40 protein-coding genes and 3 pseudogenes (2 of these 43 cut by a window edge) are annotated in these 57,671 nt (G+C 41.0%); 24 read left to right on the top strand and 19 right to left on the bottom strand.

Translation table 11 applies throughout. The features are described from left to right. From NBH01_RS05950 to NBH01_RS06015, 14 genes are all read left to right on the top strand, one after another. Positions 1 to 129, top strand: the end of a protein-coding gene (locus tag NBH01_RS05950) for a PIG-L deacetylase family protein (RefSeq protein WP_055229394.1). Its footprint begins 549 nt before the window's first position; only the last 129 of its 678 coding nucleotides appear in the window; its start codon lies beyond the left edge, outside the window; it ends in the stop codon at positions 127 to 129. A 103-nt stretch (positions 130 to 232) separates the two neighbouring features. After that, positions 233 to 820, top strand: coding sequence for a WbuC family cupin fold metalloprotein (locus NBH01_RS05955; protein WP_117977926.1), 588 nt, complete (start codon positions 233 to 235; stop codon positions 818 to 820). A gap of 34 nt (positions 821 to 854) precedes the next feature. Beyond that, positions 855 to 1,010: a hypothetical protein gene (locus tag NBH01_RS05960; protein ID WP_153882652.1), complete on the top strand. Its 156-nt coding sequence runs from the start codon at positions 855 to 857 to the stop codon at positions 1,008 to 1,010. 102 nt (positions 1,011 to 1,112) lie between these two features. Further along, positions 1,113 to 1,484, top strand: coding sequence for a hypothetical protein (locus tag NBH01_RS05965; protein ID WP_055229393.1), 372 nt, complete (start codon positions 1,113 to 1,115; stop codon positions 1,482 to 1,484). A 27-nt stretch (positions 1,485 to 1,511) separates the two neighbouring features. Beyond that, the gene (locus NBH01_RS05970) at positions 1,512 to 1,967 is read left to right on the top strand and encodes a hypothetical protein (protein WP_187325305.1); all 456 of its coding nucleotides are present in this window, start codon (positions 1,512 to 1,514) and stop codon (positions 1,965 to 1,967) included. Between the two features lie 486 nt (positions 1,968 to 2,453). After that, positions 2,454 to 3,248, top strand: a complete 795-nt coding sequence (locus tag NBH01_RS05975) for a polysaccharide biosynthesis/export family protein (protein WP_055229391.1) — start codon at positions 2,454 to 2,456, stop codon at positions 3,246 to 3,248. 12 nt (positions 3,249 to 3,260) lie between these two features. Continuing rightward, a complete protein-coding gene (locus tag NBH01_RS05980) occupies positions 3,261 to 5,690 on the top strand; it encodes a GumC family protein (protein ID WP_055229390.1) in 2,430 nt (809 codons plus the stop codon). A gap of 18 nt (positions 5,691 to 5,708) precedes the next feature. Beyond that, complete coding sequence (locus NBH01_RS05985) at positions 5,709 to 6,821, top strand: radical SAM protein (RefSeq protein ID WP_055229389.1); 1,113 nt, start codon at positions 5,709 to 5,711, stop codon at positions 6,819 to 6,821. Then, the gene (locus tag NBH01_RS05990; protein WP_081030127.1) at positions 6,821 to 8,005 is read left to right on the top strand and encodes a glycosyltransferase; all 1,185 of its coding nucleotides are present in this window, start codon (positions 6,821 to 6,823) and stop codon (positions 8,003 to 8,005) included. The genes NBH01_RS05985 and NBH01_RS05990 overlap by 1 nt, the downstream gene beginning before the upstream one ends. A gap of 35 nt (positions 8,006 to 8,040) precedes the next feature. Continuing rightward, positions 8,041 to 8,796, top strand: a complete 756-nt coding sequence (locus tag NBH01_RS05995) for an SDR family NAD(P)-dependent oxidoreductase (protein ID WP_250700045.1) — start codon at positions 8,041 to 8,043, stop codon at positions 8,794 to 8,796. Positions 8,797 to 8,808: 12 nt separating this feature from the next. Beyond that, positions 8,809 to 9,816, top strand: a complete 1,008-nt coding sequence (locus NBH01_RS06000; RefSeq protein ID WP_055229385.1) for a hypothetical protein — start codon at positions 8,809 to 8,811, stop codon at positions 9,814 to 9,816. A 24-nt stretch (positions 9,817 to 9,840) separates the two neighbouring features. Continuing rightward, positions 9,841 to 10,632: a tetratricopeptide repeat protein gene (locus NBH01_RS06005; RefSeq protein WP_151923091.1), complete on the top strand. Its 792-nt coding sequence runs from the start codon at positions 9,841 to 9,843 to the stop codon at positions 10,630 to 10,632. A gap of 144 nt (positions 10,633 to 10,776) precedes the next feature. Beyond that, positions 10,777 to 11,712 carry a DUF6734 family protein gene (locus NBH01_RS06010; protein ID WP_055229382.1) on the top strand — a complete coding sequence of 312 codons (936 nt, stop codon included), beginning with the start codon at positions 10,777 to 10,779 and terminating at the stop codon, positions 11,710 to 11,712. Positions 11,713 to 11,803: 91 nt separating this feature from the next. Next, the gene (locus NBH01_RS06015; protein WP_055229381.1) at positions 11,804 to 12,430 is read left to right on the top strand and encodes a hypothetical protein; all 627 of its coding nucleotides are present in this window, start codon (positions 11,804 to 11,806) and stop codon (positions 12,428 to 12,430) included. Positions 12,431 to 12,817: 387 nt separating this feature from the next. On the opposite strand, the gene NBH01_RS06020 is transcribed toward NBH01_RS06015, so the two are convergent. From NBH01_RS06020 to NBH01_RS06045, 6 genes are all read right to left on the bottom strand, one after another. Then, positions 12,818 to 13,258, bottom strand: coding sequence for a hypothetical protein (locus NBH01_RS06020; protein WP_048696643.1), 441 nt, complete (start codon positions 13,256 to 13,258; stop codon positions 12,818 to 12,820). Position 13,259: 1 nt separating this feature from the next. Next, the gene (locus NBH01_RS06025) at positions 13,260 to 13,844 is read right to left on the bottom strand and encodes a hypothetical protein (protein ID WP_048696646.1); all 585 of its coding nucleotides are present in this window, start codon (positions 13,842 to 13,844) and stop codon (positions 13,260 to 13,262) included. Further along, complete coding sequence (locus tag NBH01_RS06030) at positions 13,825 to 14,163, bottom strand: hypothetical protein (protein WP_048696669.1); 339 nt, start codon at positions 14,161 to 14,163, stop codon at positions 13,825 to 13,827. The genes NBH01_RS06025 and NBH01_RS06030 overlap by 20 nt, the downstream gene beginning before the upstream one ends. Before the next feature lie 164 nt (positions 14,164 to 14,327). Further along, positions 14,328 to 14,990, bottom strand: a complete 663-nt coding sequence (locus NBH01_RS06035; RefSeq protein WP_048696648.1) for a hypothetical protein — start codon at positions 14,988 to 14,990, stop codon at positions 14,328 to 14,330. Between the two features lie 769 nt (positions 14,991 to 15,759). Then, positions 15,760 to 16,497 (bottom strand): DUF3944 domain-containing protein, encoded by a 738-nt coding sequence (locus tag NBH01_RS06040; RefSeq protein WP_048696657.1) that lies wholly within the window; start codon positions 16,495 to 16,497, stop codon positions 15,760 to 15,762. A gap of 7 nt (positions 16,498 to 16,504) precedes the next feature. Beyond that, positions 16,505 to 17,998: a YeeR family protein gene (locus tag NBH01_RS06045; RefSeq protein WP_055229380.1), complete on the bottom strand. Its 1,494-nt coding sequence runs from the start codon at positions 17,996 to 17,998 to the stop codon at positions 16,505 to 16,507. Positions 17,999 to 19,213: 1,215 nt separating this feature from the next. On the opposite strand from NBH01_RS06045, the gene NBH01_RS06050 reads away from it, so the two are divergent. From NBH01_RS06050 to NBH01_RS06085, 8 genes and pseudogenes are all read left to right on the top strand, one after another. Then, entirely contained in the window at positions 19,214 to 19,783 is a 570-nt protein-coding gene (locus tag NBH01_RS06050; RefSeq protein ID WP_048697640.1) for an RNA polymerase sigma-70 factor, read from the top strand. Between the two features lie 69 nt (positions 19,784 to 19,852). Continuing rightward, on the top strand, positions 19,853 to 20,821 hold the full coding sequence (locus NBH01_RS06055) for a FecR family protein (RefSeq protein ID WP_161800196.1): 969 nt from the start codon (positions 19,853 to 19,855) through the stop codon (positions 20,819 to 20,821). A 160-nt stretch (positions 20,822 to 20,981) separates the two neighbouring features. Further along, positions 20,982 to 24,386, top strand: a complete 3,405-nt coding sequence (locus tag NBH01_RS06060; RefSeq protein ID WP_048697582.1) for a TonB-dependent receptor — start codon at positions 20,982 to 20,984, stop codon at positions 24,384 to 24,386. Between the two features lie 11 nt (positions 24,387 to 24,397). Continuing rightward, a complete protein-coding gene (locus NBH01_RS06065) occupies positions 24,398 to 26,116 on the top strand; it encodes a RagB/SusD family nutrient uptake outer membrane protein (protein WP_048697585.1) in 1,719 nt (572 codons plus the stop codon). A 72-nt stretch (positions 26,117 to 26,188) separates the two neighbouring features. Beyond that, positions 26,189 to 28,156, top strand: coding sequence for a beta-N-acetylhexosaminidase (locus tag NBH01_RS06070; RefSeq protein WP_055229379.1), 1,968 nt, complete (start codon positions 26,189 to 26,191; stop codon positions 28,154 to 28,156). Between the two features lie 27 nt (positions 28,157 to 28,183). Then, positions 28,184 to 30,052, top strand: a complete 1,869-nt coding sequence (locus NBH01_RS06075) for an FAD-dependent oxidoreductase (RefSeq protein ID WP_048697643.1) — start codon at positions 28,184 to 28,186, stop codon at positions 30,050 to 30,052. 64 nt (positions 30,053 to 30,116) lie between these two features. Continuing rightward, entirely contained in the window at positions 30,117 to 31,313 is a 1,197-nt protein-coding gene (locus tag NBH01_RS06080; protein WP_370867670.1) for a purple acid phosphatase family protein, read from the top strand. 702 nt (positions 31,314 to 32,015) lie between these two features. Then, positions 32,016 to 32,750, top strand: a pseudogene (locus NBH01_RS06085) (DNA adenine methylase). Between the two features lie 353 nt (positions 32,751 to 33,103). Here the strand turns inward: NBH01_RS06085 and NBH01_RS06090 are convergent. The 5 genes and pseudogenes from NBH01_RS06090 to NBH01_RS06115 all read right to left on the bottom strand — a co-directional run. After that, positions 33,104 to 34,957: pseudogene (locus NBH01_RS06090) on the bottom strand (fimbrial protein); the annotation flags it as partial. Positions 34,958 to 35,585: 628 nt separating this feature from the next. Further along, complete coding sequence (locus tag NBH01_RS06100; RefSeq protein ID WP_048697650.1) at positions 35,586 to 38,438, bottom strand: BT4734/BF3469 family protein; 2,853 nt, start codon at positions 38,436 to 38,438, stop codon at positions 35,586 to 35,588. Between the two features lie 240 nt (positions 38,439 to 38,678). After that, complete coding sequence (locus NBH01_RS06105) at positions 38,679 to 39,017, bottom strand: hypothetical protein (protein ID WP_048697591.1); 339 nt, start codon at positions 39,015 to 39,017, stop codon at positions 38,679 to 38,681. A gap of 482 nt (positions 39,018 to 39,499) precedes the next feature. Beyond that, positions 39,500 to 40,075, bottom strand: a complete 576-nt coding sequence (locus NBH01_RS06110) for a hypothetical protein (protein ID WP_048697594.1) — start codon at positions 40,073 to 40,075, stop codon at positions 39,500 to 39,502. Between the two features lie 215 nt (positions 40,076 to 40,290). Continuing rightward, positions 40,291 to 41,154, bottom strand: a complete 864-nt coding sequence (locus NBH01_RS06115; RefSeq protein ID WP_048697596.1) for a TIR domain-containing protein — start codon at positions 41,152 to 41,154, stop codon at positions 40,291 to 40,293. Between the two features lie 484 nt (positions 41,155 to 41,638). Between NBH01_RS06115 and NBH01_RS06120 the strand changes: the two genes are divergently transcribed. Then, positions 41,639 to 42,352 carry a hypothetical protein gene (locus NBH01_RS06120; protein ID WP_048697599.1) on the top strand — a complete coding sequence of 238 codons (714 nt, stop codon included), beginning with the start codon at positions 41,639 to 41,641 and terminating at the stop codon, positions 42,350 to 42,352. A gap of 399 nt (positions 42,353 to 42,751) precedes the next feature. Then, a pseudogene (locus NBH01_RS06125) lies at positions 42,752 to 43,973 on the top strand (IS256 family transposase). 55 nt (positions 43,974 to 44,028) lie between these two features. Here NBH01_RS06125 and NBH01_RS06130 read toward each other — a convergent pair. The 8 genes from NBH01_RS06130 to NBH01_RS06165 form a co-directional block, all read right to left on the bottom strand. Beyond that, positions 44,029 to 45,279 carry a Gfo/Idh/MocA family protein gene (locus NBH01_RS06130; protein ID WP_062694410.1) on the bottom strand — a complete coding sequence of 417 codons (1,251 nt, stop codon included), beginning with the start codon at positions 45,277 to 45,279 and terminating at the stop codon, positions 44,029 to 44,031. Positions 45,280 to 45,310: 31 nt separating this feature from the next. Then, the gene (locus NBH01_RS06135; protein ID WP_048697606.1) at positions 45,311 to 48,655 is read right to left on the bottom strand and encodes a DUF1080 domain-containing protein; all 3,345 of its coding nucleotides are present in this window, start codon (positions 48,653 to 48,655) and stop codon (positions 45,311 to 45,313) included. A gap of 26 nt (positions 48,656 to 48,681) precedes the next feature. Next, positions 48,682 to 49,980: a Gfo/Idh/MocA family oxidoreductase gene (locus NBH01_RS06140; RefSeq protein WP_048697610.1), complete on the bottom strand. Its 1,299-nt coding sequence runs from the start codon at positions 49,978 to 49,980 to the stop codon at positions 48,682 to 48,684. A 42-nt stretch (positions 49,981 to 50,022) separates the two neighbouring features. Then, positions 50,023 to 51,282, bottom strand: coding sequence for a 3-keto-disaccharide hydrolase (locus tag NBH01_RS06145; protein ID WP_048697613.1), 1,260 nt, complete (start codon positions 51,280 to 51,282; stop codon positions 50,023 to 50,025). Between the two features lie 170 nt (positions 51,283 to 51,452). Continuing rightward, on the bottom strand, positions 51,453 to 52,901 hold the full coding sequence (locus tag NBH01_RS06150) for an FISUMP domain-containing protein (RefSeq protein WP_074705997.1): 1,449 nt from the start codon (positions 52,899 to 52,901) through the stop codon (positions 51,453 to 51,455). Between the two features lie 13 nt (positions 52,902 to 52,914). Beyond that, the gene (locus NBH01_RS06155) at positions 52,915 to 54,480 is read right to left on the bottom strand and encodes a DUF3472 domain-containing protein (protein WP_161800197.1); all 1,566 of its coding nucleotides are present in this window, start codon (positions 54,478 to 54,480) and stop codon (positions 52,915 to 52,917) included. A 109-nt stretch (positions 54,481 to 54,589) separates the two neighbouring features. Beyond that, positions 54,590 to 56,434, bottom strand: a complete 1,845-nt coding sequence (locus tag NBH01_RS06160; RefSeq protein ID WP_055229376.1) for a RagB/SusD family nutrient uptake outer membrane protein — start codon at positions 56,432 to 56,434, stop codon at positions 54,590 to 54,592. 11 nt (positions 56,435 to 56,445) lie between these two features. Beyond that, on the bottom strand, positions 56,446 to 57,671 hold the 3' end of the coding sequence (locus NBH01_RS06165; protein WP_225629800.1) for a TonB-dependent receptor. It continues 2,179 nt past the right edge of the window; 1,226 of the gene's 3,405 nt are visible here — the last part of the coding sequence; the start codon falls outside the window, past its right edge; the stop codon is at positions 56,446 to 56,448.

The raw sequence follows: 57,671 nt of genomic DNA on the forward strand, positions 1-57,671 counted from the left end.
CGTGGCGTGATGCGTCCATATCCGCACCCTCGTTCTGCTGACTATATTACCGGTCTTGCTGCTATGCGAGGAGGCCAATGGAGGCAAATGTACTCAGAGGCATTTGAAGTGGTGCTTCGAGCATATTGATTTATAATAAATTACAGGTATTTGATCATGAAGATTTTTTTTGGCCAGTTTGGAAATTTGTAAGTTACTTGTTTTTGGCCACAAAAGACAGACAAGATACGATATGATAGAAATCAACAAAGAACTGCTTGATTCTCTCTTCGTACAGGCAGAGTCAAGCGACCGCAAGCGCATAAACCACGACTTGCGTACAAGTCTAAATGATGGAGGACAACGTATGCTTAATGCTATGTTGCGCAGTACTATAGTGCCTATTCATCGCCATCCAATGAGTAATGAGAATGTGATATTGCTCGTTGGAAAGATGGATGAAGTGTTCTATGACGACAATGGTATCGAAACAGAGCGAATCCATCTCGATCCATCAAAGGGGAACTACGGTTGTGTTGTTCCGCAATGTGCTTGGCATACCGTAGAAGTTTTGGAGCCTTGTGTTATTTATGAGGCAAAGGATGGCAAGTATGGTGAGGATGAAAGCGAAACACTTGATGAATATAAGTCAAAAAGGGATTTTGAATCATTTGAACATACTGGGTTCTCAAACTCTCTTGGTGACCTTAAAAAGAACATCGAATACCTTATAGGTATGGAACGACAGTCTGGTTCGATGGATGTAATCTCCCCTTTGTATGTCTCTCGTATGCTCAATGTCCCATTGGAAGATGTTGAGCAAGTTATGAAGGAACTATGATGAAGATATATAACCCTTTAATCAATAATTGAGTATGATTACAGAAGAATTGAAAAAGCATGTAGTAGAATTTGTAGAAATGGAGCAGCATAGTTACTCAATGGATCTCATGATTCTTGAGTATGTAGCTCGCAGCCTCCAGATAACAAAGAAAGATGCTGCCGAAGCTCTCGAAACATTGAAGAAATAATAATGTTTATCTGTCAACAAAGTACTGCTAATGCCTGCGGTTCGACATAAGTCTACTGATAGCAACCACAATGAATTTTTCCTACATTTCCTATAAAAAACGATGAGCATAATCTCGTTTACGTACCATAGTAATTTGGGTATTGTCCATAAGGAGTCATTTTTTCGGATTGCCACTATCCTTGGTGTGTCTGTCAGTAAATCATCAGATAAGCCTTATATGATTGAGAAGATCGACTCTTACGTCAAGTCAAATCCGATAGAGGTATTGGAAAAGCTTTGCGTGAAGGAACTGGCCCAGGAGTTTGTCAAGGCGTGTCCTAATACCTCTGTGGTAAAAGCTCCCTGCCGGATCGATACCCTAAAGATGTTTCTCTTGGTCTCTGTGTGTTATGACAAGAAGACGCGGAAGGAGAGTCTGCTGATGGTCGATGAACTACGGGAATTGTTTGCTCCCACCTTGATTCCGTCCTGAAAAAAAGTTCGGAAGAAGTCGAAGGAATTGGCGGTAGAACCGGATATGCCGATCATCCACCCTTTCAAAACAGAGATCTATGACTTTGACGGAATGTCCCTTGAGGAGATGCTCCAACGCTTTTTCGAGCATATTCTGGATGATGACCAGCTGACTGACGGTTACTTTGATGATGTTGATCCGAGGAGACCGGATGACAACCTTGAACTTTCCCAGAAGACTAAATATTCAATGGCATTGGATTTGGTGACGGTTGTCCGTAGCCTTTACTACAATTCCCAGGTTAAAGTGTTTAGGGCGTTCCATAAATTCATCATAAAGGGTAATATATGGGTGACATGTTTCTGGAGCGTTTCGAGGAGAGTTATGGCAACATCTGTTTCGATGGTGGGGAGGTTGATTCTGACACCTTTGAATGGGGCTATTATACCCTCAATGGCTTTGACAATGCTGGACTATAACGATCTCCATGTTTTTCTTTGATATCGCACGGAGGCTGGAGGTAGTTATAGGCCGTGAGGAGGGAGCGGAAACAAACCACCGGGCAAGCGGATACGAATTCTATAAATAGCAAATGAATGTCCAGAAAGAACGATCAGAATTTTATCGCCTTCTGTGATGAGTTAAAGGCGTATGTCCTGGAAAACCGTTATTTTCCGAATAGGCATACTCGTCTTTTGAACAAGATAAAATTTGTCTGTCGTAAGATCAATCAAGGCATACTAGAGAAGTGGAAACTGAAGATGTTCCTCGGCATAGCGGGATGCGGGATATGGACGGTCATATCGGAGGGCGAAAAAAGAAGGAACAGGAGGACCAGTAAGTAAGATACCTTGTCCTGCTTATCCGATTGAGCTGTAAAAGAAAAAGACCTTACCTAAGAATTCCAATAATATACCGTACTGGCCGGATGAAATGGGGATACCCGGTCTTGCGAAAAATTGTATAACCCCAGCAAGAAAGAAATATATGAAAAGATTGAAAGAATTATTCTATTGCGCATTGGCGACATTAATGTTTACAGGCTGCCAGTCCTACAAAAAAGTACCTTACCTGCAGGATGCTGAGGTCGTTTTGTACAGTACCCAGAACGAACAGCTTTATGATGCTAAGATCATGCCCAAGGACCTGCTGACGATAGTGGTGTCATGTACTAGTCCTGAATTGGCAGCACCTTTCAACTTGACAGTGGCTACGCAGAATAATGCTGCTTTGAGTTATACAACTACTCAGCCAGTCCTACAACAATATTTAGTTGATAACGATGGTAATATCAACTTTCCGGTATTGGGTGAACTTCATGTTGGTGGCCTAACCAAGAAGGCAACCGAACAAATGATCGTTGAAAAGTTGAAACCTTATATTACTGAAACTCCTATTGTAACAGTACGTATGGTAAATTATAAGATTTCTGTGATCGGAGAAGTTGCCCGTCCCGGTACATTCACGATTTCCAATGAAAAAGTGAATATCCTGGAAGCTTTGGCTATGGCAGGTGATATGACCGTATATGGTTTGCGTGATGATGTAAAACTAATACGGGAGAATGCTAATGGCAAGCAGGAAATAATTCCATTGGATCTGAATAAGGCTGAGACAATCCTTTCCCCTTATTACTATCTGCAGCAGAATGATATCATATACGTTACTCCGAATAAGGCGAAAGCACGAAACTCAGATATCGGAACTAGTACAAGCTTATGGTTCTCTGCTACTTCTATCCTTGTTTCTATTGCCAGCTTGTTGTTTAACATCTTGAAATAAAAAGAAAGAGTCATGAAAGAAGAAAATCAAAACGGGAAGGAACGCCAAATGGCTGAAGAACAAATAGATTTCCGGACATTGCTTTTTAAATATATTATTCATTGGCCTTGGTTTGTAGGGGCAGTGTTGCTCTGCTTTGTTGGTGCATGGTTTTATCTGCATTGGGCTACCCCCATTTATAATATTTCAGCCACCGTTCTAATAAAAGATGAGAAGAAGGGCGGAGGTTCGGGAGTTTCTTCGGAATTGGAGGATATGGGATTAAGTGGTCTGATGACTTCTTCTAAGAATATTGATAACGAGTTGGAAGTCCTACGCTCAAAAACGCTTGTAAAAGAAGTTGTTAATCAATTAAATCTGTATATAACTTATAAAGACGAGGATGAGTTTCCTGCTAAAGGTTTATATAAGACATCTCCTGTCCAAGTAAGCTTGACACCTCAGGAAGCTGAAAAATTAAAAACTTCGATGGTAGTCGAGATGACCTTACAGCCTGAAGGTAATATGGATGTGAATGTGACTATAGGTGAGAAAGGGTATCAGAAACATTTTGAGAAGCTGCCTGCTATTTTTCCGACTGATGAAGGTACATTGGCTTTCTTTCAAGATGTTGATTCGGTAACTTTGCAAGATGGAACGAAAGTGCCTCGGATGGAGAAGAACGTACGTCATATAACTGCGACTATCAACAAACCGATGAGAGTGGCAAAGGGGTATTGTAACAGCCTGTCTATTGCGCCAACCTCCAAGACTACTTCTGTGGCTGTGATTTCATTAAAAAATTCCAGTTTGCAACGTGGGCAGGATTTTATCAACCAGTTGCTTGAAATGTATAATCGCAATACGAATAATGATAAGAACGAAATTGCTCAGAAAACAGCTGAGTTTATTGATGAACGTATTAGTATTATTTCAAAAGAACTGGGAAGTACAGAAGCGGATTTGGAAACCTTTAAGCGTGACGCGGGTATCACGGACTTGACGAGTGAAGCTCAGATAGCCTTAGCCGGTAATGCTGAATATGAAAAGAAGAGTGTGGAGAACCGTACTCAAATCAGTCTGGTGAATGACTTGCGTAAATACTTGAAAGGTAATGAATATGAAGTATTACCAAGTAATGTTGGTTTACAAGATGCTGCCTTGATTGGTGCGATTGAACGTTATAATGAAATGCTGGTGGAACGTAAACGTCTGTTACGTACATCAACTGAGAATAATCCTGCTATTGTGAATCTGGATACGAGTATACGTGCTATGAAAGCCAATGTACAAGCTACTCTTGAAGGAACTTTGCAGGGGTTGATGATCACTAAATCAAACCTTGACCGTGAGGCGAGTCGCTATTCCCGTCGTATCAGCAACGCTCCGGGGCAAGAACGTGCTTATGTAAGCATTGCCCGTCAGCAAGAAATCAAAGCTGGCTTGTATCTGATGCTGTTACAGAAACGTGAAGAGAATGCAATTGCGCTTGCCGCTACTGCCAATAATGCAAAAATTATTGATGAAGCAATAGCTGACGATACTCCGGTATCTCCTAAAGGCAAAATGATTTATCTGATTGCATTGGTGTTGGGTATTGGAATTCCTGTTGGCATCATCTACCTGATTGAACTGACGAAATTCAAGATAGAAGGTCGTGCCGATGTAGAGAAACTGACAAGTGTGCCTGTTGTCGGTGATATTCCATTAACTGATGAGAAGAATGATAAGAATGGTTCTATCGCTGTCTTCGAGAACAAGAATAATCTGATGAGTGAAACCTTCCGTAATATTCGGACCAATCTTCAGTTTATGCTCAATAATGATCAGAAGGTGATCCTTGTGACCTCGACTGTCAGTGGCGAAGGAAAATCATTCGTCTCGTCGAATTTGGCAATCAGTCTTTCTCTTTTGGGAAAGAAAGTGGTGATTGTCGGGCTCGATATTCGTAAGCCAGGACTGAATAAAGTATTCCAGCTCTCTAATAAGGAGAGAGGTATTACTCAGTATCTTTCCAATCCTGAAACGGATTTGATGGAACTTGTTCAGCCTTCTGATGTAAATAAGAATCTGTTTATTCTTCCGGGTGGTACTGTTCCTCCTAATCCGACAGAACTGTTAGCCCGTAACGGTCTGGACAGAGCGATAGAAACCTTGAAGAAGAACTTCGATTATGTCATTCTTGATACTGCTCCTATTGGTATGGTAACCGATACCTTATTAATAGGTCGTGTAGCAGACTTGTCAGTTTACGTGTGTCGTGCTGACTACACTCATAAGGCGGAATATACATTGATCAATGAACTGTCTTTTGAGAAGAAACTGCCTAATCTTTGTACCGTCATTAACGGTGTAGACCTGAAGAAGCGAAAATACGGTTATTATTACGGCTACGGTAAGTATGGCAAGCATTACGGCTATGGCAAACGTTATGGCTACGGCTATGGATATGGAGAAAAGTGATGAATAAATGTATTTTTGATGGCTATTCCGATTAACCCTCTGTCCGATAAGTCTGTGGCGTACAGAAGCGTTGTGGACTTTTATTCAGCACGGTCTTCTTTTGCCATTCCCCGAAAAGTAATTCTGTGTCTGACCGACCGTTGTAACATGCGTTGTAATATGTGCACATTACAGCATACTACCGTGGAGAAGAAGGAACTGGAAGTGTCGGATTGGGTAGAGGCCATCGAAGAACTGTCATGGGCAAAGCCCACGTTTCTCTTGTTCGGTGGTGAGCCTTTGTTGTATGAGAATGTTGGTTCTCTTTTGGATTTTCTTTGTCAACGGGATTGTCCGGTGGAGGTCGTAACCAATGGTTTTTTCTTGGAGAAGTATGTTGATAAACTGATTGCAGTGGATGCTAGAGTGACAGTGAGTATGAGTGGTGTTGATAAGGTGCATGACAATATCAAGAATTGTCCGAATAGCTTTCAAAGAATAGCAGGCTTCTTTGATTTTCTTTCCCGGCATGCCCCGGCATATTTCAGTAATGTAGGGGTTAATTGTGTGATGACTCCCGATAATATTGACGGAATAGAGGAACTGATCCATTTTTTATCCTCATATCCTATTCATTCTCTTTCCCTTCAACACATGCAATTTTCTTCTGTTGCTTTGCGTAATATGACCGATCAGTTCTGGAAAAAGGCTTTTGGGGACGCTTTTACATTGGTATTGGAACCGAATGTCTCTTATGAGTACGATGATGCCTATTTAAAGAGGATAAAACTCCTTTCTTCTGTGGTAAAAAAATGGTCAGGTAAGATGAATATTTCATTTTTTCCTGCCCTTGATTCCCCGGACATTGATAATTATTATTCGGACCGGCGGCATTTTCTGTGCGGTAAGGATAATGTCTGTCTTAAGCCATGGCGTGTTCCTACCATCTGTCCCAATGGGGATATCTCCAACTGTTCGGGTATGGTGTTGGGTAATATAAAAAAACAGTCGTTTTGGAAGATCTGGAATGGTGAGAAGAATAATTCTTTTAGAGACAGCCTGATATCACACGGTTCCTTTCCGTTTTGTACACGGTGCTGCAGTTTTTACGAGAAATATGATCTTTCTGGCAAACTAAATGTTGATGAGTGATGAAAAATAATGTGTCTGTTGCCTGCCTTACCGCAGATTTACTGGGTGGAAGAAGCTTTTCCATAAATTATCATTTGTTTACTGTCATAAATGCCATATGTGAAAATATTTCCATATCCTCCATTCATTTATACACTACGTCAATTAATGATTTCAGTTCTGGCTCCTTGCAGGAGATACAGGCTGATTTTCATATTCATTTTCCCTGTTCCCGTATTCATGTACATGAGATGGATTCGAGGGATATCTCGCTTGCTGGGAAAGCCTTGTCCGGTTTTGATCTGCTTGTCTGCGAAATGTTTGTATGGAGCGATAGCATAAAATATGCTAGAAGCATGAATTCCGGAGTCAAGGTTATTTATTGTGTCCATTCCATTTTACAGCAGGAATGGATAGCCAATGCCCAGAATAAGTGGGTGGGTTTTGAGCACTTTCACCGTTTGCAGCGCGAATTGGTAGCCGTAGCGGATCATTTGGTCTTTGATTCCTGTATGGATAGAGAATATGCTTCCCGTTTTTTCCCGGATATACTCCACCGTTCTTCTGTAATTTATCCGATACCTGTGCCCATCTGTGGGTTTGACCGTACTTGGGATGTTACAAGGGTATCATTTCCAAAGTTCCGTTTACTGTATGCCGGGAGATGGGAGTACCGGAAAGGTATTGAACAGTTGGTAGACAGTTTTTTCCACTGTCATACACAATATGGCATGGAATTGCATATTCTGTCGGATTATCTCTATATGGAGAACTTCGACCGTCTTTTTCTTTCCCCGGACAATGCCGTCAAGTTTAAGTCCTTGCTGGATCGCGGAGCCATCAGCCTGACCGGTTGGAAACGTGACAGGGTGGAGTATATCTCATTCATTTGTGAACAGTGTGATACTCTGGTGGTTCCCAGTCTGTACGATCCTTTCAACATAATCACTTATGATGCCATACAGATGGGGGTTCCGGTTGTCCTGTCAAGATTCTGTGGTGTAAACGAACTGCTTCCGGAAGATTGTGGCAGGGTGGTAAGGACCAATCCTTATGATGCGTATGATCTTTTTAAAAGCATAGAAGAAATGTTTCTCGGTTTACAACACCGGGAGATTTTAATGCCGTGTATCTTATCCTATGGCATTGCTGACGTGAACAGGGAATACAATAAACTGTTAAACGGTATTCTAGGATTAACATGATGTTTTGAGCGATGGAAAATGAAAGTAAAATAATAATGATAACCGGTGCGACTTCCGGAATTGGTGTGGCGGTAATTAGGGAATTCCTGAGTTTATATTCCGGCTGCTATTTTATTTTGGTAAGTCGGAATCGGAAAAGAATGAGAGAACGGATAGAGAGTGATTCGGACATTAAGGACCGTATCCGGTATGAGATTGTGGAGACTGATCTTTGTGATTTGCACAAGTCGGAAGAGATACTTGAACCCCGTATCCGGGAAAAAGGACGTGTGGATATTCTTGTCAATGTTGCAGGCGGTTTCATATCCAAACCTTTTGTCGAGACGGAAGCGGAGGACTTTTATCAGTTGGTAATGTCCAATATGTTCACCGTTTTTGTCTCCTGCAGGACGGTTCTTCCTTTTATGCTTAACCAGCGTTTCGGTTCCATAGTAAATGTCGGTTCCGTTTTGGGACTTCGTTCCTTGCGTGATACCAGATGCTCCGTCTATGGTTCCGTGAAGTCCGCTGTTGTGCATCTTACCCGTTTGTTGTCTGTGGAATACGGCGGGTATAATATTCGTGTGAATTGTGTTTGTCCGGGCATATTGAATCCCATCGAGGGGGCCGGTGAGGGAAGTTATGAGGCTTATCGGAAACTAAATGGAATGAATCATTATCTGGGGGAACAGCCCTTAAAATGGTTCGGTTCTTCCTCTGATGTGGCTAAGGCTATTGTTTTTCTTGCCGGGGAACAATCGGGATGGACCACCGGAGAGATAATGTGCGTGGATGGTGGAACAGGACTTTAGCATAGGGATAAGATGACAGGGAAATTAAAAGAGGGTAAGAATGTGTGTATTCTTTCCTCCTTGATAACGGACAAGCTTTCTTTTGTATTCATTTTGCTTGTTTCTATGATTCTGTTCTTGTTCTTGTGCTGGCAGTGCTATATTGGTGCGAAGACTACAGAACATATGTCTACTATAGAATCCCGTTTATTGGAGGAATTGGTCGATAATGTTGAAGACTCCTCTAAAACTGATAAAAATTTACTGTATTGCAAAGAATCCTTACACGCCGAACTGCGGCTGATTAAGGCACGTTTTGAAGACTTTTCCTCTTCTATTACTTTGATACTTAGTGTTGTCACGATTGTATTTGTTATTTTTAGTTTTTTGGGACTAATGAAAATACAGGATGAACTGAAGCATCTTGAAAAGGATAAGGAAGAGTTTGAGAGGAAAATGGAGGATAAGTTGAAGGGAATGGATGATGAACGGGAAAGGCACAAGCGTGAGATGTCCGATAACCTGCAAGAAATGCAGGAGATTCAGGATAAAACCCGTGTGGAAAGTCTGTTGTCCCAATTCCGTTATAAGGAGGCAGATATGATTTGTCGGAAGTATGAGGGCATGGGGTATCCTTATTTTATTTATGCGTCCGCTCGTGTCGAAATGGACCGTGAGAATTATAAGGGTGCCCGTGAAAGACTTGAGAACGTTATTCATCTTTTTTACAAGGATGTACAGAATGAATATTATTATTATTTGGGTGAGACCTATTTTTATCTGGAAGAATTTGAACTTGCCGGGAGGTATGTTCTTAAGGCTATGGAAGTTCTGCAGTCCAAATCAAGTCTGCCCGGTCTGGACTCCTCCAAAAAAGACCTGCGGATTATAGACGAGACATGTACTTCTTCCCAATATACTCTTTCCAGATATAGTTGTTTGTTGGGACGTATTTACCTGTCTACCATTCAAGGAGATAGTCCGGAGAATAACAACACCTTTGAAAAAGCATTGTCTGCTTTTGCCGAGGCACTCCGGTAGGATAAGCGGAATACCGATATTCTAATGTGGATTGCTATTACTTACCGGAAGAGAGGTGAATATTCCAGGTCAATAGAATTGTTGGAGAATATAATTGCCATAAATCCTGAGATGTGGTATTATTATCATGAACTGGCTGTCTCTTATTATCGCAAAGGACTTTCCCATAAGGGAACAGGGGATATTTCCCTGTCGCATGAATGTTATCGACAGGCGGAAGATTCGTATTGTATTTTGTTTGATAAGATGCGTGTGTATCATTTGGCTGATGATTATGGTTATCATTATCATCTGGGAGTCATTTATATTGAATGGGAAAAGTATCCGGAAGCGATAAGGGAGTTAAATTACTCTATTGAGAACAATGACAATGCGAAAGTATACTATTTTTATGATTTGGGCAGGGCCTACTATGGAGCGGGACAATACGAATCGTCAAGTGAGTATTTCAAGCTGGCGTGCGAAAAAAGTGAAGAAAAAGAATCGTTGTATCTTTTTTATCTGGCGTTATCCTACGTTTATCAATTAGAAAAAGGTAATGATGCAATTTCATGGGGAGAGACTGCCCGGTTACTTGAAAAGGCTATATTTATAGATGGTTACAAGGAATTTTATTATACGCATCTGGTAGTGGTGTATCTGGCAAGTGACAGGATGGCTAAAGCGGGTGAATATATGGAGAGATATAACCGGCTTACGGAAAGGAAAGACAGGAATCATTACAGGTTCTTGCAACTTTTGTTGAACGTGTTGTACTACTCACCTGATATAAAGGAATGTAGAGAGTGTTTTGTGAGGAGTAATGAGAATAATTAAAATTCCATGAATGGATTGGTGAATTTTGCGCGCCATTCATTGCAGGCAGGATTGAAGAGTGGTTCATTGCACGGTGACGAACTAAAGAATCGTATCCTTGAATTGCTTGCGTAGATATTTTCCTGTTAGGTAATCGTATTTTATATGCTCGGTATCCATTGTTTTTTCTCCCAGCCGGTTCAACAGGGACGTGATGTCAGCGGTGTATATAAGACTTATATTCCCGGTAAAATATTTTCTAATTATGCTTTATATACGATGCTCCTTTCCGCCCTACAATGGAAAAAAACGAATGGAAATATAAAGTTGTATTGCGATGCCTCTGTTTATGAACAGCTTCGGCAATTCCGACTGTTATCTTGCTGGGATGATATTGAAGTGCTTCGGGATGATTCCGTAGACAGGGGGATTAATTTACAAGTCTTCTGGTCGGCAGTGAAGTTTCTGGTTTATGAAAGGCAATACGAACCGTTTGTCTGTATCGATACTGACCTTATTGTCTGGAAAAAACTGGATATATGTCCCGATGTGGACTGGCAGTTTGCCCATTGGGAATCGATTGAGCCAGGGGACATTTCTTATCCTGATACCGCTACCCTGTCAAAGCCTGCAGGTTATATATTTCCTAAATTGGCATTTGCGGAAACGCGTGCATCAAATATGTGCATTACAGTATTCAATAACATGGATTTCTGTAGAATTTTCGTTAATGAAGCCTTCAAGTATATGCGTGGTAATAAGGTGGATTCCATATCCAGTTTGCATGCAACTCCTGAAATACTGTATATGGAGCAACGGCTTCCTGTTCTGCTTTCCAAGCGATATGGGTATACTTGTCGTCCTTTTCTTAATGCAACCTGGTCTCCTAAATTCTTCAGGTTTGTATCAGATGACCCGCAATATGGTAGCTGGTCATTTAACAGACTTGACGATAGAATGCTCTTTACCCATTTTTGGTTTTATAAGAAATGGCTGGAGGAACATCCTTTGGCTAAGCTTGAATTGGAACAGCAGTTGTTACACGAACTTGTTACTCGGTTTCCGGAAGAACCGTTGGATATGTTGCAATTTGCTAAATAACTGTTATGATAAGTGTTCGACTAACCTGTTCTGATGCTCTTTTGTGGAACAGGGGCTATTTTGTAGAATGTAAAAATGTGTTCTTGAATATATGAAAAAGACTGTAATCGAATATATCACCAATACGCTTGAAGATATTCCCAAGCAATCTCTTCAAACCAATAAGATGCGTTTACATGCTTTTTTCTCAGAACAGGAAACAATAGAGAAGCGAGGGACACATTTTGTATTCAGGTATGCTTTCTATTCTGTTGAAAAACTACGGCGACACACGAAACAAAGCCTGTTTAAAGAATATAATATGTTGTGTTCTGACTTGAAAAGTACTCCTTCCAGGAAAATATCGGATATGGAATATAAAGATGTTGTATTATATGGTGATGCTTCTTCCCCTGTAGTACAAGAACGATTGGCAGAATATTTGGAGCGGAATAATTCTTTAAAGATTCAGTTGTCTTTCTGTGATAAAGAAGCTCCAAAGTGTAAAACAGGAGAAAATATTGCCTATGCGGAACTTCAGAAAGCATTGTTTTATTGCAAAAGGAAAAAGTATTTGCTTCTGTTCATTTCAGTTCGTGATCTAATACAGGATATTCGCTTTTATGATTTGCTTGACGAATTTCGTGTTGATTTCCGTTGTGTTGACTTTCCTTGGTTTTGCAGGGAGAATCTACGTTTGATAAAAGCGGTTATGCTATATGAGAAGTTATCTCCTTGAACAGGCCTAAAATAGTGTATTTCTTTGCATATAATACCTTTTATATTGAATTCGTTATATGTAGGTCCCTAACTTCATGCTACAGGATGAAGAACCCTACATCTTTCGTTGGTTAAGAAAAGAGTACGGCGGTATATCTAAACCAACATTTTCATATCGGTTGATTTCCGATATGTTTTTTTACCCCATATATCAACTGTCTGTGAAGATCGTTGATATATATTTTCATAAATAGTTCGATACATGTCTTACAGGGAGATTTTTGTTGTTGAATGGGAGAAGGTGAAATATGGATGCCCGTGAAGAGAATCAATCTGGTACTTTCTAGTACTTCTTAAAAACAAAAAAGTAGAGAAGACAGCTCCCTAACTATCTTCTCTCTTGCTCTTAAAATGTCAATCTCATAACCACTTTCTCCGGTTGTGCTGTGATCTTAACTCTATCTACCTGATCTGCCCCAAGCATTACAGCCGAATTTTTATAACACCCTATAAATTCTCTCTTCGACATGAAAAACGTGTACCCGAAGGGAACGCCTCCCCAGTAATCCGGTATCCTGAAACCATTAAAACTATGCCCTGTGATTATGTTAGCATCAATATTATAGATCAACTTTGGATCATAATTCAGCCAGTCTATTTCCTTCTCCCTATATTTACGGAAAAATGTTAGTTCCAATGTTTTCCCTGATACTTCTCTAAGCTTAAATCTGACTCCACCGACATTAAAGACCTTATCCAGATCCGCCTGAACAGCATTTTCTATCATATCAACACTTAGTGTACCCAAATCATACACCTTGCCCATAACGAATATTTTCTTTTTCATATTACTCCAGGTCTCTTTCAATTAATATTTTAACTTTCCCCGTTCCCCTAGTCTGTATATAGATTACACTCGATACCCCTAAAGCAGCCAGAGCATCATTATACCAATCCCCAATCCACCGGACCGGTACAAACAGGTTCTTGTCTTCGTCCGAATACAACTTATTATCCCTTCTTGCCTCTTCTATGATATCCTCCTCCTCTACATTCAATATGTCGGCTGCAATAAGAATGGACAGATATTTGGGATCGTCTGCTTGTGGTATCTCCTCTGAATAGTTATAAAGCAGATACAATGCGTCTTCAAAACTGCTGACCTTGTGTCTGCTCAAGTTACTGGTTTGTATTCTTGTATCGAGCATTAATTCTACAACGGAATATGAAAAGTACTCCTCATTGCCGGTGTAGTATTTCTTCAGTTCGTTCTCACTGGTGAAACTTAGGATAGCGAGGTCCCGTAATGGCATTTGTGTTAATTTAGGCAGTACCGTTGTCCCGTCCGGGGTTATATAGTTCTCACTGTCTATATCTTTCACACGGTTATAATCACTCTCTTCTATTGTACCTTTATAAATTATCTTCTTCATGGTCGTTTGGTTTAGTTTTTTGTGAATAAATGGTTAGTGTAATTCCGTACTCTTCTTGCAGATACCTGGTCAGCCCATAATATGCGTCAACCCTTTTTCGGTTACGTGGCATCATCCCCAGTGCTTCCTTCAGTGTAATCCTGATACAGAGTCCGGTTATAAAAGAGTTTCCGAACTTCTCCTTGAGTGCTGTAATATCCTGTTCGTACTTCTCGTTACTATTACTTCTTGTTTTTTCGTTTACATCAGGACAAGAAGCCTTCTTTCCAACCTGACGCTTCAGTAATTCCTCCGGGGGACCACCAAAGAATAAATTCATAATACTCCACATATCAAATATGCTGTTTTTCATCATTAGTTAGGAATTGGCGGGATACTAAGAGCGTTTTGTCATTTTTTAGTGGACAGAAAAAAAGAAAAACGCACCAAGATTTTTTATCTCTTAGTACGTTATTATAATATTATCCTGATGAATAACGCAATTCATATATCAGACATGAAATGGTATTTTGATTTAATTCTTTGTTTTGTTTTTTTATTGACCTTTTTGAAATCATTTATGACTTTTGCAAATTTACCAGTCCCGCATATAACTTCTTTATGTTGATATTTACCAGGAATAGAAATAACATAGTAGTTACTGTATTTGCCACATTCGGATAATGTGCTTAATATATTGAATGTGCTACTCAAGACATTAAAGCTAAAATAAATGTCGGCTCTCCAATTTTTCTTTTGGGGTACATTATAATAATCTTCATGTACCATGATTAAGGTGCTACATTCAGAATCCTCATCAAAACTAGAATAGCCAAATGTACTCTCTACTATAACAGTTATTATATCAGGACTATTATAATTACAATCCACTTTCCTCTTCAAATCTACTAAATAATCATTTCTATTCTCGTTCCGATTTCTATAATAATGAGGATCATAATAAAGAGCCTTATTGTCTCTTCCTATAAGACCTAATTTTTCTTCCAGTTCATGAATTTTTAGATCTCGTTTTTTCTTTTCTTTAACTTTTTGAGGATTATGATTATAAATCCATTTGGCACCATAATAAACACCCAAAAATGGACTGCATATTATCAAACCACTTATCAAACCATATATATAAAGATCATCCTTGTCTATTTTCATAATTGTTTATTATTAAATTTCCGGTTATAATAATCCAATTTAATATTTTACCAATCATGTTTCCAGTACATTTTTAACGATATTCTTCAATTCACACTTCTTCAGATAGAGTAATTGTATTCTCGCTCCTCCATAGTTCATGAGAGTATCTATGATTCTGGATTATGTCTGAAAATAAAAATGAAAAATGCACGGAACCATTTCCATAAAAGCCATCCAATACCCCAAATGAGAGTTATACCTAAAATAATAGAGAGTATCATTTTAAAAAGACCGGTATACGTGTCTATCCACCACTTGCTGAAAGCATTCCAGGATATAAGATATTCCGGTTTAAAATCATGAAATATTGTTTTAAACGCAATAATGTATGCAATAATAATCATGACATATTTAATTACCTTATAAATCGTTTTTTTTCTGACCATTGTTTCTTTTTTGTTTACGGCTTATGAATATCTCAACAATGCGTATCTAATTCTTTTTTTTCATGTTTTCCCAGAACTTTTCATAAACAGAAATGAATATGGTATGCAAAGACGGCAAAGTTCTTATTCCACCACAACGTTTACAAGGCTGCGGACAAGAATAGATGGTAGCATGATACTCAATGTTCTTTCCAATGAAAATTTTGCCACATTCGGTACATCTGAAAATACTTTTTCCTTTAAGCATGATTGATATAGATTGTAATTTGTCTTTTCATAACAATACTCTGTAATTATCGTATTATTTCTCTCCTTTTTCATGGGGTGAGAACTTTTCCGGTCTATATATTTTGTTTTTCAGTCTGCATCTTGCGTCGCATATAGATTATTAGTACTACTCCCGGAATTGTTACCCTATATGCTGCTCCCGTCAGGTCTTTTAATAACCATGCTCCCATAATGATATTTATGGCAGGAACAAGTATCCCTCCGACTCTACTTACCAGTCCCAATCCCACCGCTATATCTAGTGCCACTCTGGGCACCAGCACGCTTGTTAACAATGTCAGAATCTGTGAAACGAATGCCGGGGACATGCAAGCCATCAGGACTGCGTTTTTCATAGCATCCTTGCTTTGATATGTATTGGCATCCAATTGCAAATCCTTAACTAATTCCTGCAATTGTTCATCGTTCATTTCTTCTAGTACATCATCCATTAACTTCTGAATCAGATACATCTCAATTCGTTCCGTAGATGAGTTTTTGTTATAATTGACTTTCTTCTTATCGCAAACATCCATCAGGATTTCACGATATGGCACTCCATATCCCCGAAAGAAGTTAGCAAAACTATCCCCGCCATAGAGTTGAAATTCATGTGCAATCTCTGTCCATGCTTTCTGTAATTGGTTAGGGTATGACTCTTTATACAGGCGTGTTCTGGATAATGTTTCCGAATATCTCGGATTATTGTCCTTGTCATATACCAGTAAATCAGCCAGTACTTTTAAATCTTCATTGGAACATTCTTCTAAGAATTCCAAATCTTTGTCCTTCAAAAATTTCTTTCCAAACATAATTGAATTATTTTATGGTGTTAATAAATATTTGATTCATATCCTCTTCTGACATATCTATCCGATCAAGTTCATGCATAAGTTGCTTTTCGGTTGCAACAACAATCTGTTCTCTTTTATTGATGACATAGAGGAAGCAACCTTTTAATCGTGTATATACATAGGCTTTTTGTATTTTATCTGTTTCCCTGACCTTGATATGTGTGATAAAGTCCTCGTTAATAATATCCCGCTTTTGAATCTCTTCCATACAGGCGTCAAATTCATCTTCGTTAATTATCATGTAGTCATTACATAAGTCCTGTATGGCTTCTTGTATGATATTGTATTCTTTCCTTTCCTTATTGGTTTTAAGTAATCGGAAAACAACATCACTGGCTGCAAGGGAGGACAAAATTCCAGTGAGAGCAGGGATAATCATCTTCATGGGTACAGGCAGCGGAAATCTGGATGCCACGCTGAATCCTGCTGTAAATGCGGCAAATCCGACCATCGATCTGGTGATGGAGGCTGTTAACTCTTTCCATGACATTCTGTTATCCATGAATTTAATGAAATCAGGCACAGTATTGATCAATATAAATGTGGTATTCACTATGATATTTGTTCTGAAAAATTTTATTACTACATTCTTGGCGGCAGCTCCTGTTACATGTTTCTCACAAATTACCGCTGCAAACTTATGGATCGTGTCCTTCCCTAAAGCATAGTTGTATACCGAATTAACAGCTGATTTTGACGCTTGGGTGGATGTGGTTAATAATCCTCGTCCCATAGCTGTTTTAAAAAACTGACGTACTAACACGCTACTAATAAAAACAGAACCTCCGGTTTTAATGCTTTCTACAAAAGAAATCTTTAAAGCGTCCCCTGTATCTATCTCCTTGTATTTAAGTATTGCAAAGTTGATAATGAAAGAAATGCCTAATGATGATGCGGTAGATACCACTGATTGTTTGGCATCAAACAGCAATGAATCTATATTGCCTGCTTTGGCTATATTTCTTGCCTGTTTAAATGTTACACATCCTGCTTTTACTAATGTTTGGGCTTCCTCCGGATCGGTGACCCCGGCAACTTTCCCTTCTTTAATTTTTTCTCTCATTAGGTTTACCGCTTGCTCATACTGATCTTTGGGAACTTCTAAGAGCATCGGTTTACCGTCTGTCTTTTGATAATAGCGGTACATTCCGGTCTCCACATCAAATGCCGAATTTATGGTTTTAGCTGCCGTATCATAATATTTAGTTTGGATATATACTCCATCCACGATTCGGTCCGCACCATTCTTTTCGTTGTTCCGTCCTATGTCTTCTACCTTTTTATGCTGCCAACGATCGTGAAGTGAATTGGCATCTTCAGCCATGAATCCCAATCCTCCTTTTGTATGTGCCTTCATTAGCTGGGTCTCAAATTCTATATTCTGCGTGATTTTAATAGCTCCGACAGGATCTATAATATGACTATCGATAGGGGTAGTTGATTCTTTGGGGTCTTTCATGGGGCCTTTCCTCCTATACACCTATAAGTCCCCTAATTCAGCTGTTAGTTTGATTAAACATTGGTATACAAGAAAAGCGTGAGGACTTTATTTACCTACTCATCAAGGAAACAGGCATCGCCAAACGCCACACTCAAAAAATGAATAGAAGAAATAATACTCTCACGCTATAATGCTATGTCAAGATACAACATAAGCTGTATCAGATACATATACAAAACAGTTAGAGCGTCATATCCCTCATCATTCTTCGAGTGGTACTATATGAAATTTGGCGATTTCGTTTCCCTCAATGACAAAGCAAAAAACGCTTTCTGCATATTCGGCCATTTCTCTAGTCGAACACTGCAAATATACATTTTTTGTTCAATATGACGCTCTTGTTATGAGTATTATTTCTTCATAATATAAGAGAATAAGGTCTTTCGAGGCGTAAAGATACAGGTAAAATGGCATTAAAACAGAGAAAACGATTTCTTATTTTTCATACATTCTCTTCTGTCTGATATTGGGTACGACTATAATTGAGAAGAAAAAAATAGAGAGTACCTTCCGCCGCTGTATTTTCTTTGCTTCTTAATCTGTGTTAGTTCAAGTAGTAGGATACTTTTGGTTTCAGGTACTCTTCATATGTGAGTATTATTTCTTCTCTGATAAGGTTTTGGGGTGATTGGGGAGGGAAAGAATAGTTTCCAGTATACTCGATCGAATACTTTATTCCCCTTTCAACTTTTGAATCCTATAGTTTCTGCCCTCTTCTTTTTTTTCAGGTACAACCTCATTCTGTCCTTTCCGAAGTCTCCTCTGTTGGCATTATAATTATTGATAACCATTCCTTTTATTATTCCATGTAACCCAAATGTACCGGTGAGATAGAAAAGTGCATTTTCATAGAGCACACCATACCTGCCTAACCATTCGGCTTTACCCAGGAAAATAAAATCTTAGTATTCATCCGGTAACGTGTAATCATTTATGTAGGGTATCTTTTATTTAGAAAACACCCATTAAGATTTCACTTCCGATAGGAAAAGACCTTCATACTATATGTTTGAATGAGATAGTAACAGTGAGCAACAAATGTGTTTAATATTCTGTTGCTTTCACCACATGTCACAATTGGCTGGGATAAATAGCTAAAAAGAAAATTTGCGAATCAAATATCATTTTATATTTTTGTTTCTCAAAATTTTTAATGAACTAAAAAGAATTAAAATGCCTGCAAAACTCACTCGTCCAGAGAATTCTTTTAATAATATTTATATGCGATATTACAAAAAGTCTTTTCTATTTGTAAAATCATATATACACAATGAGATGGTAGCCGAGGATATTGCATCTGAATCACTTATCAAACTGTGGCAATGGATACAGGACAACCCGGTGGAAAATATTGAACCGATATTGCTCAGTATTTTGCGAAATAAAGCCTTGGACTACTTACGTCATGAAAGCATGAAACAACAGGTCATAACACGGATTAGTGAGAAACAAAATGAAGAGTTAGCTCTTCGCCTCTCCTCGCTGGAAGACTGTAATCCAAATGAAATATACTCGAAAGAAGTTATGGATATTGTGCAAAGAACATTGCAATCATTACCTGAACAAACCTCCCGTATATTTACTCTCAGTCGGTTTGGAAATAAAACAAATCGGGAGATTGCCTGCGAATTAAATATTTCAATCAAAGATGTGGAATATCATATATCCAAATCACTTAAGGCTTTTAGAAAAACTCTAAAAGATTACCTGCCTTTATTTTATTTCTTTTTTTACCATATGTAACACCGATTACTACGCACGTTCCTTTGTCTTTTGAAAAAAATATTCTTTTTCGTTTAGGGTAAACCGAAGATGAATCGTTATATAAATGAAAGCGATAAAAAGATGGATGAACTATTACAAAAATATATAGCAGGAAATGCCTCTGAAAAAGAGTCACAGAGGATAATGGAGTGGCTGCGCGAAGATGAACAGCATCTTAGAGAATATAAGCGGCAACGTAAATTGTATGACATTACGTTATGGCAGACTAAAAGTCCCGTTGATATACAACAAGAGAAGAAAGATCCGCTGAGGAGGGTTCTCGATGTTATTGTACGGATAGCGGCTGTCATTGTTTTTACTGTGGCAACCACTTATTTTTACACTCACCACGTTTTACAAGACAAGGAGGAGAATATGCAAACGGTAGTTGTTCCGGCAGGCCAGCATGCCGAATTATACCTGGCTGATGGAACGCATGTATGGCTGAATTCCGGTAGCCGGTTGACTTTTCCGGGACGGTTTTCTAAAAAGGTACGTCATGTAGAATTAGATGGTGAAGGATATTTTAAAGTCAGTTCTAATATAAAACAACCTTTTATTGTTGGAACTAACCGATGCAATATCCGGGTGCTGGGGACAGAATTCAATGTGCTGGCCTATGAGAAAGATAGTATATGGGAAACAGCCTTATTGGAAGGTGCTGTAGAAATTCTGCAAAAGAAAAGTGAAGTATCTCTCATGAAACTGAAACCAGGTGACATGGCCAGACTAAGTAAAAACCAACTTACTAAAGAAAAGATACATACAACAGACTATTTTCGTTGGAAAGAAGGGCTTATTTGTTTCAACGATATCTCCCTACGCGATATAATGGAGAAATTAAAACTCTATTATGATGTGAATTTTGTCATTAACAATCAACAGATTCTTGATGCGCACTATACCGGAAAATTCCGGACCCATGATGGGATTGAACATGTAATACGTGTGCTTGCCCTCAATAATAAATTTACCTATATTAAAGATAACGAGAGCAATACGATAACCATTAATTAACTTTTTAATATTTCTAATGCCTATGAAACAATAAAGAAACATTTAAAAAAGAAAAGGGGACAGTGCTGCAACACCATCCCACATTTTCCATCAGTTTATACCAACTGACAAAATAGTTCTAGATCAAGTTAAACCTAATAAACTAATATGTTGCGAAAATATGAAAAATTCTCTATACCAGGAATTATTTATAGAAAATAAACAGTTATTCCGTATTATGAAAATTATTGTTTACGTCTGTTTCTTATGTGTAGGAAATCTTCTAGCTATAGGAAGCTATGCGCAGACAGCTCATGTTACGATTGTTTCCAACCATATAACAATCGGACAAGTGATTAATGAAATAGAGAAACAAACGGACTATCTGTTTGTATTCAACGTAAAAGATATCAATATCAAACGTAATGTCAAAGTGAATGCGAAAGATAAAGCCGTTAATGAAGTTTTGAATGATATATTCAAGGATACAGGCATTCGCCATGCTATAGAAGGTAAAAACATCATGCTCATTAACTCTACGGATAAGGAAAAGGGTGCGCAGCAAAAAGATTTTTTAGTTACGGGGATAGTAAAAGATGAAAATGGTGAGCCTATTATCGGAGCAAATATTCAAGTCGTAGGAAAATCGGCAGGCACAATTACGGATATGAACGGACGTTTCAGTATCAGTGCCTCTGCCAATTCTACATTGCAAATAACCTATATTGGCTACCAAACGCAGACTGTCAATATCGGCGAGCAGAGGAATATTAACATTATTCTACAGGAAGACAATGCGCAATTGGATGAGGTAGTCGTAGTGGGGTATGGTACGATGAAGAAGAAAGACCTCACCGGTTCGGTAACAGCTGTTAAAGGAGACGAACTTGCTGCCCGTCGTACCACCCAACTTTCCACAGCTTTGCAAGGCGCGCTTTCCGGAGTAATGGTCAGTCGTGACAATGGAGCTCCCGGTAGTAGTGCTTCTATCCAGATACGTGGTGTAACAACTATTGGTGATTCCAGTCCGTTGGTGATTATTGACGGAATTCCGGGTGATATCAACTCCGTAAATCCTGAAGACGTAGAAAGTATGTCCGTATTGAAGGATGCTGCTTCGGCTTCGATCTACGGTTCACGTGCCGCAGCCGGTGTAATTGTCATCACGACCAAACGTGCCAAGAGCGGTGATGTGGCTTTGAGTTACAACTTTGAGTACGGGTGGGAAATACCGACTAAGTTGCCGACCTATGTAGGAGCCCAGCGTTACATGGAAATGGTAAATGAAACACGCTATAACGATAATCCAGACGGTGGATGGTACCAAACATATACGGAAGATGAAATTACCAACTGGAGCATGAATAATGCGACTAATCCGGACAAATATCCTATGACGGATTGGGGAGATATTCTGTTGAAAAGCTCCGCACCCCGGCAGACACATACTCTAAGCATTGTTGGTGGGGGTAAGATTATTCGTACAAAAGCCTCTTTCCGCTATGACAAAACGGACGGCCTCTATGTAAACAAGGAATATGACCGTTTTATGGTACGCGTGAATAATGATTTCAATATAAATAAATATATTTCCGCAAATCTGGATTTGAACTTTTCCCGTTCTAAAGCTCTCTCGCCTAATTCCAACCCCATGGGGGCAGGTGGACGAAACATTCCGCCAATTTATGCTGCTACATGGACCAATGGCTTATGGGGTGATGTGAAAGATGGAGAAAATATGCTGGCCAAAATTACAGATGGCGGCACTTTTACCAACTGGGGAACCAATATTGGCGGTAAACTCGGTATTGACATAACTCCTGTCAATGGGCTGAAAATATCAGCAGCCGTGGCGCCCAATTTCAATAATGTAAAGAAGAAAACTTTTGTCAAACAGATTCCATACACCCGTTCAGAAGATCCGAATACCACTGTTGGTTACATGGGAGGTTATCGCACTACCAATTTGACGGAAAATCGTAATGACAGCCATGATATAACAACACAGTTCTTTGCCAACTATGCCAAGACACTGGGGCGCCATGATTTCTCTGTCATGATCGGTTACGAGGATTATTATGCTTTCTGGGAAAACCTGGATGCATCCAGAGACCAGTACCAGTTGACAAGCTATCCTTACCTGGACCTCGGTTCGGAGGATTATCGGGATAATGGTGGCAATGCGGAAGAATATGCTTACCGCTCATTATTCGGACGCATGACCTATAGCTATGCAGACCGCTATCTTATCCAAGCAAATCTCCGCCGGGATGGTTCTTCACGTTTTGCATCCAATTGTCGTTGGGCCAATTTTCCTTCCGTGTCACTTGGTTGGGTAATTTCTGAAGAGAAGTTTTTCAAGAATATAAATATGGATTGGTTTTCTTACCTGAAATTGAGAGGCTCTTGGGGAAAACTGGGAAACGAACGTATCGGGGCTTATGACGATAACGGTAACTTTATTTATAATTATTACCCTTACCAAGCTGCAATTGATTACAGCACTGCACTATTTCAGAATTCACAGGGGATTGTTTCTTCCGTGACTACAGCCGCACAGCAAAAGTATGCCGTACGAGATATTTCATGGGAAACAACAGAAAGCTGGGATATCGGTTTGGATGCTAATTTTCTGGATAACCGCCTGCACTTCTCCGCTGACTATTATAGAAAAAATACGAAGGACATGTTGCTGGCACTGGAAATTCCACATTTCATCGGCTACGACAACCCGGAAGTCAATGCCGGAAATATGCACACTACCGGCTATGATATTGAAGTCGGCTGGAGGGACAAAGTCGGTGATTTTACTTACTCCATTTCCGCTAATCTGTCAGATTTTACCTCCAAAATGGGAAACCTGAACGGTACACAGTTCCTAGGCAATCAGGTAAAAATGGAAGGAAGTGAATATAACGAATGGTATGGTTACTTAAGCGATGGTTTGTTCCTGACTCAGGAAGACGTGGACAAGTCGCCCAAACTGAACAATAGCGTCAAAGTGGGTGATATTAAGTACAAGGATATTTCCGGACCGGACGGTGTCCCCGACGGAGTTATCTCACCGGAGTATGACCGTGTACTTTTGGGCGGTTCCCTGCCTCACTATATGTTTGGACTCACTTTCAATGCTGCCTATAAAGGCTGGGACTTTGGATTGACACTACAAGGTGTTGGAAGTCAGAAATCTCAAATCAGTGCAGCAATGATTGAAGGGCTTCGAGACAACTGGCTCAATTTCCCTACTATTCTTGATGGCAATTATTGGAGTCCGAAAAATACGGATGAGCAGAATGCGACAGCCAAATATCCGCGCCTGACTCGCACCAATCGGGATGCTAATTTCTGTATGTCTGATTATTGGCTTTACAACGGTCGGTACATTCGTTTAAAAAATCTCTCTGTCGGTTATACGCTCCCCAAAGCATGGACTACGAAGGCGTGTATGAATACAGTCCGTCTTTATGTAAGCGGAAGTGACCTGTTTACCATCAGTAATGCCCCCAAAGGATGGGATCCGGAAGTAAGTACAGAAGGGTATCCTATTACCACCTCTCTAATATTTGGTGTTTCTATTAATTTCTAGCCATAAAAAACATGAAAAAGTTACTCTTATATATCGGGGCAGGAATACTCTTACTCTCTGCCTGCCATGATCTCAATTTAAATCCATTGTCAAGCGGTTCTACTGAAAACTGGTATTCCACGGAAACTGAAGTGCAGATGGCCGTTGATGAGTTATATCGATATGACTTCTGGCCGGAAGACGGACAACAACAGACCGACTGGTCGGACGACTATACTTCACGCGATCTCCTGACCTCTTTTGATGACGGAACTCTAAATGGACAAAATGCTTGGGTTACCAGTTTATGGGGCAATCAGTACAAAGCTATTTCACGTGCCAATGCAGTTATTGAGAAATCGCATCGTGCTATCGAAAATGGCGCATCTGCCGCTACTATTAACCGCCTGATTGCCGAAGCCAAATTCCATAGAGCTGCCGCTTATGCCAAACTGATTGTAAAGTTCGGTGACTTACCATTGGTATTAACCGATGTAAGTACAGAAGAGGGGTTGACAATGGGACGTACAGATAAATCCATCGTATTGGCACAAATCTATAAAGATTTTGATGATGCAATTAGTGTGCTTCCAACTTCCTATACTGACCAACAGCGAGCCACCCAAGGTGCTGCACTGGCACTAAAAGCCCGGGTTGCCTTGATTATGGAAGATTGGGAAACAGCGGCCGATGCAGCCAAGGCGGTTATGGACTTGAATATTTATGAATTGCATCCCGATTTTGGCAATCTTTTTTTGTCTACTACAAAAACCTCGAATGAATTTATTTTCAAAATTCCACGTGATGCTACATATGACATTTATCTGGGAACAGGAAACGGAGGAGTTAACCAGGTATACAATGATCTACCCCGTAACGTAGGAGGATGGACGCAGACCTGTCCGTCATGGGAGTTACTAGCTGCATTCACCTGTACCGACGGTCTGCTTATTAACGAATCACCACTCTTCGATCCGCATGAACCATTTGCAAACCGTGATCCACGTTTAGCAGAAACCATTGTACCATTTGGTTCCAACCACCTCGGTTATGAATACAACCCACACCCGGAGGCACTGACGTGTATGAACTATAATACGGGTGAAATCGTGACAAATTATGATACACGTGCCAATGCCCAATATGCTTCTTTCGATGGTCTGGTGTGGAAAAAAGGGATAGACGAAACATGGCTTCAGAATGGTTTCAAGGTAGACCAGGATATTATCTATTGTCGTTATGCCGAAATATTGTTGACATATGCCGAGGCGAAAATCGAATTAAATGAGATAGATAACTCCGTATTGGATGCACTGAATGAGGTTCGGGCGCGTGCTTATGGTGTGGACAAGTCCGATAAGGCAAGTTATCCGGCTTTCACTTCTAACGACCAGTCCACACTTCGCCACCAGCTACGTGTAGAACGTCGTATGGAAATGGCAAAGGAACACATGCGATATACGGATATCATCCGTTGGAAACTGGCCGAAAAGGTTATGAATCGCAAGACATATGGTATCCTTTATCCGGCCTCACTATGTATCGAACGGGTAACCAGTCAGGGAGATTGGTTTTGGGCTTTCACACCGGAAATGGACGAGGATGGTTGTGCAGATTTCTCCAAATTGGAAGAAGCGGGTAAATGTCAGGCACTTGCTGTACGTAGTTGGAACGATCGCCAATATTTGTGGCCTATCCCTACCACGGAACTTCAGATCAACGAGAACTTAAAACAAAATCCCGGCTATTAAATGCAGGAAAGTTGTTGATAGTCCGGGAAAAGGTAACTCCTTAATTATTCACCCTTTTATTTTTCTAACTTTATGATTGGAAAGAGCTATATTTTTCACCTTTTTCTATTTCTTCTCATATTACCAGACAGTATTTATTCTCAAGATAATATTTGTCTGATCCCGCAAGTTGAAAGCATGGTCCGGAAAAAAGGTACGCTATCCATCGAACGTCTGGAAAGCATCCATTTCCCGGACGAATGGAAAAATACAGGAAACCTCTTTGTCAGCGATCTGAAAGAACTGGCAAATTTGTCTGTCATGGTGACTGCCTCAAATCCTTCCATTCATGTAAAAAAGGTGAAAATGCAGGAGCCGGAAATGTACATGCTGGAAATTACAAAGCAGGGGATCATCATAGAAGCAGGCGACCAGACAGGTATGATTCGTGCTTTCTCCACTCTTTTACAATTGATTCTGGGAAGTGAGGGAAAAGAGTTACCCCGGCTCATAATCCACGACAAACCCCGTTTTAGTTACAGGGGAGTCATGATAGATTGTAGCCGCCATTTCTGGACTATCGAACAACTTAAAAAGTATACCAAACAATTGGCCTTTTTTAAACTTAACACTTTACATCTGCACTTGACAGACAATCAAGGCTGGCGTCTGTATCTGGACCAATATCCGGATTTAGCGTTCAAAGGTACGTACTACCGAACATTCGAGGATCTCTCGGGACATTATTATCGTAAAAGTGAGTTGCAGGAATTGATCAACTATGCCGCCATGTACGGCATAGAGATCATTCCGGAGATTGACCTTCCGGGACACTGTCTGGCCTTGCTTGCAGCCCTTCCCCAACTGTCATGTAAAGGCGGAAAATTTGAAGCCTATCCAGAGGAACTGGACGGACAAAAACGGAAGAGAGCGGATGAGAATATGCTGTGTATAGGAAATCCTGAAACCTATAGGTTTGTGGAAAAACTGGTAGCAGAACTCACTGATCTCTTCCCTTCATCATTCATACATCTGGGAGGAGATGAAGTGTCGACACATCTATGGGAACAATGTCCGAAATGCCAAAAGATTTACAAACAAGAGAATATGACTTCATGGCACGAGTTACAGGACTATTTTACGAAACGAGTTAGTGAAATTGTACGTTCCAAGGGAAAAAGGATGATAGGTTGGGATGAAATAAATGACCGTAATGCCGCTGACATCAGTGACGTGATCATGATCTGGCAACGTGATGGAAGAGAACAGCAACAGAAAGCTTTGAAAAGAGGGTTGTCAGTCATTATGTCTCCTAAGGATCCCTGTTACTTTGATTTCGGGTATTCACGGAATTCCACACGCAGATTGTATGAATGGGAACCAGTTGGCAAAGAATGTACGAATACTCAAGCACATCTCGTCAAGGGAGGACAGGCTAATTTGTGGACTGAATTCATTACAACCTCGGATGAGGTGGAAAGGATGTTATATCCCAGAACTTGTGCCTTGGCCGAAACCCTCTGGAACACGAAAGAAAAGAAAGAATGGGAAGGGTTCCGACAACGTATCAGCAAGTTCGGTGCTATTATGGAAAAACTGAATATCTGTTACTTCAAAGACGAGGATTGGGATAACACAGGTTTTGTTCCGCAAAGCGAACAAAGGCCCCGTCTTGTATGTCCTGCCCGTATCGATACCAATATGAAGGGAATCAAGTATTATATGCCTGAATATGCGTTTGACGGTGATATACAGACTTTCTTTGCAACCCCCTATTCCTTAAAAAAAGGAGATTATTTTACTCTTACTTTGGAAAAAAGACAAGCAGTACAGGAAATCAGAATTGTGTTTGATGTTTCAAAGGAACATCCGGAACATGTACAATTATCTGTCAGCGAGGACGGTACAATATTTAAGAAAGTAGCTGCAGATAACAAAAATGGAGAATTGTCAGCATCTTTCAGTACACCAGCCATGATTAAAGCCCTCAAAATGGAATTGACAACTCCACTGATGGCCCGGCTGACTATCAAGGAGATTATCCTTCGCTACTATGAATAAACAAGTATAAGAATAATGAAAATTGTTATGATAAAAAAATTTATATATATTTCTCTCATCTGGATGGTATTTCACGGAGCGAGTCTTCATGCTGCTACTTTATTGGTAGAGGCAGAAAGTTTCACGGAAAAAGGAGGCTGGGTAGTGGACCAACAATTTATGGACTTGATGGGATCACCTTATTTACTGGCACACGGTCTAGGTAGTCCTGTTGAAAATGCGAGTACCAATGTACAACTTCCAGAAAATGGCACATATTATATTTTTGTACGCACCTACAACTGGACGTCTCCATGGCAGGAGGGCGAAGGGCCCGGATTGTTCGGTTTGTCAGTAAACGGAAAGAAAATCTCTTACCGGTTGGGTATTATAGGCAATCAGTGGATATGGCAGTATGCCGGGCAATATCAGGCAACAGAAAAGAATATTCACATTGTTTTGCATGACTTGAAAGGTTTTGACGGGCGGTGTGATGCTATTTATTTTACGACACGGAAAGATGATATTCCGCCATCGGATATGGCGGCTTTAGATAACTTTCGTCGTGCCAAACTTGGATTATTAGCCCCCCAAAAAACAGAATCATATGATTTAGTAGTTATAGGTGCAGGTATTGCAGGTATGAGTACAGCAGTATCTGCCGCCCGCCTGGGCTGTAAAGTCGCACTTATCAATGATCGCCCCGTAGTCGGTGGAAACAATAGTTCCGAGATTCGTGTTCATTTGGGAGGAGCTATTGAGATCGGAAAATATCCTGAACTGGGGGGGCTGCAAAAAGAGTTCGGTCCCGTCAAGGAGGGTAATGCACAACCGGCAGGCAATTATGAAGATCATAAAAAAATGGAATGGCTACAAGCTGAAACTAATGTTTCCCTGTTTCTTAATTATCGGGCGTTTTCGGTGAAGAAGGAAGAGGACCGGATCATCTCGATAACCGCTTGTCATATTGAATCCGGTGAAGAGATCGAATTTTATGGTCGTTTATTTGCTGACTGTACTGGTGATGGCACTATCGGTTATCTGGCCGGGGCGGACTATCGTATGGGCCGTGAAAGCCGTTCTGAATACGGTGAGACTATAGCTCCCGAAATAGCTGATAGCTTAGTAATGGGCACTTCTGTTCAATGGTATTCTGTGGAAGGCACAAAAACATCCTATTTTCCGGAATTCCGGTACGGCATCGAATTCAATGAGGAGACCTGTGAACCTGTCACTTATGGTGAATGGACCTGGGAAACCGGAATGAATAAAAATCAAATTAATGATTCTGAACAAATACGTGACTATGGAATGTTAGTTATATATTCTAATTGGAGCTACCTGAAAAATCAATCGGAACGAAGAAAAGATTATAAAAAACGTTCATTGGAATGGGTAGCCTACATTGCCGGAAAGCGGGAATCCCGGAGGCTATTGGGCGACTATGTCCTGAAAGAGGATGATTTAACAAAGCATGTGGCCCACGAGGACGCATCTTTCACTACTACCTGGAGTATTGATCTGCACCGGCCCGACCCCGAGAATACCCGGCACTTCCCGGGACGTGAATTCAAAGCGACGACAGACCATGTAGTAATTTATCCCTATCCTGTTCCCTACCGATGTCTTTATTCCCGTAATATAGACAATCTGTTCATGGCAGGACGCAATATCAGTGTCACACATGTTGCCTTGGGAACCGTACGAGTCATGCGAACTACAGGTATGATGGGGGAAGTTGTAGGCATGGCAGCCTCACTATGCAAAAAATATCAAGCCACTCCCCGTGACATATACCGTTATCATTTGGAAGAATTAAAATCACTCATGCAAAAGGGAGTGAATAAGAAGGGGTTACCGAATAATCAACGATATAATGAGGGAGGACGGCTGAACCAGATACCGAAGGTAAAGTAAGGATACCTCTCTGTCTGCCAGATTTCCACATACGAAAGTTTAACAATTTATTAGATTAGGCATTATGATAAGAAAAATCATATTCTTAGAAATGTTATTATGGGGAATAGCTACATTCCTGTATTCGCAAGATGAAATCTCCAAAATAACAATCACGCATGGACCTTACTTGCAAAACGTGGGATCTAACGAAGCTACCATTGTATGGATAACGGATAAGCCCTCTATAGGATGGGTGGAACTGGCATCAGATGGCAACGGCAGTTTTTACGCCAAAGAGCATCCGCGTTATTTTGACACGTCTAATGGCATAAAGAATACATCAACCATCCATGCCGTTAAAATCAAGGGACTTACACCGGGAAAACAATATCGTTACCGTGTTTTTGCTCAGGAAGTGTTGAAACATACCGGGTATAAAATCATTTATGGAGATTATGCTTCCACTGATGTCTATTATCGTAAACCGCTAACTTTTCATACCTGCAATCCGCAAGCGCCTGCCACCTCTTTTGTAATGGTCAACGATATACATGGGGACAATAAACTGCTGGAGGACTTAATGTCCCGTTGTAACCTTACGCAAACCGACTTTGTTCTTTTTAATGGTGATATGCTCTCTTTCATGAATAGTGAGGAGCAGCTTTTCAAGGGGTTTATGGATACGGCTGTACGACTTTTCGCTTCTGAGATCCCGATGTACTACGCCCGTGGCAACCACGAAACACGGGGAGTATTTGCAACCGAAATCCAACGTTATTTTTCTCCCTGTCAGGAGCATCTTTATTATGCCTTTCGACAAGGTCCTGTCTATTGTGTTGTTCTGGACACGGGAGAAGATAAGCCTGATTCTGATATTGAATATGCCGGTATTACCCAATATGACTTCTACCGTACCGAACAGTCCGAATGGTTGGCCGGTATTTTGGAAAGTGCCGAATATAAAGAAGCGCCTTTTAAAATAATTGTAGCTCACATTCCTCCCGCAGTTACTGAAGCTGGTCCCGATGAGGATTGGCATGGAAATATAGAAGTAGAACAGAAGTTTATGCCTTTATTACGCCAGGCTTATCCGGATTTAATGCTTTGTGGACACTTACATCGTTTTGTACGTCATGATGCCACTGACAAAACGTCTTTCCCCGTAGTAGTTAATGCTAACACATCTTTGCTACGTATTTATGCCACGACCACACAGATGAAGATAGAGGTAATAGATCGAAACGGAAAAATGCTGGATGAATTTATCATAAAAAAATGATATATTTATATAAGTTATTTTTCGTTTAAAATCCCAATTATTCTTTTGACTGTTAGGAGGGAAATTCTGATAAAAGTATTAAATTCATAGTGTCCAATTATAAGATTAAAATGATTACCACTATGTTCTCAGAGGTTAAAATTACAGAGACTTATTGTATGGCGAATGATTTCTATAAGGATTTATATTGCAACAGGAAAAATATATGGTCAAAGTTGGTCTATTTTATTAATGGCAGCGGCGGGGCACGGAACTGGTTGCGAAACGACCGGGAGATGTTTTCCGTAGCCCCGTATTTTTCAAGCAGCCTCGTCATTAGCAGTTGGAATTTTGGGGGCTCCTGTGTTCGGGTATAGCTGACGTATGATTTCAGGAATAGTTTCCAAAGGAAATTTTCTTTCTATCGTGTCACGTCATGCTGTTTCTGTTGCTGTGTGAAATTGTCAGTTCGCTTCCTGCTTCACCCTTCAGGAAAAAGAGGTGAATTTGCCGGTAGTAATTGGTAAGTCGGCACTGCCGACTGTGACAGCCAAAACCAGAATGGAGGGCGAAGCCCAGCAGGACAAGTTTGACTGCCAAGGTGTTTGTCACGTTGTCCTAATGTCGATCCAGCGGGACTCCATGCCATGGTGTCGTTAGAACCAACAGACTAGTCCTAGATAGATAGGAATGAACCATACCTTGCTTGCCGTTCCATTGAGTATGCGTCCGAGCTTTGTCTTCTGCCTAGGGCAAAACCCAGCTCCCTGGGTGGGAGGCAAGAGAAGACTGCTTCCGGTACTGATCCAGTCACTGCCGGAGAATATCAGGGAAATGGAAACCTATGTGAAACCCTTTTTCGGGGGCGGCGCCCCGTTCTTCTGACTGAGACAGACCTATCCGCATATCCGTTGCGTGATCAATGACTCGAACGAGAGCCTGGTGAATGTCTACCGCATCATACGCGACACGCCGGAAGAACTGGTCGGACTGCTTGCCGGCATCCAGGGCGAATACCACGCCCTGGAGGAACGTACGGAAAGAAGGGACTATTTCATGAAAAAGCGAAGGGTATTCAACGAGGAGCACCCGGATGACATCACCCGTGCCGCCCTTTTCATTTTCTTCATGCGCACCTGCTATAACGGCATCTATTCGGTCAACCGCAAGGGCAGGCTCTCGGTAACCTTCGGTACGGGCAGCCGCGCCAGGATACTGGAGGAGGAACTGATCCGCTTCAACCACAAGCTGCTGCAGGGCGTCATCATCCTGGACGGGGACTACCGCCAGACGGAAAAATACGCGGGAGAGAAATCGTTCTTCTACTTCGACCCGCCCTACAAACCCGTCAACGAGGCCGGTGCCTGTACCTCCTACATGCCGGACGACTTCGATGACGACTGCCAGATAGAGCTGGCCGGATTCTGCAAGGACTTGGGAGAGAAGGGAAGCAAATGAATGCTCTCCAACTCCGACCCCCGTCAGAAGAATCCTGGGAAACCTTCTTCGACAACCTGTACGCCGGCTTCCATATCCAACGACTGAGCATCTTCCGCTCGGTATGTTCCATAGCCGAAAAGAGGGAGACGGTAAATGAACTACTGATTAGAAGTTATTAATAAATATAATGCAAACTATAAAACTTATAAAAGATTGTATGCCTCGTAAAGTGATATCATCAATAGGCTGGACATTTAAAGTCATTTCTATTTTATATATTCAGGGAACACTCTTCTAAAAAAGAATGCCGAAGAAAAGAGGTATCCATCTTTTTCTTCGGCATAAGTTCAAAGGGTAAGAGGAGCTTTTCTTTATTCAAGGTCCCTTACGCAACGCACGTATCCCTTTTTGTCATTGACAAGCCTGCCCCTGTCGCCTCCCCAACTGGTATCGACAGTGGTGACAAACCGCAGATAACCGTTGAAAAACATCTGATATCCGGCACTGAATGACTTGGCACCATTCATGTCCCGTTTGGAAAATCCAGTCCGGGAATGGATGACCTGGCCGTCTGTCATATTCAAGGAATAGAACTTATCCCCCTGAAAGAAATCATAGACATCTTTCTTCTCCCTGTCATCCCAGTCGAACAGGCTTCCGCTCATTATCATCAGTTCAGCCTCATTGGGCAGACGCCATGTACCCAGGTCACTTTTATCCGGATTCTGGTAATAATAGGCACAGGGAGAGTTGCCTTTTTCCACATCGTCCATCAGCGTACTCCACGTTTCGAAATAATACTCACTTTCCCTGTTTGGATTGTTCAAATCCTTCGGCTTGTCTATTCTATTTGCAATATATTTTGCAACCTCAAATCCTTTCTGATAGATCGTATTATTCTGGGAGGTCTCGTCATGCGCCGGAAGTTCATAAATGGCCCTTGAAGCTCTGGTAGTACTGGCAGGCAGGTTGTCAGCCTTGAAAATCAGGTACTCATCCTCCGTCCGGTTGTTGATCAGCGTCTTGGCAAGTTCATCTTCCATCTCATCAATATGGTAACTGTGGTCCTCAGAAGTCTCCAGGATCCCAAGATCCCTGACCAGTCTCACGTCCGAATAGGGGGGTCTTTCTCCCGGACTCGCAGTTCTTTGGTAATCGAATTCATATATGGGGGTCATACTATGGGACTCCTCAATAAGTATAATAGGATTACAGCTGTTCAGTGTCAGGTTGGTACTTCCCATGAAAGCCCTTGAGGTGAATAACGCTGTAGCATTATCCGACGGAGCATGCCCGACAAGCCTGCTCTTCAAAGGCAATGAACGTTCCGCCACATACAGCATGTTGATCTCGCTGACGGAGGGGATATACCACTGCATCTCACCGGCCTGCATCTGGCCGTCACGGTTATTGTCCCGATTTCTCAGGAACGGGGTAAAGCAGGCATATGTCGCATGATAGTTACTAAGAGCAGGATTATAATGATCCTTGCTGAGCGTCAGTTTCGCATTGTCCACTTTTGTCATGACCTTCCAGATCTGGTCCTCTTTCCCCCGATTCATCGGATCGCGCATGATTTCCCCGCTGAACCCTCCCGCAAGTCCCGAACGTGCCATCGCTTTCCAGGTATTCGTCCAGCCATTCGCATAGTACTTGTTATAGAAGGCGTCCGCCTCACTGGGGGCTTTTACTGACCAGTCCAGGTCTTCGGTCTCGTTCACGTTCTCCACCCCCCCCCACACGCGCATGCCGTCGGGACAGCTGACAAACACCGTCTTTATGGACATCTGGCGAATCGAGACAATGGCCTGGTGATACCGTGACTGTCCGTCGGGGGAGATTTCATGTGAGGTGTTCACCAGCAGGTCGAAGGTCCGGTCTTCGACATTGGCAAAGGTCTTCCACAGATCCTTGTCCTGGGGGGCGTTCTCCTGCATGGGATCTCGCTCATAGAAATACTCGTTGGCGTAAACCGTCACCTTGCAAAGTCCCGTAGTGGCGTTGAACACATAGTCGGGTTCGGTCATCAACCTGTAAAGGAACTCCTCCAGTGAGAGCAGGTACGCCCCCGTATCGGAATAATACTTCATCGTCTCGTCCCCGTTGTCAGAGAGCGTGCTCGGATGGATATAGAATGCAAGCCAGCCCGTATCGGCCTTCTTATCTCCGGAGGGAACGTAGCCGTTGTTCTTCAGCTGTTCCAGTTCCGCTTTCAACATCTTCACTTCATTCGCAGTCGGTTCGGGAAGGATAATATCATATCGTGAGTTACGACCGATATTCACCTGCTGTGGCGAACATATACCGACCAGTTCCACCAGTTCTGCCAGGTCAAATTGCATCAGGGGCTCACAGGTTACATAGGTGGGGATTCCATGACTAGCAATCTCTCGCATAGCAATTGCACGTTCCCGGGGCAGGGGAGCATTCCTCATTATATCCGGATAAAAACGGTTCGTCTCAATGGTGGTGCAAAGGACGGACTTTCTCATGACCGGATGATCCAGATATTCCAAAAAACGAGCGGGATTCTTGGATTGGAAGAGATACCTGTTATCAAAACCGTCACAATAGTCCAGTACCTGCTCAATCCACTCTGCCGGGACATTAGCCGCCCATTCATCCGTACTGCTGCCTACAAAGATAAAGTTGCCTTCACCCAGGTTCACTTTCAGTTCCTTCAGCTCCAGACGCAAGGGAGGCAGGAGAAGTTTACATCTCATAAAACAATACGCACAGGAGTGTTCACATTCGCCTTTCATCGGGTTATATGTATGTGAAACGAAAGCATACATGTTCCCGATACTTTTATTCAGTGCCATAATTCTTTTTTTTAAGTTAGTTATTTTTTTTTCATTTTCTATTTCTGTACCGCATACGTTCACACCCGAATATATTATTGGCGTAAGCGTATTCGATTATTTCCGTTATATCAAAACCGGGAATAAGTTCCTCTATGAATGCCTTTGCCTTACCCGGCTCAACGCCAGCCTTACATAAGATACCCGCATAGGACATCGCCGTATTATTCCTGCCATTGCTCAAAGATTTCCCGTTCCATGCTTTTCTCAGTATCCGGATAATGCTGTCATCAGAAATGACTTGTTTGTTCAACTGGTTCAGAAAACCTTCGACCCAGGATTCGTCCTGTACCAGAACAGGTTCTCCTTGCACATCCCTGATAACTGTTTCTGTCATCGTATTGGGTATGACAGGTTCCGGTGTTCCCGGTACAAAGTGAAAGGGAACAGGAGATGGATTTTTCCATAAGTCCGGATCATAGGAGAGATAATTCCCTCTGGCCAGGTCGGTGGTGCTCTTGTCTATCCAGGGACAATCAAACAGCTTTACTAATTGTCCGTACAGGTCATAGTGATAAAGCGGTTCACAGTTATCATGCAGGATGATCGCTTTATACCCCGTTCCGCCTGGAGTGACAAAACAGGCATAGACACATGGAAATCCCTGCAGCCACCTGACAAAATCCGGCATATCATCCACCCCGATATGGTCAAAATCGAGAGCCGTATAGGAGGAGTAGACTGTGCATTCATTCTTATGTCTGGACCTGAAGGTTCCGTTCCAGGTGGCTACGGGGAGAAGGGCTTTCTTCCTGTTTTTCTCATCTTGGGTTCCAGCACTCCTGACGGCTTCTACTTTAGGTTTCAGATGATAGTAGGTGTCATCCCGGATAATTTCTAGCAGCTTGTCCACGTCATATTCCTGTGCTTGGGTTACATCGGTGATTCTAGGAAACAGGGAGACTTTTTCCCGTGCATGTGAGATAATTCTGAATATTGCTGTTTTTTTACCGTTTATCCTAATAGTCTTCTCTTCACAAGTCAGGTAACCAGTAATATCGGATGCGCTCGGTTTACCCTGTATTCCCAGGTCATGATAGATTCCCCGAAGGATTTCCTTTACTTCCGGTCTTGTAGATTCACCGCCTACTTTCAGTACATTCATCAGTCGACCGGCGATTTCATTCCTGGGTAATAACTTCATGGGAACCGGGGCAAGGGCTTGTTTTATATAGTCCTCCCGCCAGTATGAGCTCTCAAAGCCCTCCCTTCCCAGGGCATCGTAGTAATCTTTGTATTTCCTTTCGATAAAGTTGCATTCCTCCAGGAGCAGTGGGGCATTTTCATGCAGGTCACAATACATCCTGGCCTTTCTGTCGAACCGGTTGTCCATGTTCCATTTGGTGAAGATTCTTTGTATCTCCGGATTATTGCTGTCGGTAGCCTTTGTCACATTCACCCCGGCTTTCAATGCACGGTACATGGAGAAGTCGTTGTTATAGATTCGGTCGGATACTTCCCAGGCCCTCCTGTCTGCTATCTCCAGAATTTCATTCTTAACGACATGCACATGATTATCCGCATCTCTGACTATACAGCAATAATGCTTCTTGTGACCTTCCGTTCTTATGTTATCCTCCATCAGCCGCAATTGTTCGTCTTTGTTGGGTACGGCATTGTAGTTCTCTATCTGACGCAGAGTTCCCTCATTCTTCTCCCTGATGGAATTCTCCAGTTCATCCCTTGTCGCTTTGGCTTCTTTGGTATTGAAATAAAGAGTGGCTGAATTCCGGAAAGGGTTTTCCTCAAGTCTCTGGCGGCCTACTATTTGCTGGAGGTCCACCGAAACATCCACTGCCATGCAACTGACTTGCGGATTGGCAAAAATGTATGAATAGGCGTTGGTCGAATAGAAATCGGCACCTATATATACAGTTGAGGTACAGAAAGTGAACATTTTATGTGGCTCTCCTCTTTGTGGGATATCTCCGATCCTGAATTTCATGCCCGTTTCTCTGGAAAGATTATCCAGTTTCCGAAGATTATCAGTCTTGGCTGAACAGATAATGGCCGTTTCTTCCGGTGTGAGCCCGTTCTTTTTGATAATCTTCTTGATTTCAGAAACGCTGTTGATATAAAACACGGCCTCCCTGGCGGTAAAACCTTCTCCATTCACAACGGTTGACTTGCCGTTGCCTTCCCGGTATTTCCCGATCAGGTCAGAACACAGTTCCAGGACGGGTTTCTTAGATTTCACAACTTCGACATTGGGAGTCTGTGTCATATCCTCCGGCCAGAGAAGCTCATAAATGGTCATATTCCTGAACTGTTCCGTCATGTCCAGATAGGAGTCCAGATAGGGCGTAGCCGACAAATAGATGACAGTGGAGAATTTCCGGAGTACCTGGCATAGCTCATATTCCGTAGTGGCCTTGTACTGGCAATCGTAAAATATAGCCTGGAACTCGTCTATCACTACCACCCATTCGGATATATCCTCCCCCGAACTAATCAGGACTTCCATGATTTTCCTGAGTGAATCATACGTTGTCAGTATCTTGTTCCCTCCGGATCTGATATATCCGGTTAGGTTTTCATTGAAAGCAAGCGTGTCGGTCGGGGAAATAAGTCTGCTTTCAAAATACCTCTTCTTATCCCCCTGGTAACGGTACAGGTGCAGGTTGTCGGAGAGATGCTGGGAATACTTGTTATAGAGCAGATGCTTTCTGGGACTGGCTAATATGACTTTCCTGCCTGATCTTAGATAGGCTTCAGTAGCTCCGCATCCGCATATACGTTTGTTTAGAATGTAATGTTGTCCTTCCGGCAGCAGGGTATTCCATAAGTCATGCCAGTCTGAAAGGTATCTGATCCCCTCAGGGACATTTAATGTAATTTTATGCATTGTTTCACTTTTAAGATTAATGGGGTAAGTCGGAGACAGAGGGTATACGATAGTAGAGAGTATGTAATACATAACCGAAGGGTGGAATATTTTATTCTTCAAAACACACTCTTCTTTATACATTTTACCTCTTTTTGCAAACTTTTTTATTCCACCTTTATCTCCCTTCAGGGAGTTATGTATGTCACTTCACTACGTTCCTTTACTCTTTGCCTCCAGCCAACCCCGGTTATACAAAATTTATGGTTCATCTGTATTTTTATCGAAATCCCCCTTAGTCTTTTGTGAATGTATATTCAGGGTTACTCCGAAAGTGCGTAACAGGTATTTCTTTAATCCCAGGTAGGCTTCGATCTTTGGATAATCCCTTTCACATATGCCCCTGAATTCTTTGAGGGACACATTAATGACCAGCCCTTCATGCAGATCGTATTTTTCTTGTAATCTCTTGATATCCTCTTTGTATCTTCTGGGTATTCTCTGTGGAACTGTTTTTTCGCTGACATCAGGACAATCCCTTACCTGACGGTCTAGTATAGAGCTATCGTTCTTACTTGACAATATTATATATGTTTTCATACATATATCAAGCTTTCGAGGGATTTGAACGGCAAAACAGATATTTTTTTGAAGGAAAAGAAATGGTCGGGCTAACCCTGAATCTCTTTTTATCCGTCTGTCCCGGGAAGGTGTCCCAGAAAATATGTACATTTTGGAACTTTACCCATGTGATGTAAATAATACGAAATAGATGTTTGTGTGTAATCTATTGATAATGTTTGTAACTATACAAATACTTACTATATCATGTCTGTAATTATGCTTGTTTACGAATGATAAAAAACATAATTTTGGAGGGTATTTTATATAAATTTCATGCCTAAAATGCTGAAAAATGTGATATCCGGGACAGTGGGATCGTCAGTTCCGGGACAAAGGGACAGTGGATAACTCAAGGGGGCTTAAGAAGCTTCAGATAAACAAAAAGACTGAAACTCATTATTGAATTCCAGTCTTCATTGTATGATTACGTAAAAGTCTTACAGGATATGGTCTTTTTATCAGGCTGCGTTGTCGGGGAATTGTGCATCCTTAATAGCATCCGCGCTGGATTCTTCACTGTCCTTATGCTTTTGAACCACACGGTCAACAGCAGATTTTGACAGTTTCATATGATCTGCTATTTTCCTGACGGAGTATCCTTTTCCACGCAGGGTGAGAATCTCCTGTTCCACCTCTGGTGTAAGCTTGCTTTTACCCTGTGCCAGCAGATCCTCTTCCTCACATTCCCGAATGAATTCCAAATGGAGATAGCCGTCACTGCGAATCTCAAAATGCCGTACTTTGTCAGGAATGGCATTGCTGCGTGACTTGAGAACCTTGACATACACCTCAGTAGCATTACATTTGGCTATTGCAAGCACATTATCCGCCAAGTCAGTCAGTTTGGCGGAACCGGCCAGGTCCTGCATCTCAATAGGTTTGGATTTGTCCCGCTTTCTTGTATGCATCAGCGTTATCACTGTTACGTTATAGCGTCCACAGATTAATTTCAGCCTTTTCATCAGCTCCTTTGCAACTCTGGCCGTGACACTTCCTGTTGCCGCCACTGTGATACTGTCCAATATGAACAGCACCTTTTTTTATTCCATTTTTTTGCAATGGTTTCTATTTCGGAAAGAATCCTTTCAAGGTCTTAGGTGAAGTTCACTTTGATTTCTTATGACTTTATTTGTAATTATATAAATCTCAGTATTGCTAAGATACAAAATCTCGATTTCAAATCAAAGTTTAAAGAAAATCATATTATTGCATCTTTTACGCTTCTATATACGCTCTTGTAATCAGATATTTATAAATTCTTCAGGTTTTCGACGATGTCATCAATTGTGTGAATTGAAGTGTTTAGTGCAAGCTTATCAGCTAATGATGGACTAAATCTTAAAACTTCATCTTTCGTTATTTTATGCCAAATTGGTAAAATAACCTTGTGCCCATTCATTTCTCTGGCAACCATGCCATTCAATTCATATTCCGTCCAATTCTTCTTGACAAAGGAAGGGGAGATTATGACAATTCCATAATTAGCATTGGATAAACCATAATCTATTTTCTTTCGGAGACTATCTCCGATTTTTAGTTCAAACTCATCATACCAAACTTCAAAACCATTATTCCTTAATGCTTCGGCTAAATCTCTAACAATATCATCTTTATCTTCTGAAGCATGTGAGATGAAAAAGTCATATTGTTTAGTCGGCTCCGGAATATCCTCTGTCGAAACCAATTTATTATTTTGTGTTGAATAATTTTGGGCGATAAGAGTCTCCAAATGTCTTTTTTGAATTTCAATTTCACTTTGTAACTTCTTTTGGAACTTTAATTGGTCATCTTGTAGTTTCTTTTGTTCGCTTTGTTGTGCTTTTAGCAACTCTTGCCTTTTTTTCCCCAGTTCTGCTGACTTTGTTGCAATACTTTTTTGATAGCTCGCAATTTTGGTTCTGCAATTAAGAATATCCTTTTGATATCCATCTATTTGCCGTTGCTTTGAGTTAAGAGTAGAAATAGAAGTATTTTTATTGATAGTTCTATGCACCGAGTCTATCTGTTTATTCTTATCAATTTCTTTTTTGTTTTCATCAGCAATTTTCTTCTGCAAATCTGCAATATCTTTTTCTAACCGATTTATCTGATTTTGATAGTAAGATGAATTCATTTTTATATCCTTGTTTAAAAATTATGGTTTACAGTAAATAACTTATCAAAGATAGTGAAATTTTCCGATTGATGAACTCATAAAATAAAGTTTCTCTGGCGAAATTTTGCTTGCATTGATAAAGTAACTATTTTAGTACATGGAAAATATAAATTAAATCGTATATTATGGTAGAATATTTTATTATAATTTGAATTAGAGGAGGGATCCGGTGAAGCGAAATGATAAATATTCAATATATTTCAGGGTCTGAGTGAGGGATAGAGAAATTAAAGTTCCGACAGGAATTGATATTTAAAAAGAACGTTGGGAGGATACAAAGGAGGAGTCAACAGGTTTGATATGAAATCTGAAGATTTAGACTTTTACGTAAGTTTTACTTCAACAGTTATCGTTTTCGCCTTCATGAATTTACTCAGTTGCTCTCGGAATAAAAGCATTGTAAAAAGTAGATAAAGGCCTCAATCGGGGCATAGATATAGATATGAAGAAAGAAAATGTTATTGAAAAAGGAATGGTGGCGATTAAAGGCATCACAGCAATGATACCTGTACTAGGAGGTACTTTAACTTCTGTTTGGTCAGATATAGATGCAATTCAAGCTAAGCGAAAGCACGAACGGCTTGAAGAATTTTATCTTTCCTTAGAAATGGAAGTTCAAAAGATTAAAGAGCAAATTAATGAATCATACATCAATCAACCTGATTTTCTTGATGTGTTTGAACAAACTGCTAGGCATATTGTAAATGAACGTAAAGAAGAGAAAAGAATTTTGTTTAGAAATATTTTGCTTAGTAGCATTACTGCAAAAGAATGCAGCTACGATAAAACGGAAAAATATTTAAGAATATTAGAACAAATGAATGGTTTGGAGTTACTAATTTTGCGAATTCTTCAAAATCCTTCAGAATTTAATCGGCAAAATGGAGAGAAAATAAAAGATCCCAATGCTCCAACACCTGGCTACAGAAACCTGATAATCTATACCAGAACTTATTTTTTCATAGAGATGTTGAGCGAATTATTAAATGCTGCCCAAGAAGATGTTGCCGAAAGTATATACTATCTTGAAAGTAATAGACTTATTGTTGATAATGTTTCATTATCAAAATTGCAAACCAACGGTCATCCCATTCGTACTTTAGAGGATAAATTGACTTCTAAAGGGAAAGATCTTATAGCATTCATTATTCGATAATTGCATAAGTAAAACAATTCGGGATTTTACGAAGGAATTAAAGGTGTAATAAAGTAATTTGACAAATTGATAATGTTGAGCTATATAGGTTACTCTTTGACTTAAGTGCTAATATCTTATCTCTCCATAGGAAAAGCATAGCTAAAAAAGCAGAGAGATATTGAGAAGCTGATCAAAAGGTTTAATGAATTATGTGACATTGAGCGGGAATCCACTAATGAAATAAAAAATGAAATGGCGGGGTAAGCTAGAGGCAAATACTCAGTGAGCGAAGCGAATGATGATAGCATAACTTCCCGAAGGGGAGGGCACTATAAAATATTTTGTGTAAATTGAAATACGGGATTCATATTAGAGTCTCGTATTTTTATTTTATACATTTGTAAAATGAAGAAGATTATGAAAGAAAAGAATCATGTAGTGCCAGATGAAGTATTAAGTAAGGAGTTCCTTAGCCAATTCAAAACAGAATCCAATGTGAGCAAGTTTCTTAAACAGTTACATGCCCAAGTATTGGAGAAGATGCTTGAAGGTGAAATGGACGCATATTTAGGCTATGAAAAGAATTCTATAGCCGGGAATAATACCAGTAATTCACGTAATGGCAGCTATCCGAAGAAAATCCAAACCGAACATGGGGAGGCTGTTATTTCCATTCCCCATGATCGTAACAGCCAGTTCGAACTGATTGCAATGCCCAAACACGAAAGCAGTGGACTTTCGATAGAAAAGCTTGTTATTTCCTTATATGCCAAAGGAATGAGTGTTTTCGATATAGAGGAAGAGATGTGTGAGATTTATGAAATAGAACTCTCTACATCAGCCATTTCCATCATTACAAACAAAGTAAACCAGGCCGTTCAGGAATGGCAGAACCGCCCTTTGGATCCGGTTTATCTGATAGTCTGGATGGACGGAATCGTCTTCAAAGTACGGGGATAACGGCAAGATCATAAACAAGACCGTTTATCTTTGTGTCGTCCTGAAGCAGAATGGCCTGAAAGAAGTTCTTGGCATGTGGGTTGGCAAATCGGACAGTTCTTCTTTCTGGATGGGTGTACTGACTGATTTAAAGGTACGTGGAGTGCAGGATATACTGATTACCTGTATCGACAACCTGAATGGATTTACGGATACCATTCGTACCGTATTCCCTCAGTCGTCCACTCAAATCTATGTGGTACATCAGATCAGAAACTCCTGTAAATATGTCGTTTATAAGGACAAGAAAGAGTCTACGGCAGATATGAAGAATATCTATAATGCACCCAATAAGGAAGTTGCTGCCACAGAACTTGATAATCTGGAAAAGAAATAGGGAAGAAAGTACCCTTATGCCATACTTTCATGGAGAAACAACTGGGATGACCTGACTGTTTTCTTCCAGTTTTCACTGGAAATCAGAAAAATAATCTATACCACAAATCTCATTGAAAATCTCAACGGGAAAATCAGAAAGTACACGAAATCAAAGTTTTTATTCCCTTCTGATGATGCCGTGAAGAAAACAGTATATCTGTCACTAATGGAGATTGAGAAGAAATGGACATAGCCAATTCATAACTGGGGATTGATTATGAACCAATTTATGCTTATTTTTGAAAACAGAATACAGATATAAGAGGAAACTTACAACTGAATCCTGTTTCAATTTACACAAAAAATAGGACAGTGCCTTAAAAAACAATAATGCGTTCTTCTCTGCGGCTACGCTCCGCCTCATAGCAGATGAGATGGCTTTCTACAGAAACATCGATGGCAGTAGCGAGAGATTTTTTGCTGGAACGGACGGCTTCAATGAAATCCTCCATCAAAGCCAAGTCTGCTCCTGCATGAAACGGAGTGCCGGCAATATCCGAAAAATCATAGACCGTTTCTTCCCTTCCGCAAAACCGTTTTACGCGTAAAGTCGTTTCATCTCCGTCTATTTCTCCTTCCGTCAGGCAAATGTGTGTTTCCCGATTATCTTTCAAAGTAAATACATCCATTGAGAAATTAATCGTTACTTCACTTTCCATTTCCATAGATACAATCTGATGGTCTACCACATCGTTGTCACAATGATATACACAACGCCCGTAAATCCCTACATGTAATTGGTATTCAATCACATCATCAATCGTTTTACCCTCCGGTACATCAAAATTAGCGATCCACTCACGACGCTCACGATATAACTTTACAGCCGAAAACGGACAATCATTTTCAACACTGCAATCAATGCACCGATCGGCTGAACCTTTTGGGGCATTCGCACTGTGAAACCAACGCAGAGAACCGAACGAGGTTAACTTATGGCAACGGGTGCGTGTAAGCCATAACAGAAAATCGATGTCATGACAACATTTGGAGATAAGCATCGGATTGGTTATTTCCTCTTTACGCCACATGCCTCTCACAAACCCATGTGTAGAACGGTCTATTCCTACTGATGAACGATGATTTATTGAAATAATTCTACCTAATTCTTCAGTGTCAATCAGCTCTTTGATCTTCATGAAATACGGATGATATCGTAATACATGGCAAACTGCAACGATAACCCCTTTTTCTTTTGCAGCCTTGCCAATGGCAATGCATTCTTCCAGTGTCTGGGCTATAGGCTTTTCCAACAAAACATGAAACCCTTTGCGGATGGCCATCATGCTTGGCTCAAAATGCATGTTTTCGGGTGTACATATCAGGATGGCATCCGACTTGACAGGATTGTGAAAAAAAGTCTTATAATCGGAGCAACACTGCGAAGCGTCCAATCCAAAGCGTTCCGCTACTTTATTACGCCGGATGTCATTTAACTCCACAACTCCGACAAGCTGTACCTTGTCAGGGTTTATTTTTGCATATTCCAGATATTTGTTAGCCCGGTTACCGGCTCCTATCACTACGATGGAGACCGGTCTGCGGGCATCATTTGCCTTGATATTCATAAAGAAGTATGAAAGCTATCTTATTAGTTTTTTATTTGCTCAAATCCTTGATACGGATATTACGGAATTTCACTCCTGCACCATGTCCTAGAAATCCGATATGTCCCGACTTGTTGAAGAGTCCGGGATGATTCTTCCTGTCTACAGTATGTGGGTTCTTTGTAGAACCGTCTTCCGATACGTTGTGTCCCTGGCATGCTTCACGAATGTTTCCATCCAGTATAATTTCACCGTTTACAGTTACGGTAATACGATCTCCTACTGCACGGATTTCCTCGGTATTCCATTCACCTAATGCAGGGAACTTCACTCGTTTGGCAGGAATGATACCGTATACTGACCCATGTTGTTGATATTCACGTAATCCTTTATAAATAGGAGCGTCATGATCTAGTATTTGAATTTCCATACCTTCATATGCTGCGTCCACTCCCATCGGAGTGCGAATGCCTACGCCATTGTTGACACCTTCACGCATAAATGCAAACTCAAAGCGAAATACAAAATCGCTGTATTCTTTTACTGTATAGAGGTTTCCGCTACCACCGTATTGTGCAGTCACGTAGATAGTTCCGTCTACAGGTACATAGTCGGTTGTATTTCCTGTCCACTTGTGCATGGAAGTACCATCGAATAATATCTCAAATCCCTCCTTTGCTTCTTCTGCAGGAAGGTTGAATTTCGGAGTAGAAGGAAGTTCGCGGATGTACATCTCTCGGTATTCTACAGGTGTGCCTTCTCCTATCAGCATCAACTGACCTTTCACATAAGCCGGAATATTACGATCGCAGGAGTTTTCAAGGATAATATTGGTGGCGGTCACCACACCGTTCACACTGACAGTCACCCGGTCGTTCAATACCTTTACATAAACTGTATTCCATTCACCTGCTATATTATCGGCTACTTTTTCCGGTGTATTTTTTGTTTTTATGTTGCCGGACAAAGCCCCGGATTTATCACCGCCTAAGTCTATTTGCCGAATAGAACGCACGCCCAAACCTGCCTTGCCTGTGCCTTTCCATTCAAACCATAGTTCAAAGTTCTCATAATTGCCAGTACCCAGAATGGCATTTTTACCACCGGTATAAGCTATTCCATTTTCTGTAATCTTCCAAAGATCGCTAGTTGTGGCAGTCAATGCTTCGTGTTTTTTGATTTTCTTGGGATTCATTGAAGCCTTCTGAGCCGGATTCAACGCAATTACTGTCCATTCGGCATTACCGAATATCGGAATGTAGGCTGCCTGCGGAAGTCTTTGCAATATGGCATTAATGTCATCGATGGCATAACCGGCATCCGCATGACCAGCTTCCTTAAAACATGCAATTGCTTTTTCCAAAGCTTTGCGTACCGGTTCACCGCCGAAATTTTCAGAGTTCTTTGAAGCGATAGTTCTTACTGCCTCGGCAGCAGCTTCAGCCGTAGCCTTATTATCCATGTATTTTTCAACCAACATCAAAGCCTGATAAGTATGAGTTTCACCCAACAGGTTAATAAGGCGATTCTGTACTTTCACATCGGAAGCAATTTCCAATGCCCTGCGATACAATTGGTATTTTCGTATCGATGTATGGGCAGACTTGGCAACCAAACTTGTGTAGCGGTTTAATGCAGCTTGAGCATTCGTTTTGTCATTAACTGCAATGTTATAGAGAACCTCGATCATTTTTATATTGTCAATATTCACCAATGACGCGAATGCTTCCTGTTTGTAATTGCCATTGTATCCTTTTAGAATCTCAGCAATGGATTCAGGATTACCCGCTTGCGCAAGAACCGGATAGTACAAGGAAGGATTACAGGATTTGTTGACATATGGAATTACGGTAGCATATTGTTTATCTTTAGGCAAAGGCAGAACTGCGTTCCGCATCGCTTTCTGAATTTGAGGAATGTTCTTGCCACTCTCTTTTTCAATCAATCGGCTGAGACGTTCAAGATCTGACGGACCTACTACACCCTCAAGAGCCTTATAGGCAGCAGTGCGTACATCGTTTTCTGGTGAAGTCAGCATATTAAACACTTTATCGGTCGCTTCGTCCATACTGCGTGTAGAAGCAAGATTTAGTGCGGCAATCCGAATGGCTTTGTCCGCATCCAACGCTTTCATGATATTGTTGTTGATTTTACCGTTAAATGAGAGCAATGCTTTGGTTGCAGCATCGGCATGATTACTATTCAGTTTTGCAATTAGAGCTTCCAATGCTGTATCGCCGCCAATCTTTCCGGCAGCAGTAATGGCAGCAATGGCAATCTCCTCGTCGTCGGAGTCCATATTGGTTATTACGGCATCAATCTGTGAAACTACATGATTAGTACCGAACCAATTTAATATGTCAGCCTTTACTTTCTTATTGTTCTTTGCCTTTAATGTCTTTGCCAGGTTTGCATATAAGGTTTCATCAGCAATGTTTTCAGATAGGCGTAAAGCGTTCACTCTATATTCACGATTACTGTCCTTCAAAGCGGCAAGGATGTAAGAGACAGCTTTTTTGCCCTCTGCTTCAATAATTACATCGAGAGCAGCACCACGTACATAAGCCTTGTCAGTATCTTTTAGCAGTTTTTTTGCTGCATTAGCTGCGATATGTCCCTCGTCGTTGACAACCATTGTCTTGAGTAGTCGCAAATAGCAAGCAGTAACATCTGTTTCCGGTATCCACTCATACTTCGCTGCTTTGGCGGCTTTCTCCAATGTAGAAAGGGAGGCGGATGAACCGCAAATACTCAATGCGTGATAGATTGCTTTTTGAGTTGGAGCGTCTGCATTCTTCAACCATTCCAACAGTATAGGTTCGGCCGTTTTCAGTCTTTTTACGCCGACAGCATAGGCCAGTTTCTCTCGAGGAGCAACCTCTTTCTTAATGAGATCAAGAAGTGCCTCGTTTGCCCCTTCAGTATGTGCCAGTCCGTTGATAGCCCATTCTGCCAGATAAGCATCATGCAGGTATTTTACAAAAACAGGGATGTCCTCAACTGTTGCACAACGTTGCAACTGGCTCATTAGGAATGCTCGGTTTGGATTGTCAGTACACTTTTCAATGGCTTTTGCTAAACCTTTTCTCACTTCAGCCCTTTTGTCTGCTTTATCCGGAGCGGTAACATAAGAAACTACACCATACAAAGCATGCTCAATGGAAGCGTTCTTACCTTTGTCTGCCGGAACAAGCATTTCTCCCAACAGAACTATGCCGGCAGTACCGGTGGACATCAGTTCATTCATTATGTTGTTGTAGTCTTGTTGTTTGGCAGCAGGAAGCTGGTCTAACGCATCAGCTATAATAGTGGCAATAGTACGCTGGCGGGCATCCTGTGCCGCAATACTCCACGGCAATAAAGCTGCAAAAGTTAATGCCCAAAATATCTTTTTCATATCTTTCATTTTTCAGTATTAGTAGATTAAAGTTTCCAGGGATTTCTCATCGGCTGGTCAATCAATTGATTGGCGGCATCGTCGTTGATGAACTGCTGCGCTACTGGGTCAAAATGTAGTGTACGGTTCAGACGAAGGGCGCAAAGGGCCATATTTACGATGTTGCAGCTGCGGTGCCCGTTCATTTCATTCAAGGCGAACAGTTCCCTATTTTTGACACATTTGATAAAATCCGTGTTCTGCGGTTCCGGATCAGGCAGTTCAGCAATGATGTTCATTATGTCCGGAGCAGGCTTACCGTTTAATTCACATTCAAAACCTTTATAGACTTTACCTTTTGGACCTTCTATATACGGTACCTTATTGCCACTTTCAAACCCTTCACCTTCCAATACTATCTGGCATCCGTCTAGGTAAGTATAGGTAATCTTACGCCAAATACCGATAGCATCAGGATGTTGCTGGGGAGCATCTACTTCGACTTTGATAGGATTGGTATTATCTTTTCCCAATATGTATTGTACCGGGTCAATATAATGCTGTCCCATATCCCCCAGGCCACCTCCGTCGTAATCCCAATATCCCCGGAATGTGGAATGAACGCGATGAGAATTGTAAGGCTTGTATTGAGCCGGTCCCAGCCACATGTCATAGTCCAATTCTGCCGGGACTGGTTCCGGAGCAAGATTTTCCTTTCCTACCCAAAAGAATTTCCATGTGAAACCGGTAGCACCCGAGATGATTACTTTTAATGGCCAGCCAAGCAATCCGCTGTCTACCAGTTTTTTTAATGGTTCAACAGTAGTACCCAGTCCGTAGAAATTATCTTTAAAGCGAAACCATGTGTTCAGTCGAAATATACGATTATTCTGTTTCACGGCTTCCATCAAACGTTTACCTTCACCGATAGTACGTGTCATCGGTTTTTCACACCAGATGTCCTTTCCTGCTTTGGCTGCCTCGATGGCCATCAGACCGTGCCAGTGAGGTGGAGTAGCGATATGTACGATGTCTACATTCGAATCTTTAATTAGGTCGCGAAAGTCGTGATATGTCTGCAATGTTTCATTGAATTTCTTCTTGCCCAGGTCTACTGCTTTTTGTAGGTGGTTCTTGTCAACATCACACACAGAAACAAGGCGACACTGTTCATTACTTGTGAAATGGTAGCTACTTCTGCCAATTCCGCCTACTCCAATGATACCTTTTGTCAATTGATCGCTTGGAGCAATATGGTTGGGCCCACCCAATACTTTGCTTGGCACGATAGAGAACAAAGCGAGGCTGCCCATGCCTTTTAAAAATTTTCTTCTGTCAATTCCCATATTTTGTACATAAGTTATTGTTGTATATGTTTTAATACTGTCTTACAGTCTTGTCAAACGGATATTGCGCCACTGCACCTTGATACCGCCCCCGTCGTGAATCTGTAATGCGATACGTCCTTGTGTGGCACCAATCTTTTTGTCTGTCAAATCTGCCATCAGTTCACCGTTCAGCCATGTTTGTACATGCGCACCTTCCACGCGGATGCGTAAAGTATTCCAGTCTCCCTGTTTCAGGATATTTTCTTTTTCATCTGGAATTTGTACCAGCCAACCGCGCCCGTAAGATTCATAAATGCCACCGGTATCGTTGCCCGTCGGAGCCACTTCGCATTGCCAGCCGTGAATCTTGACCGGTGGCTCGATGAATGAACGGAAGAAGACACCGGAATTGCCATTAGCTAATTGCTTAAATTCCAGATTCAAGTCAAAATCGTTGTAATAATCGCGGGTAGTCAAATAACCGTATTGTTTGTCTTTTCCACTTTCACATACCAAACAGCCTTCTTTATCCACATACCACAATTCGGTTCCGTACACTTTCCAGCCGTTCAAGTCCTTTCCGTTAAACAGGAACTCCGTTTTAGCAGGTATCTTCTTGGATAATTCCTTTATTTTGATGTTGCGGAAGGAAGCAGGATAGCCATGATCCTGTAAACAGAGAACTCCCTTGCGCCCCAAACCATATTCAGGAGACATTTCCCATTTACCGCTTTCTTTGCGTTGAAACCAATCGTCGGTCCATGCCTCGAATTCCAAAATTTTATGTCCGTTTAAGTAATGTTCTACATGCCCATTATCGAACACGATGCGTGAGTTATTCCATTTGCCTTGTGGATTTACGAACATGGAGTCTGGGTCTGGAAGATGCATTGCATAGTCTACTCCCAGTTTCTGCCATTCTTCCAATTTGGTGGGAGCGTTTGTCTTTTCCCAACCTTCTACATCAATCAACTGATATTCAGGGCCGGTTACATACGGAACTTTAAAATAAGGATCTTCTACTACGTGATAAAGCATGCCGCTATTGCCACCGTACGAAAGTTTCCAATCCCAGTCAAGAATAAAATTGTCAAATTCCCGATCGGTTACGATATAACCTGAAAGGTCACTTCCGTCACCATTTGCTTGAATACATCCATCTACTACATGCCAAGGTTGTGTGAGTGAATCTCCATTATAGTCACGCCAGCCATTGAGTGTGTTTCCATCAAATAATAGTTGCCAACCGTCAGCTATTTCCGCTTTGGTCAAAGTGTTGTGTTGAGGAGCTGACACACAGGATGCCATGGTGGTAAGCATAGCACTTACAACGGTTCCAAACAAAGTCCTATTTCTCATTCGTTTCAAAATTTAAAATTATTAATTATATTAACAATGTGACATATTTGTTCTTTTTCCAATCATACTATCGACGGATTTTTCTGCCAATAGTATGATTGTTGATATAGAAAACTCTGTAAAATGGATTGTTATTGATGATTGTCGATTCGGACAAGACGAATGGAACAAGCATCCGTGACATGATTCCATTGGCGTACTCCGGCTTGATCGGCCGCTTTGCCGTCTCTCTCTGCTAAGTTATATCCTTGACCTGCATTTCCATAGAAGAAAAACGCTTGCCCTAAATAACCTAAGGCAAAAGCTCCGTTGCTATATATTTGTCCGGCAGGCACTATACTTAAACCTGTTAAATCGGATACTGTATTAATATCAAACGCACCATTGCCGCCGTTGTTCCAATTGTATCCCGGTGCCAATAATGTTCCCAGTTGGTCCTGTCCGATATACTTAAACAAGCGTTGCCAGTCAGTTACATTACCCATTAATCCGTTACTATTATTTCCTCCTCCGGTAGAGATACGCCACAGACCATCCACAATGCTGCCGGCTAATAAGTCTTCATCTGCCACTACTTTACTTGTGTATAAATAACCATATAAGGAAGCATCAACATCAGAGTCACCACCTGGGTATGTATAAGATGCAACTTGTTGATTCAAAGAATTCATAGCACTAAATGGTATCTCCGAACCATCACCAAATTTTGTTGTACGGAGGTTAGTCCCCAACCATACTTCACTACCTATTTTGACAGTTGGATATGAATTGCCTGATATATCCGCTACTAAATACGGCTCAGCCACAACTTCAACAGCATTTTCTTGTTCCTCTGTTGTAATACCGAAAGCAGAAAGATAAACTGTTTGAACAGCATTAGAATTGCCGGCTACATAATCAAGTGTATTTTCGTTATAGTTGAATGCTACTGTTCCTCCGTTTTTGTCGATGTCGGACACATTGCCGTCATCGTCTACCAAATATGCGACCAACCCTCTGGTATAATCAGCCGCTCCACCTTGACCGGTATAAACAACGACAGCCTTTGAAGCAATATGATCATTTTTTAGATACTCCAGACAGATTTCCGCAACTTTTAATTTATCATCCATCACCTTATAAATCTTGCTTATATCAAAATTCTCGACAGAAGGAATTTTGAATTTATAGACTTTCTCTATCGGATAAATAGGTTCTGCTGCTTTTGCTTCCTGCACTACTTCAATCTTTCGAGTAACTGAAAAAACCTTTATAGTTAGAATCGTAGAACGTGCAATCATTCGTGGATTATCTTCCAATGCAAGCGATATCCTATTTCCTTCGAGTGTTACGCTGCACCATCTTTCTGCATCGGAAGGAACGTGGAAAGAAATTGTCGAGTTATCCATGTTGGATATAATCTCTATTTCTCCTGCTGCTTCTTTGGCCGGCAAAGTAATGCTCTCTTCCGGTGTTATCAATACTGTTGGTGTAATGCCTGGATCACCGTTGACAGTTACCGAATAATAATCGTCGCATGCATTCGTTGCTAATGCGAGGACAAGCAACATCGTGGCATATATAAATTTTATCTTTTTCATTATTTTGAATTATTTATTCAACAGATGGAATATTCTCTAATCTCTTAAAGTCAATGTCTGGAGCTGTTCCACTGGAAGGACGGGTAAAAATCTTTCCATATTCCGTATGATCATCCGAGAAGCCGAAACTCTTTAGAACGAAACCACAATTCTTCTCATCGACCGAGCCGGAATAGTCGTATCTCAAACCCTGTATTCCCGTATTGTCACAGGTGAATTTAGCTGTCGTAATCTCTTTCCAGTCGCCTGACGCAAGCCGTACCCACTGGTTTTTGTAGAGTACGGAACGGGTATAGATTGAGTTTACCGGATCGAAGTTCTCTAGGAATGAATGAGCTCCCTTATACCATGTATTTGTGTCCGGACGTAAGAAAGATGCGATTAGCTTCCATTCATTGTCTGCATAAAAATAGGCTGTATAAATGGTGTTTCCGTTTCCGTCCGGTTTCACCTGAACAAGCGCTTTGTACACCGTGCCAGCTTTCCAACCGCAATGTAACCAACTTTGTCCACCGCTTCCTTCATTTCCAAACTCTCCGACAGTGACATTCTTACCTTTGCGTAATAGCTTCACTCTTTTGTCCTCTGGTATGTCACTAGGATTGTCAGTAGAATAAGGGCTCCAGACAGAGAACAAAATAGTGTGCTCACCGGAACTCGTTTGTTGAATACCCATATAGCCTTCGGAGAACCCGTTCATCATATAGTATGAACTATTTCGGACATTTTCTTCTGTGACCAAAACTTCATTATAGAAATACTCAACATTAGCTTCGGGCATTGTATACCCCCAATGCACGGAAGCTCCTCTACGAAAGAAGTAACAATTCAACTTATCTTCAGCCATTTTTTCTTCTGTTACAAAATGATTGTCGCCCATTGTCGCCTGTCCACCTATCCGGAAACCAGTGACATCACCGAAAGATTTACCGCTTCTTGATACTCCCTGCATATCCACCCGGATATATCCCGATTTTTTTATCGGAATTGTAGCAATACCGTATATTTTAGAAGTAGGACCACTGATAGTAACATCATACGTTTTGTCCCGTATCTTGAAGCGTACGACACTATTTCCGGTTTCATTGCTTCCAACGACTGCCAAATTCATATTACCAGTTTCGCCCACATGGAAGTAGGTGCTGCTAACAATTGTTTTGTCCATCCATGTATCCTTGAATTTACCGGTATAGAGGTCTATTTCGGAAGAAGCTGGAGGAGTAGTCATATACGAGTTTCCGGCAAAAGGAATAAAAATCGGTACATCCGCTTCGTTAAACGATACTGTCGGATTCTCCTGAATTTCACCGTCTGTCGATTTTTGAATGATAGTGATTTTACCTAACTGAACCAATGAAGCGTTATCCAGAATATAAATATATCCTTCTCTGCTTAGTTTGGAAGTATTTGTCGCTATGTTCCAAAGAGTCTCTTTGGTGCCGCTAGTTGCTTTCACCCACTCTACACTAGGTACATATTTTAGTGCTACTGTAGGGTCACTTGGTGTGACAGTAAACGAGACACTGCCCCCTTTACCTTCTACAATTATCTCGTCGGAAGGAGTAATAGTCAATGTCACCTGTTTAGTTTTATTTCCATCAATTTTTTCATTACCACAAGCTGATGAAAAAACTGTTAGAAATAGACATAAAATACAATAGAGGTTCATTTTCATAATCATTTTCTTATTACCAATATTTGTTTTGAACCATTTTTTCATTGTTATCCAAGTAAGTCTGGTAAATAGGCCATAAATACATTTTCTTCAAGAATATTCGTTTCTGTATTTCTGTTCGTTTGAAGAAATCATTATTGGTTTTAGCATCCGTATTCATACCAGAAATCGGGGTTTCAAAAACTTTTTCCGCTTCTTTCCAACGACGGATATCCATATAACGCATTCCTCCTTCAAATGCAAATTCTACTCTGCGTTCATGGTGAATCGCTTCACGCATTTCCGATTGTGACAAACCGGATTTTAAAGCAGGCAGTCCGGCACGTTCACGAATTAGATTTACATACTTTGTAATATCTGTATGTCCTGGATTATATTCATTTAGTGCTTCTGCATAATTCAGATACATCTCTCCTAAACGAACAATGATCCCCGGTTTATAAGGATAAGACCCTGAACGGGTGGCAGGATGAATGGCCTTATTAATTTGATAACCAGCTATTGGACTATCATGCGAAGGTTTACCATCTTGCCCTCCGTTCAAAAAGTTGTGTTGCCTCTTGTCATCATCGAACGAACAATATTTGCCATGAAAACGAATGTTGGCATAAAAACGGGGTTCTCGATTAACGTACATATTATATGTACCTTTCGGTGTCACCAATCCTTCTTTCTTATCCGCACTACCATAGGTATATTTCGTAGGATAATATGTATCTTCAGTAGAGAATCCTTCTTCTACATATCCTGAACCTAATTCATCGATGCTTAAGCCATTTTTCATAAAGAAAGCATCCACGATGTTCTGTGTGGCACTGATACAACCTGCAAAACCGGATTTGCGAGGCATTAAATGGTATTCATATAATGAACTTGTTTTTCCTGGGAAGGCCATTATAATTTCCGGGTTCTGTTCAGTAGTAGTCAGATATAAATTGGTACAGGACATTAATGCATCAATGGAACCGTCTTCCAGGTACTCTTTGTACAAATCATATTCAGGAAGATCAATAACCAACTTGGCTGCTACTGCTGCTTTCTCCCACTTTTTGTTATCTTTGCTTTGACTAAAAAGTGGAGTTCCGTCTTTATTGACGACATCCTTGAAATCTTCATTCCCGTTAAATAATGGGCTGGCTGCAAACATTAGCATACGGGCGCGCAATGCCAGACATGCACCGGAAGTGGGACGTCCGATGTTTACATTATCATAGGAAGAAGGTAGTATCTTGGAAAGTTCCATAAATTCATTGTCCAAGTAGTTTACGATTTCATCATAGGGAGTGCGCTCTTTTTTCAGTACCTCACCCGAATCATTTACGTCCATTAATGAAGTAATCAATGGGAACGGTCCGTACACCTCCAGCATTCTTGAGTAATAGTAAGCAATTAGGAACCGAACTTCATTCTTATATCGTTCTACTAGTTCGACTGTTTGTCTCTGGTCTGGAATCTCTTTTACTCTTTCCAGGAAAATAAGTCCTGAACGCACTTTTTGATAGGTCTCTTTCCACAGATTTTTTCCTGGAATAATTTGTGTAGGTGTCCAACTTCCTTGTTGTACATTCATCAGATTTCCCCAACCAAACTGTCCCAGTGACGAAGCCATTTGTGTCTCATCACTCATCATGTAATAGCCATATCCGGCAAAATTCATGTATTCCCACAAGGGATCGGGTACAAGATTATAAACACCTGCCAACCATTGCTTTGTATAATCTGCATTGTCAAATACAGCATCTATAGTCAGCATATCATCCGGTTCTTTATCCAAGTAATCGCAAGAAGAGAAAAACGGGATGACGGCAACAGCCAGCATCATTGTTTGGATATATTTTTTATATGTATATTTTTTCATTGTACGTAAGATTAAAATGTTACTTGAAAACCAAATGAATATACCTTCATTAAAGGATATTTCATTCCGTCACTGGAATTGATTTCCGGGTCCCACATATCAAATGCAGCCCATGTTAACAGATTGCTTCCTCTGAAGAAAATACGTGCGTCACGCATCATCGCCGCTTTCTGCCATTTTTTTGGGAAAGTATAGCCTACTTCAAGATTTTTCAAACGCAAATAAGAAACATCTTTTAACCACCATGTAGAATATTGCATGTTGTTAGAACTTTTATTGGTGGACAAACGAGGCCAGAATACCTGTCTATACGGATCACTCGGATCCCAACGGTCATCGCAGTTGGCATAAATATTGCCCAATCCACCACCGCCACTGCCGGGAATCAGTAAATCTCCTTGAATCATATTGGATACATTTGTAGAACCTTGGAAGAATGCGCTGAGATCAAAACTCTTCCAACGTGCACTGAATCCGAATCCATATACAATCTCCGGAACAGAAGGACGACCGATAGGTTGATAATCATAGGCATCCACTTTACCATCATGATTGGTATCTTCATAACGAATATCACCGGGTTTTACCGGTTCGAATGTATGGTCGGGGATTCCGTTCACTAATGTCCCGTCTGCTTTAAAATCCTCTTCCTGAAACAGACCGATAGCTTTCAGTCCGTAATATGTGTTCAATGGATTTCCAGTACGTGCACGGGTTGTTTGTTTCATAGTCTCGGATTCGTCATATTCTACAATTTCATTACGACTGAAAGTGAAATTACCTCGTAATGATAAAAAGAAATCTTTTCCAAAACTCTTGTTTACTTCCAGACTGGCATCAAATCCCTGATTTTTTACGATACCGAAGTTTGCCCATGGATTTGTATTGAATCCTGCTGTTTCCGGTATGGTCTTTCTTTGCATAAAGATATCTTCCCTTTTTTCATGGAAATAATCGGCTTGTATATTGACGCAGTCCCATAGGCCGATTTCAACCCCGATATCTGTTTTCTTTACGGTTTCCCACGATAAATCTTCAACCCCGAAGTCTCCTTCGAATTTTCCACCTATACCTTGGTTGCCTGTAAGTCCGTAAGTAAATCCATTTCCACTGTTTATCGTAGATAGGAAAGCAAAACGTCGTCCTGCCAACTGGTCGTTGCCTACCAAACCGTATGAGCCACGAAATTTCAATTTAGATAATACGGAGAGGGCATTCTCCATGAATTTTTCGTTGG

The sequence above is a fragment of the Bacteroides sp. B1-V-101 genome (assembly GCF_023656585.1).
GTDB lineage: Bacteria > Bacteroidota > Bacteroidia > Bacteroidales > Bacteroidaceae > Bacteroides > Bacteroides thetaiotaomicron.

What these genes read in the sequence shown, in the direction of transcription:
- NBH01_RS05955 (WP_117977926.1), top strand. Translation starts at nt 233, where the DNA reads ATGATAGAAATCAACAAAGAACTGCTTGATTCTCTCTTCGTACAGGCA.
- NBH01_RS05960 (WP_153882652.1), top strand. Translation starts at nt 855, where the DNA reads ATGATTACAGAAGAATTGAAAAAGCATGTAGTAGAATTTGTAGAAATG.
- NBH01_RS05965 (WP_055229393.1), top strand. Translation starts at nt 1,113, where the DNA reads ATGAGCATAATCTCGTTTACGTACCATAGTAATTTGGGTATTGTCCAT.
- NBH01_RS05975 (WP_055229391.1), top strand. Translation starts at nt 2,454, where the DNA reads ATGAAAAGATTGAAAGAATTATTCTATTGCGCATTGGCGACATTAATG.
- NBH01_RS05980 (WP_055229390.1), top strand. Translation starts at nt 3,261, where the DNA reads ATGAAAGAAGAAAATCAAAACGGGAAGGAACGCCAAATGGCTGAAGAA.
- NBH01_RS05985 (WP_055229389.1), top strand. Translation starts at nt 5,709, where the DNA reads ATGGCTATTCCGATTAACCCTCTGTCCGATAAGTCTGTGGCGTACAGA.
- NBH01_RS05990 (WP_081030127.1), top strand. Translation starts at nt 6,821, where the DNA reads ATGAAAAATAATGTGTCTGTTGCCTGCCTTACCGCAGATTTACTGGGT.
- NBH01_RS05995 (WP_250700045.1), top strand. Translation starts at nt 8,041, where the DNA reads ATGATAACCGGTGCGACTTCCGGAATTGGTGTGGCGGTAATTAGGGAA.
- NBH01_RS06000 (WP_055229385.1), top strand. Translation starts at nt 8,809, where the DNA reads ATGACAGGGAAATTAAAAGAGGGTAAGAATGTGTGTATTCTTTCCTCC.
- NBH01_RS06005 (WP_151923091.1), top strand. Translation starts at nt 9,841, where the DNA reads ATGTGGATTGCTATTACTTACCGGAAGAGAGGTGAATATTCCAGGTCA.
- NBH01_RS06010 (WP_055229382.1), top strand. Translation starts at nt 10,777, where the DNA reads ATGCTCGGTATCCATTGTTTTTTCTCCCAGCCGGTTCAACAGGGACGT.
- NBH01_RS06015 (WP_055229381.1), top strand. Translation starts at nt 11,804, where the DNA reads ATGAAAAAGACTGTAATCGAATATATCACCAATACGCTTGAAGATATT.
- NBH01_RS06020 (WP_048696643.1), bottom strand. Translation starts at nt 13,258, where the DNA reads ATGAAAAAGAAAATATTCGTTATGGGCAAGGTGTATGATTTGGGTACA.
- NBH01_RS06025 (WP_048696646.1), bottom strand. Translation starts at nt 13,844, where the DNA reads ATGAAGAAGATAATTTATAAAGGTACAATAGAAGAGAGTGATTATAAC.
- NBH01_RS06030 (WP_048696669.1), bottom strand. Translation starts at nt 14,163, where the DNA reads ATGAATTTATTCTTTGGTGGTCCCCCGGAGGAATTACTGAAGCGTCAG.
- NBH01_RS06035 (WP_048696648.1), bottom strand. Translation starts at nt 14,990, where the DNA reads ATGAAAATAGACAAGGATGATCTTTATATATATGGTTTGATAAGTGGT.
- NBH01_RS06040 (WP_048696657.1), bottom strand. Translation starts at nt 16,497, where the DNA reads ATGTTTGGAAAGAAATTTTTGAAGGACAAAGATTTGGAATTCTTAGAA.
- NBH01_RS06045 (WP_055229380.1), bottom strand. Translation starts at nt 17,998, where the DNA reads ATGAAAGACCCCAAAGAATCAACTACCCCTATCGATAGTCATATTATA.
- NBH01_RS06050 (WP_048697640.1), top strand. Translation starts at nt 19,214, where the DNA reads ATGCCTGCAAAACTCACTCGTCCAGAGAATTCTTTTAATAATATTTAT.
- NBH01_RS06055 (WP_161800196.1), top strand. Translation starts at nt 19,853, where the DNA reads ATGAATCGTTATATAAATGAAAGCGATAAAAAGATGGATGAACTATTA.
- NBH01_RS06060 (WP_048697582.1), top strand. Translation starts at nt 20,982, where the DNA reads ATGAAAAATTCTCTATACCAGGAATTATTTATAGAAAATAAACAGTTA.
- NBH01_RS06065 (WP_048697585.1), top strand. Translation starts at nt 24,398, where the DNA reads ATGAAAAAGTTACTCTTATATATCGGGGCAGGAATACTCTTACTCTCT.
- NBH01_RS06070 (WP_055229379.1), top strand. Translation starts at nt 26,189, where the DNA reads ATGATTGGAAAGAGCTATATTTTTCACCTTTTTCTATTTCTTCTCATA.
- NBH01_RS06075 (WP_048697643.1), top strand. Translation starts at nt 28,184, where the DNA reads ATGATAAAAAAATTTATATATATTTCTCTCATCTGGATGGTATTTCAC.
- NBH01_RS06080 (WP_370867670.1), top strand. Translation starts at nt 30,117, where the DNA reads ATGATAAGAAAAATCATATTCTTAGAAATGTTATTATGGGGAATAGCT.
- NBH01_RS06100 (WP_048697650.1), bottom strand. Translation starts at nt 38,438, where the DNA reads ATGCATAAAATTACATTAAATGTCCCTGAGGGGATCAGATACCTTTCA.
- NBH01_RS06105 (WP_048697591.1), bottom strand. Translation starts at nt 39,017, where the DNA reads ATGAAAACATATATAATATTGTCAAGTAAGAACGATAGCTCTATACTA.
- NBH01_RS06115 (WP_048697596.1), bottom strand. Translation starts at nt 41,154, where the DNA reads ATGAATTCATCTTACTATCAAAATCAGATAAATCGGTTAGAAAAAGAT.
- NBH01_RS06120 (WP_048697599.1), top strand. Translation starts at nt 41,639, where the DNA reads ATGAAGAAAGAAAATGTTATTGAAAAAGGAATGGTGGCGATTAAAGGC.
- NBH01_RS06130 (WP_062694410.1), bottom strand. Translation starts at nt 45,279, where the DNA reads ATGAATATCAAGGCAAATGATGCCCGCAGACCGGTCTCCATCGTAGTG.
- NBH01_RS06135 (WP_048697606.1), bottom strand. Translation starts at nt 48,655, where the DNA reads ATGAAAAAGATATTTTGGGCATTAACTTTTGCAGCTTTATTGCCGTGG.
- NBH01_RS06140 (WP_048697610.1), bottom strand. Translation starts at nt 49,980, where the DNA reads ATGGGAATTGACAGAAGAAAATTTTTAAAAGGCATGGGCAGCCTCGCT.
- NBH01_RS06145 (WP_048697613.1), bottom strand. Translation starts at nt 51,282, where the DNA reads ATGCTTACCACCATGGCATCCTGTGTGTCAGCTCCTCAACACAACACT.
- NBH01_RS06150 (WP_074705997.1), bottom strand. Translation starts at nt 52,901, where the DNA reads ATGAAAAAGATAAAATTTATATATGCCACGATGTTGCTTGTCCTCGCA.
- NBH01_RS06160 (WP_055229376.1), bottom strand. Translation starts at nt 56,434, where the DNA reads ATGAAAAAATATACATATAAAAAATATATCCAAACAATGATGCTGGCT.